This is a genomic window from Bradyrhizobium tropiciagri (assembly GCF_018130505.1).
Lineage (GTDB): Bacteria > Pseudomonadota > Alphaproteobacteria > Rhizobiales > Xanthobacteraceae > Bradyrhizobium > Bradyrhizobium tropiciagri_B.
Genome location: NZ_JAFCKH010000012.1, coordinates 1 through 56,168, shown reverse-complemented (window position 1 = coordinate 56,168; position 56,168 = coordinate 1). Strand labels below are relative to the sequence as shown.

General features: G+C 65.9%; 53 protein-coding genes (1 of these 53 running past the window's edge). 25 read left to right on the top strand and 28 right to left on the bottom strand.

Annotation, left to right across the window (positions count from 1 at the left end; genetic code table 11):
* A protein-coding gene (locus JQ633_RS27775) for a DUF1465 family protein (protein ID WP_211988298.1) crosses the window boundary here: on the bottom strand, positions 1-251 show its start. It extends 262 nt beyond the left edge of the window; 251 of the gene's 513 nt are visible here — the first part of the coding sequence; it begins with the start codon at positions 249-251; its stop codon lies beyond the left edge, outside the window.
* Between the two features lie 553 nt (positions 252-804).
* Positions 805-996 (bottom strand): DUF1192 domain-containing protein, encoded by a 192-nt coding sequence (locus JQ633_RS27770; RefSeq protein ID WP_211988297.1) that lies wholly within the window; start codon positions 994-996, stop codon positions 805-807.
* Positions 997-1,265: 269 nt separating this feature from the next.
* Between JQ633_RS27770 and metG the strand changes: the two genes are divergently transcribed.
* The 3 genes from metG (at position 1,266) to JQ633_RS27755 (ending at position 7,010) form a co-directional block, all read left to right on the top strand.
* Positions 1,266-2,945: a methionine--tRNA ligase gene (metG, locus tag JQ633_RS27765; RefSeq protein WP_211988296.1), complete on the top strand. Its 1,680-nt coding sequence runs from the start codon at positions 1,266-1,268 to the stop codon at positions 2,943-2,945.
* A gap of 68 nt (positions 2,946-3,013) precedes the next feature.
* Entirely contained in the window at positions 3,014-4,012 is a 999-nt protein-coding gene (locus JQ633_RS27760) for an NAD(P)H-quinone oxidoreductase (RefSeq protein WP_211988295.1), read from the top strand.
* A 121-nt stretch (positions 4,013-4,133) separates the two neighbouring features.
* A complete protein-coding gene (locus JQ633_RS27755) occupies positions 4,134-7,010 on the top strand; it encodes an EAL domain-containing protein (protein WP_211988294.1) in 2,877 nt (958 codons plus the stop codon).
* Positions 7,011-7,104: 94 nt separating this feature from the next.
* On the opposite strand, the gene JQ633_RS27750 is transcribed toward JQ633_RS27755, so the two are convergent.
* Positions 7,105-7,383 carry a hypothetical protein gene (locus tag JQ633_RS27750; protein WP_211988293.1) on the bottom strand — a complete coding sequence of 93 codons (279 nt, stop codon included), beginning with the start codon at positions 7,381-7,383 and terminating at the stop codon, positions 7,105-7,107.
* Between the two features lie 123 nt (positions 7,384-7,506).
* Between JQ633_RS27750 and JQ633_RS27745 the strand changes: the two genes are divergently transcribed.
* Together JQ633_RS27745 and JQ633_RS27740 are read left to right on the top strand one after the other, a co-directional pair.
* Positions 7,507-9,000, top strand: coding sequence for a GGDEF domain-containing protein (locus tag JQ633_RS27745; RefSeq protein ID WP_211988292.1), 1,494 nt, complete (start codon positions 7,507-7,509; stop codon positions 8,998-9,000).
* A 136-nt stretch (positions 9,001-9,136) separates the two neighbouring features.
* Positions 9,137-9,328 (top strand): hypothetical protein, encoded by a 192-nt coding sequence (locus JQ633_RS27740; RefSeq protein ID WP_211988291.1) that lies wholly within the window; start codon positions 9,137-9,139, stop codon positions 9,326-9,328.
* Positions 9,329-9,576: 248 nt separating this feature from the next.
* Here the strand turns inward: JQ633_RS27740 and galU are convergent, their stop codons facing one another.
* On the bottom strand, positions 9,577-10,452 hold the full coding sequence (galU, locus tag JQ633_RS27735; protein ID WP_211988290.1) for a UTP--glucose-1-phosphate uridylyltransferase GalU: 876 nt from the start codon (positions 10,450-10,452) through the stop codon (positions 9,577-9,579).
* A gap of 261 nt (positions 10,453-10,713) precedes the next feature.
* On the opposite strand from galU, the gene JQ633_RS27730 reads away from it, so the two are divergent.
* Together JQ633_RS27730 and JQ633_RS27725 are read left to right on the top strand one after the other, a co-directional pair.
* Entirely contained in the window at positions 10,714-12,090 is a 1,377-nt protein-coding gene (locus tag JQ633_RS27730) for a lytic murein transglycosylase (RefSeq protein WP_211988289.1), read from the top strand.
* A gap of 281 nt (positions 12,091-12,371) precedes the next feature.
* The gene (locus tag JQ633_RS27725) at positions 12,372-14,075 is read left to right on the top strand and encodes an SGNH/GDSL hydrolase family protein (protein ID WP_211988288.1); all 1,704 of its coding nucleotides are present in this window, start codon (positions 12,372-12,374) and stop codon (positions 14,073-14,075) included.
* Positions 14,076-14,187: 112 nt separating this feature from the next.
* On the opposite strand, the gene JQ633_RS27720 is transcribed toward JQ633_RS27725, so the two are convergent.
* Positions 14,188-14,562 (bottom strand): CsbD family protein, encoded by a 375-nt coding sequence (locus JQ633_RS27720; RefSeq protein WP_211988529.1) that lies wholly within the window; start codon positions 14,560-14,562, stop codon positions 14,188-14,190.
* A gap of 136 nt (positions 14,563-14,698) precedes the next feature.
* Positions 14,699-15,433 carry an SDR family NAD(P)-dependent oxidoreductase gene (locus tag JQ633_RS27715; RefSeq protein ID WP_211988287.1) on the bottom strand — a complete coding sequence of 245 codons (735 nt, stop codon included), beginning with the start codon at positions 15,431-15,433 and terminating at the stop codon, positions 14,699-14,701.
* Positions 15,434-15,610: 177 nt separating this feature from the next.
* Between JQ633_RS27715 and JQ633_RS27710 the strand changes: the two genes are divergently transcribed.
* The 3 genes from JQ633_RS27710 (at position 15,611) to cax (ending at position 18,652) form a co-directional block, all read left to right on the top strand.
* Positions 15,611-16,390 (top strand): SDR family NAD(P)-dependent oxidoreductase, encoded by a 780-nt coding sequence (locus tag JQ633_RS27710; RefSeq protein ID WP_211988286.1) that lies wholly within the window; start codon positions 15,611-15,613, stop codon positions 16,388-16,390.
* 99 nt (positions 16,391-16,489) lie between these two features.
* Entirely contained in the window at positions 16,490-17,377 is an 888-nt protein-coding gene (locus JQ633_RS27705; RefSeq protein ID WP_211988285.1) for a TauD/TfdA dioxygenase family protein, read from the top strand.
* A 174-nt stretch (positions 17,378-17,551) separates the two neighbouring features.
* Positions 17,552-18,652, top strand: coding sequence for a calcium/proton exchanger (gene cax / locus JQ633_RS27700; RefSeq protein WP_211988284.1), 1,101 nt, complete (start codon positions 17,552-17,554; stop codon positions 18,650-18,652).
* Between the two features lie 179 nt (positions 18,653-18,831).
* Here the strand turns inward: cax and JQ633_RS27695 are convergent, their stop codons facing one another.
* A complete protein-coding gene (locus JQ633_RS27695) occupies positions 18,832-19,488 on the bottom strand; it encodes a YqgE/AlgH family protein (RefSeq protein WP_211988283.1) in 657 nt (218 codons plus the stop codon).
* A 136-nt stretch (positions 19,489-19,624) separates the two neighbouring features.
* Between JQ633_RS27695 and JQ633_RS27690 the strand changes: the two genes are divergently transcribed.
* The 3 genes from JQ633_RS27690 to JQ633_RS27680 all read left to right on the top strand — a co-directional run bounded on the left by JQ633_RS27690 (position 19,625) and on the right by JQ633_RS27680 (position 22,385).
* Entirely contained in the window at positions 19,625-20,461 is an 837-nt protein-coding gene (locus tag JQ633_RS27690) for a protein-disulfide reductase DsbD domain-containing protein (protein ID WP_211988282.1), read from the top strand.
* A gap of 233 nt (positions 20,462-20,694) precedes the next feature.
* A complete protein-coding gene (locus JQ633_RS27685; protein ID WP_249159712.1) occupies positions 20,695-22,077 on the top strand; it encodes a flippase in 1,383 nt (460 codons plus the stop codon).
* A gap of 32 nt (positions 22,078-22,109) precedes the next feature.
* The gene (locus JQ633_RS27680) at positions 22,110-22,385 is read left to right on the top strand and encodes a hypothetical protein (protein WP_211988280.1); all 276 of its coding nucleotides are present in this window, start codon (positions 22,110-22,112) and stop codon (positions 22,383-22,385) included.
* An 86-nt stretch (positions 22,386-22,471) separates the two neighbouring features.
* Here the strand turns inward: JQ633_RS27680 and JQ633_RS27675 are convergent, their stop codons facing one another.
* From JQ633_RS27675 to JQ633_RS27665, 3 genes are all read right to left on the bottom strand, one after another.
* Positions 22,472-23,260: a 3-hydroxybutyrate dehydrogenase gene (locus JQ633_RS27675; RefSeq protein WP_211988279.1), complete on the bottom strand. Its 789-nt coding sequence runs from the start codon at positions 23,258-23,260 to the stop codon at positions 22,472-22,474.
* Positions 23,261-23,272: 12 nt separating this feature from the next.
* Entirely contained in the window at positions 23,273-24,442 is a 1,170-nt protein-coding gene (locus JQ633_RS27670; protein ID WP_211988278.1) for a DUF3734 domain-containing protein, read from the bottom strand.
* Positions 24,443-24,546: 104 nt separating this feature from the next.
* Positions 24,547-25,044 carry a CAP domain-containing protein gene (locus JQ633_RS27665; protein ID WP_211988277.1) on the bottom strand — a complete coding sequence of 166 codons (498 nt, stop codon included), beginning with the start codon at positions 25,042-25,044 and terminating at the stop codon, positions 24,547-24,549.
* Between the two features lie 220 nt (positions 25,045-25,264).
* Between JQ633_RS27665 and JQ633_RS27660 the strand changes: the two genes are divergently transcribed.
* Positions 25,265-25,735, top strand: coding sequence for a YybH family protein (locus JQ633_RS27660; RefSeq protein WP_211988276.1), 471 nt, complete (start codon positions 25,265-25,267; stop codon positions 25,733-25,735).
* Between the two features lie 111 nt (positions 25,736-25,846).
* Here the strand turns inward: JQ633_RS27660 and JQ633_RS27655 are convergent, their stop codons facing one another.
* From JQ633_RS27655 to cysG, 9 genes are all read right to left on the bottom strand, one after another.
* Positions 25,847-26,896 (bottom strand): sulfate/molybdate ABC transporter ATP-binding protein, encoded by a 1,050-nt coding sequence (locus tag JQ633_RS27655; protein ID WP_211988275.1) that lies wholly within the window; start codon positions 26,894-26,896, stop codon positions 25,847-25,849.
* Positions 26,886-27,848: a sulfate ABC transporter permease subunit CysW gene (gene cysW / locus JQ633_RS27650; protein ID WP_433995699.1), complete on the bottom strand. Its 963-nt coding sequence runs from the start codon at positions 27,846-27,848 to the stop codon at positions 26,886-26,888. The genes JQ633_RS27655 and cysW overlap by 11 nt, the downstream gene beginning before the upstream one ends.
* A gap of 9 nt (positions 27,849-27,857) precedes the next feature.
* Complete coding sequence (gene cysT, locus JQ633_RS27645) at positions 27,858-28,664, bottom strand: sulfate ABC transporter permease subunit CysT (protein ID WP_211988274.1); 807 nt, start codon at positions 28,662-28,664, stop codon at positions 27,858-27,860.
* Positions 28,665-28,728: 64 nt separating this feature from the next.
* Positions 28,729-29,718, bottom strand: a complete 990-nt coding sequence (locus tag JQ633_RS27640; RefSeq protein WP_211988273.1) for a sulfate ABC transporter substrate-binding protein — start codon at positions 29,716-29,718, stop codon at positions 28,729-28,731.
* Positions 29,719-29,908: 190 nt separating this feature from the next.
* Positions 29,909-30,637 (bottom strand): phosphoadenylyl-sulfate reductase, encoded by a 729-nt coding sequence (locus tag JQ633_RS27635; RefSeq protein ID WP_211988272.1) that lies wholly within the window; start codon positions 30,635-30,637, stop codon positions 29,909-29,911.
* Positions 30,634-31,149, bottom strand: a complete 516-nt coding sequence (locus tag JQ633_RS27630) for a DUF934 domain-containing protein (protein WP_211988271.1) — start codon at positions 31,147-31,149, stop codon at positions 30,634-30,636. The genes JQ633_RS27635 and JQ633_RS27630 overlap by 4 nt, the downstream gene beginning before the upstream one ends.
* Positions 31,136-32,791, bottom strand: coding sequence for a nitrite/sulfite reductase (locus tag JQ633_RS27625; RefSeq protein WP_211988270.1), 1,656 nt, complete (start codon positions 32,789-32,791; stop codon positions 31,136-31,138). Before JQ633_RS27625 ends, JQ633_RS27630 begins: the two co-directional genes overlap by 14 nt.
* Positions 32,792-32,817: 26 nt before the next feature.
* A complete protein-coding gene (locus JQ633_RS27620; protein WP_211988269.1) occupies positions 32,818-33,135 on the bottom strand; it encodes a DUF2849 domain-containing protein in 318 nt (105 codons plus the stop codon).
* Entirely contained in the window at positions 33,132-34,583 is a 1,452-nt protein-coding gene (gene cysG / locus JQ633_RS27615; RefSeq protein ID WP_211988268.1) for a siroheme synthase CysG, read from the bottom strand. Before cysG ends, JQ633_RS27620 begins: the two co-directional genes overlap by 4 nt.
* 245 nt (positions 34,584-34,828) lie before the next feature.
* Between cysG and cysD the strand changes: the two genes are divergently transcribed.
* The 3 genes from cysD (at position 34,829) to JQ633_RS27600 (ending at position 40,003) form a co-directional block, all read left to right on the top strand.
* Positions 34,829-35,623: a sulfate adenylyltransferase subunit CysD gene (gene cysD, locus JQ633_RS27610; RefSeq protein ID WP_211988267.1), complete on the top strand. Its 795-nt coding sequence runs from the start codon at positions 34,829-34,831 to the stop codon at positions 35,621-35,623.
* Between the two features lie 35 nt (positions 35,624-35,658).
* Positions 35,659-37,578 carry an adenylyl-sulfate kinase gene (gene cysC / locus JQ633_RS27605; protein WP_211988266.1) on the top strand — a complete coding sequence of 640 codons (1,920 nt, stop codon included), beginning with the start codon at positions 35,659-35,661 and terminating at the stop codon, positions 37,576-37,578.
* A gap of 262 nt (positions 37,579-37,840) precedes the next feature.
* A complete protein-coding gene (locus tag JQ633_RS27600; RefSeq protein ID WP_211988265.1) occupies positions 37,841-40,003 on the top strand; it encodes a malate synthase G in 2,163 nt (720 codons plus the stop codon).
* Between the two features lie 291 nt (positions 40,004-40,294).
* Here the strand turns inward: JQ633_RS27600 and JQ633_RS27595 are convergent, their stop codons facing one another.
* The 3 genes from JQ633_RS27595 to JQ633_RS27585 form a co-directional block, all read right to left on the bottom strand.
* Positions 40,295-40,450, bottom strand: a complete 156-nt coding sequence (locus tag JQ633_RS27595) for a Thivi_2564 family membrane protein (RefSeq protein ID WP_061880958.1) — start codon at positions 40,448-40,450, stop codon at positions 40,295-40,297.
* Positions 40,451-40,566: 116 nt separating this feature from the next.
* Positions 40,567-41,217 carry a DUF2865 domain-containing protein gene (locus JQ633_RS27590; protein ID WP_211988264.1) on the bottom strand — a complete coding sequence of 217 codons (651 nt, stop codon included), beginning with the start codon at positions 41,215-41,217 and terminating at the stop codon, positions 40,567-40,569.
* A gap of 9 nt (positions 41,218-41,226) precedes the next feature.
* Complete coding sequence (locus tag JQ633_RS27585; protein WP_211988263.1) at positions 41,227-41,997, bottom strand: L,D-transpeptidase; 771 nt, start codon at positions 41,995-41,997, stop codon at positions 41,227-41,229.
* A gap of 225 nt (positions 41,998-42,222) precedes the next feature.
* Here JQ633_RS27585 and JQ633_RS27580 point away from each other — a divergent pair, with 225 nt between their 5' ends.
* The 3 genes from JQ633_RS27580 (at position 42,223) to JQ633_RS27570 (ending at position 44,388) form a co-directional block, all read left to right on the top strand.
* Positions 42,223-43,335, top strand: a complete 1,113-nt coding sequence (locus tag JQ633_RS27580) for an AI-2E family transporter (RefSeq protein WP_211988262.1) — start codon at positions 42,223-42,225, stop codon at positions 43,333-43,335.
* Positions 43,336-43,449: 114 nt separating this feature from the next.
* Positions 43,450-43,812 (top strand): DUF883 family protein, encoded by a 363-nt coding sequence (locus JQ633_RS27575; protein ID WP_211988261.1) that lies wholly within the window; start codon positions 43,450-43,452, stop codon positions 43,810-43,812.
* A gap of 96 nt (positions 43,813-43,908) precedes the next feature.
* A complete protein-coding gene (locus JQ633_RS27570; RefSeq protein ID WP_349631622.1) occupies positions 43,909-44,388 on the top strand; it encodes a hypothetical protein in 480 nt (159 codons plus the stop codon).
* A gap of 133 nt (positions 44,389-44,521) precedes the next feature.
* Here the strand turns inward: JQ633_RS27570 and JQ633_RS27565 are convergent, their stop codons facing one another.
* Together JQ633_RS27565 and JQ633_RS27560 are read right to left on the bottom strand one after the other, a co-directional pair.
* The gene (locus tag JQ633_RS27565; protein WP_211988259.1) at positions 44,522-45,730 is read right to left on the bottom strand and encodes an ABC transporter substrate-binding protein; all 1,209 of its coding nucleotides are present in this window, start codon (positions 45,728-45,730) and stop codon (positions 44,522-44,524) included.
* Between the two features lie 77 nt (positions 45,731-45,807).
* Entirely contained in the window at positions 45,808-46,353 is a 546-nt protein-coding gene (locus JQ633_RS27560) for a MarR family winged helix-turn-helix transcriptional regulator (protein ID WP_211988258.1), read from the bottom strand.
* A gap of 150 nt (positions 46,354-46,503) precedes the next feature.
* Between JQ633_RS27560 and JQ633_RS27555 the strand changes: the two genes are divergently transcribed.
* Positions 46,504-47,688 (top strand): FAD-dependent oxidoreductase, encoded by a 1,185-nt coding sequence (locus tag JQ633_RS27555; protein WP_211988257.1) that lies wholly within the window; start codon positions 46,504-46,506, stop codon positions 47,686-47,688.
* 215 nt (positions 47,689-47,903) lie between these two features.
* Here the strand turns inward: JQ633_RS27555 and gtdA are convergent, their stop codons facing one another.
* Positions 47,904-48,947 (bottom strand): gentisate 1,2-dioxygenase, encoded by a 1,044-nt coding sequence (gene gtdA / locus JQ633_RS27550; protein WP_211988256.1) that lies wholly within the window; start codon positions 48,945-48,947, stop codon positions 47,904-47,906.
* Positions 48,948-49,054: 107 nt separating this feature from the next.
* On the opposite strand from gtdA, the gene JQ633_RS27545 reads away from it, so the two are divergent.
* Positions 49,055-49,930 (top strand): fumarylacetoacetate hydrolase family protein, encoded by an 876-nt coding sequence (locus JQ633_RS27545; RefSeq protein ID WP_211988255.1) that lies wholly within the window; start codon positions 49,055-49,057, stop codon positions 49,928-49,930.
* Positions 49,931-49,932: 2 nt separating this feature from the next.
* On the top strand, positions 49,933-51,003 hold the full coding sequence (locus JQ633_RS27540) for a mandelate racemase/muconate lactonizing enzyme family protein (protein WP_211988254.1): 1,071 nt from the start codon (positions 49,933-49,935) through the stop codon (positions 51,001-51,003).
* Positions 51,004-51,012: 9 nt separating this feature from the next.
* Here the strand turns inward: JQ633_RS27540 and JQ633_RS27535 are convergent, their stop codons facing one another.
* On the bottom strand, positions 51,013-51,417 hold the full coding sequence (locus tag JQ633_RS27535) for a hypothetical protein (RefSeq protein WP_211988253.1): 405 nt from the start codon (positions 51,415-51,417) through the stop codon (positions 51,013-51,015).
* Positions 51,418-51,826: 409 nt separating this feature from the next.
* Between JQ633_RS27535 and JQ633_RS27530 the strand changes: the two genes are divergently transcribed.
* Positions 51,827-52,729 carry a catalase gene (locus JQ633_RS27530; RefSeq protein ID WP_211988252.1) on the top strand — a complete coding sequence of 301 codons (903 nt, stop codon included), beginning with the start codon at positions 51,827-51,829 and terminating at the stop codon, positions 52,727-52,729.
* A gap of 25 nt (positions 52,730-52,754) precedes the next feature.
* On the opposite strand, the gene JQ633_RS27525 is transcribed toward JQ633_RS27530, so the two are convergent.
* The gene (locus JQ633_RS27525) at positions 52,755-53,684 is read right to left on the bottom strand and encodes a helix-turn-helix domain-containing protein (RefSeq protein WP_211988251.1); all 930 of its coding nucleotides are present in this window, start codon (positions 53,682-53,684) and stop codon (positions 52,755-52,757) included.
* A gap of 422 nt (positions 53,685-54,106) precedes the next feature.
* On the opposite strand from JQ633_RS27525, the gene JQ633_RS27520 reads away from it, so the two are divergent.
* The gene (locus tag JQ633_RS27520) at positions 54,107-55,060 is read left to right on the top strand and encodes a helix-turn-helix domain-containing protein (protein WP_211988250.1); all 954 of its coding nucleotides are present in this window, start codon (positions 54,107-54,109) and stop codon (positions 55,058-55,060) included.
* A 3-nt stretch (positions 55,061-55,063) separates the two neighbouring features.
* On the opposite strand, the gene JQ633_RS27515 is transcribed toward JQ633_RS27520, so the two are convergent.
* Positions 55,064-55,993, bottom strand: a complete 930-nt coding sequence (locus JQ633_RS27515) for a DMT family transporter (protein ID WP_211988249.1) — start codon at positions 55,991-55,993, stop codon at positions 55,064-55,066.
* Between the last annotated feature and the right edge of the window lie 175 nt (positions 55,994-56,168).

Sequence of the window (56,168 nt, the reverse complement as noted above, 5' to 3'; positions counted from 1 at the left end):
GCGCGGTGCAGCAAGAGCCAGGAGGCGAGCTGCATCAGGCGGGTGGTCAGGCGCATGCTTTCGGTGGCATAGGTCAGGCTGACGGAGCGCTCGAGCGCCTTGGCCTCGGTGCGGCCGTCGCCGTCGAGATAGGCCGCGGTCTGCTCGACCAGGTCCATGCCTTCCCGGAACAAGACGCCGAATGCCGCCGAATTGGTCAGCCGTTCACTGAACAGCACGAGACCGGATTCGCTCTGGGAACGATCCGCCATGGTTAACGCCCTCACAACACCGTAACGCCCACCGGCATCTGTCGGGCCGGCTTATGATGAACAAATCATTGCGCGGGCGCGCCGAAGAGTCCAGCCGCAACCGGATTTATGGTTTCCAGCGACCGGGCGCACAAAAAAGAGCCGCCGTTTCCGGCGGCTTTTGAAGTTGATAACAGGGAGGCGTCAAACAGAGTGGACAGGAGCCACTCGGTGTCCAAACGAGGACAATACAAGTCATAATCGAGAAAGCTTAATTGATCGTAAATGAACGGATTTCTTTAAGCTTCGTTTGCCATGTCGGCCAGTGACCGAGTTTGGGACAGGTGGCGCAAAGTCGCGAGACTGCGTAGCCCGGATGGAGCGCAAGCGTAATCCGGGGCCGGTGCAAACGCGGATGGACCGTTCCCGGATTGCGCTTCGCTTCATCCAGGCTACGACGGGGAATCTGTAGGATGGGTGGAGCGGAGCGATACCCATCATCTCACCGCGCGGGAGCTATCGATGGGTATCGCTTCGCTCCACCCATCCTACGATAGTGGTGAGCGTGGCGTGCCTACGATTTGAAGAACGCGTTGGCGGCGTCCTTCGACGCTCGCTTCTTCGACATCGCCTCTTTCAATCGATCGACTTCGGCATTGAGCAGCGCGATGCGCTCGGTCAATTCCTCGACCGACAACAGCGAGAGATCCTGTCCGATCTCATGCGTGATCTTCTTCCTGGGACGGTCCTCATCCTCAATCGGCATATGGCCTCCCGGCAATGATGATCTGGCGGCGCGCGCCCAGAACTGATACAGTGTCCGTGCAAGGAGAATTTTGCAGTGACTTTGGTGTGCGTGCAACAGCTGACGCGAATGCCCCGGCCCGACCGCAAGGAGTCTGACCGGACGGGATAACGCGCGCCTGCGCGAGGCATGAGCCGACCCCAAGCCCTTCCGATCACGCGGGAGGGCTTTTTGATTTTTCCGGTTTGATTTTCCGGGGTCGGCATCAGCCAACGCGAAAGACCGCACCCATGACCAAAATCCTCATCACCAGCGCGCTGCCTTATGTGAACGGCGTCAAGCATCTCGGCAATCTGATCGGTTCCCTGTTGCCCGCCGATGTCCATGCCCGCTTCCGGCGGCAGGTCGGCGACGACGTGCTGTTCATCTGCGCCACCGACGAGCACGGCACGCCGGCCGAGCTCGGCGCCCTCGCGGCCGGCCAGGACGTCAGGACGTTCTGCGATGCGCAGCACGATATTCAGGCCGGCATCTACCGCCGCTTCAACCTCTCCTTCGATCATTTCGGCCGCACCTCCTCGCTGCACAATCACGCGCTGACGCAGCACTTCTGCCGACGGCTCGACGCCGCCGGCCTGATCGAGGCGCGCAACGTGCAGCAGGTGTACTCGCCCGCCGACCGTCGCTTCCTGCCCGACCGCTACGTGCTCGGCACCTGTCCGCATTGCGGCGATGGCGGCGCGCGCGGCGATCAATGCGACCATTGCGGCGCGCTGCTCGATCCGCCCGAATTGATCGATCCACGATCCGCCCTGTCGGGCGACCGCACGCTGGAGATCCGAGACAGCCGCCACCTGTTCCTGCGGCAGTCGCAGCTCACCGCAAAGCTCAATGCCTGGATCGACGGCCGTACCGGATGGCCGCCCTTCGTGGTGTCGACAGCGAAGAGCTGGCTCACCGCCGATCTGCGCGATCGCTGCATCACGCGCGATCTCGCCTGGGGCATTCCGGTGCCGCGGGACGGCTTCGACGGCAAAGTGTTCTATGTCTGGTTCGATGCGCCGATCGGCTACATCGCGGCGACGCAGGAATGGGCCGATGCCGCGCCCGGCCGCGACTGGCGCACATGGTGGTGGCGGGCCGACGACGTCAGCTACATCCAGTTCCTCGGCAAGGACAACATCCCGTTCCACACCGTGAGCTTTCCGGCGACGCTGCTCGGCTCCGGCGAGCCGTGGAAGGCAGCCGACGTAATCAAGGGCTTCCACTGGCTGAATTACGAAGGCGGAAAATTCTCGACCAGCCGCAACCGCGGCATCTTCACCGATGCGGCGCTGGAGGAATTGCCGGCCGATCTGTGGCGCTGGTGGCTGATCGCCAACGCGCCGGAGAGCGCCGACACCGACTTTGGCATCACGAGGTTCGTCGCCGATGTGAACAAGGACCTCGCCGACATCTTCGGCAACCTCGTCAACCGCATCATCAGCTTCGCGCATCGCGCCTTCGACGGCAGCATCCCCGCGGGCGGCACGCCCGGCGACGCCGAGCGTCGGCTTGCCGATGAACTGGAGCTGCGCATCGCAGCGCTCCGCCGCCAGCACGAGGCATTGGAGTTTCGTGCGGCCGCCGCCGCGACGCGCGCGATCTGGGATATCGCGAACGCCTATCTGCAACACGCCGCACCGTGGACCGCGATCAAGACCGATCCCGCGCGCGCGGCCGTGGTGACGCGGACCGGGCTCAACCTGGTTCACGTCTGCGCGACGCTGGCGTGGAGCATCGTGCCTGGCCTTTCGGATCGCGTGCGCGGCGCCTTCGGCTGCAGCGACGCCGTGCCGCGCTGGCCCGCTGGCCCACTCGCCGCCCTGCTCGACGGCGAGGCCGGGCGCGCGATCGAAAAGCTCGGCCCGCTGGTCGAGAAGATCACGCCTGAGCGAGCAGGCCATCTAGCCGCGCGGTTCGGGGCTTGACGGCGTTTCAGTTCGGCGGGAAAGGCGCTATGCCATCCGCCGAACCCTACTCTGACCAAGGACGCACCATGCCAAACCTGCCCGCGCAAATGACCGTCGTCGCCATCAGCAAGCCGGGCGGCCCCGAGGTGCTGGTACCTGAGACCCGCGCGCTGCCGGTGCCGAAGGCGGGCGAGATCCTGGTCAAGGTCGCGGCCGCCGGCGTGAACCGTCCCGACGTCGCGCAGCGCTCCGGTTCCTATCCGCCGCCGCCCGGCGCGAGCGACCTGCCCGGCCTCGAGATCGCGGGCGAAGTCGTCGCGCTCGGCGAAGGCGCCAAGCACAAGATCGGCGACAAGGTGATGTCGCTGGTCGCCGGCGGCGGCTACGCGCAATATTGCATCGCGCAGGACGCGCAGGCGATGACGGTGCCGCCGTCACTATCGATGCAGGAAGCCGGCGCGATTCCGGAAACGCTGATGACGGTGTGGCACAACGTGTTCGAGCGCGGCGCGCTGCAGGCCGGCGAGACGCTGCTGATCCACGGCGGCTCGTCGGGCATCGGCACGATGGCGATCCAGCTTGCAAAGGCGTTCGGCAGCAAGGTGATCGTCACCGTCGGCGGACAGGACAAGGCGGATGCCTGCCTCAAGCTCGGCGCCGATCACGCGATCAACTACAAGACCGAAGACTTCGTCGAGAAGGTGAAGACGATCACCGGCGGTGCCGGCGCCAACGTCATCCTTGACATGGTCGGCGGCGACTACATCGACCGGAACTACGATGCCGCCGCCGTCGAGGGCCGCATCGTGCAGATCGCGTTCCTGTCGGGAACACCGAAGGCATCGGCCAATTTCGCCAAGCTGATGACGAAGCGGCTGCATCACACCGGCTCGACCCTGCGTCCCCGTAGTAATGCGGACAAGGCGGCGATGGTCGCCGCGATCGAGGCCAAAGTGCTGCCCTTGCTGCGCGAGGGCCGCGTCAAACCGCTGATGGACAGCACATTCCCGCTGGAAAAGGCCGCCGACGCGCACCGCCGCATGGAGACCAGCGAACATATTGGCAAAATTGTGTTGGCGGTTTAACGATGAACACGGGAGCGAGGGGCGGAAACCCTTTGATTCCCTTCGCTTTCGTGTCATTTATCGCGCCACCACCGAGCCGCTCGCAAGGCGCGGGCAGTTTGTCGATCGCGGAGTACTGACATTGCGTCTGATCAGGTGCCTTGCGCTGCTCGCGCTGGGCTTCATGATGTTTGCCGCTACGCCAAAGGCGTATGCGATCGACGCCGTCAGCGTCCGCAGTGATGCGCCAGCGATCGACCTCACCGCGGTCCTCGACCATCAGCGCAGTGAAGCCGACCGCATCCAGGTCTCCACCGCGCCCGGTACCGACGGCATCGTGCGCCGCATCGAGGTTCGCGCCCGCGAAGGCGGCCAGAACTGGGTGGTGTTCGCACTCGCGAACAACACCGACGACCAGCTCGACCGCCTGATCGTTGCACCGCATTATCGCATCGTGTCGTCGGGCCTGCTGTGGCCCGACCTCGGCCTGTCGCGCATCGCGACCATCACGCCGTCGGTCGGCGACCGCCCCGAGCGGCAGGAGAGCCCGACCGCCGACGTGTTCCGCATCACGCTCGATCCCGGCGCCGTCGTCACCTATGTCGCGGAACTGCGCACCGACAAGCTGCCGCAGCTCTATCTGTGGGAACCCGAGGCCTACAAGGACAAGGTCAACTCGTTCACGCTCTACCAGGGCATCGTGATCGGCATATCCGGTCTGCTCGCTCTGGTGCTCACGATTTTGTTTGTGGTGAAGGGCAGCATCATGTTCCCGGCCGCCGCGGCGCTGGCCTGGGCGGTGCTGGTTTATATCGGCGTCGATTTCGGCTTCTGGGGCAAGGTGCTCGACATGTCGAACAACGCCGAGCGCGTCTGGCGCGCGGCGGGCGAGGCGATCCTCGCGGCGACATTGCTGGTGTTCCTGTTCGCTTACCTGAATCTAAGCCGCTGGCATGTGCGCTATTCGCACATCACGCTCGGCTGGCTGGTGTTCCTCGGCGCGCTGGTGGCGCTGGCGCTGTTCGATCCGGCGGTCGCCTCCGGCATCGCGCGGATGTCGCTGGTGATGATCGCCTTCGCCGGCTTCGCGCTGATCGTCTACCTCTCGACCCACGGCTTCGACCGTGCGGTACTTTTGATCCCGACCTGGTTCCTGCTGGTGGTCTGGGTGATCGCGGCCGGCATGACGGTGGCGGGCTCGGTCACCAACGACATCGTCGGCCCGGCCCTGCTCGGCGGCCTCGTGCTGATCGTGATGCTGATCGGCTTCACGGTGATGCAGCACGCCTTCGCCGGCGGCGGCGCCACCACCGGCATCGTCTCCGATGTCGAGCGCCGCGCGCTGGCGCTGACCGGCTCGGGCGATCTGATCTGGGACTGGGACGTCTCCGCCGACAAGGTGTTCACCAGCCCCGAGACCGAGGCGCTGCTCGGGCTGAAGCGCGGCACGCTGGAAGGCCCGGCCGCGAAATGGCTCGAGGTGCTGCACCCGCTCGACCAGGACCGCTTCCGCGCCGCGCTCGACAGCGTGCTCGATCAGCGTCGCGGCCGCCTGGTGCAGGATTTCCGCCTGCGCACGCCGGACGGCCACTTCATGTGGTTCGCGCTGAAGGCGCGGCCGGTGGTCGGCTCCGACGGCGAGGTCTCGCGCGTGGTCGGCACGCTGACCGACGTCACCGAGTTCAAGAACTCCGAAGAGCGGATGCTGCACGACTCCGTGCACGACAACCTGACCGGCCTGCCCAACCGCAAGCTGTTCATGGACCGCCTCAGCGCGGTGGCGAACCTCGCCAAGACGGTGCCGAACCTGCGGCCGACCTTGATGGTGATCGACCTCGACCGCTTCAAGCAGGTCAACGATTCCGTCGGCATCGCGGTCGGCGATTCCATCCTGCTGACGCTGGCGCGGCGGCTGACCCGGATCCTCAAGCCGCAGGACACGCTGGCGCGGATGGCCGGCGACCAGTTCGGCCTGATCCTGTTGTCCGAGCAGGACCCGGCGCGGATCACCAATTTCGCCGAGACCATCCGCAAGACCATCCGCGCGCCGATCGCGTTCAACGACCGCGAGATCTTCCTGACCGCCTCGATCGGCCTCGCGCTGTCCGATCCGCAGTCGCCGATCACGGACGAGATCATCAAGGACGCCGAGCTTGCGATGTATCACTCCAAGCGGATCGGCGGCGACCGCATCGACGTCTACAAGCCGGCGATGCGGGCGCGCAAGACCGACCGCCTGACGCTGGAGAGCGACCTGCGGCGCGCCATCGAGCGCCAGGAGATCACCATCCTGTACCAGCCGATCGTGCGGCTCGAGGATCGCGCGATCGCCGGCTTCGAGGCGCTGGCGCGCTGGGACCATCCCAAGCTCGGCCGGATGTCGCCGTCGGAGTTCATCAACGTCGCCGAGGAGACCGGCCTGATCGTCGATCTCGGCATGTTCGTGATGGACCAGACCGCGCGCCAGCTTGCGGTGTGGCAGCGCGCGATGCGCGCCCGCGATCCGATCTTCGCCTCGGTCAACGTCTCCTCGCGGCAACTGCTGCGCCACGATCTGATCCACGATATCCGCACCGTGCTGTCACGCTCGTCGGTGGCGCGCGGCACGCTCAAGCTCGAGCTGACCGAATCGCTGGTGATGGAGAACCCGGAGCACGCCGCGCAGATGCTGGCGCGGATCCGCGAGCTCGGCACCGGGCTGTCGCTCGACGATTTCGGCACCGGCCATTCCTCGCTGTCCTATCTGCAGCGCTTCCCGTTCGACACCATCAAGATCGACCAGTCGTTCGTCCGCACCACCAGCCGCGGCACCCGTCCGGTGATCCTGAAATCGATCATCGCGCTGGCCCACGATCTCGGCATGGAAGTGGTGGCCGAAGGCGCCGAGACGGATTCGGATGCCGTCGAGCTCTACCAGCTCGGCTGCGAATACGCGCAGGGCTTCGCCTTCGGCGAGCCGATGGACGCCGACGCCGCGACGCGGCTGCTCACCGAGGAACGGCTCGAGGCTGCGAGCTAACTCTTGTCGTCCCGGCGAAGGCCGGGACCCATACGCCGAGGCCCGTCCGTGACGCGCTGGGGCGGGTTGCCTTCGCTACAACAATGCCCTGTGGTTATGGGTCCCGGCCTGCGCCGGGACGACGGTTGGGCATCTTCTTGAACTTCACGCTCTTCCCGTCGGCCTGGCGGGTGGCGATGTAGCCGCCGTCGAGGCAGGCTTCGCGCTGCGGCATCTTCTCCTGCGGGCTGCGCAGCGTTTCCCACCACGACGCCCGGTGCGCGGCGCGCGGCAGCGCCGCATCGATGATCGTCTCGATCTCGTCGAAGGTCAGCACGAATTCGGGCAGGTGCTGCTTCTTCAGATAATCGCGCAGCGCGTCGTAGTCGTTCACAAGGCCCTCGGTGACAAGATTTACGTTCCCGGCAACCACCCGTTAACCCATTCGGCGGCCGCTGTCGCCACTTAAGGCGACAACAACGTTTCCCGATGCATGACGGGCGCTCTGGAGCGGGAAATGCCATTTCAACGGGGAAAAGAGGCAAGGCGGCGCTGGCGGATATCGGCGAAACTGCTGATCATCTCGTCGGTCGCAACCGTCATCGGCTTCTCGGCGATCTGCGCCAGCGTGATGCTCGACATGCGCCGCGGCGAAGAAGAGATCGCCCGCCAGACGCTGGAGAACCTCGCCGCGGGCATCGACGCCGACATCAGCCGCAACATCGAGCTCTATGACCTGTCGCTGCGCGCGGTCGCCAGCAATCTGGAGATGCCGGCGATCCGCGACGTCAGCAAGGAGCTCCGCCACCTGATCCTGTTCGATCACGCCGCGACCGCCAAGCATTTCGGCGCGATCCAGGTGTTCGACCCGGCCGGCAACCTCTCGATCGACGCCGCGAGCCTCGATCCGCGGCCGGAGAACCGCGGCGACGAGGAGTATTTCACGGTTCACCGCGACCATCCCGACACCGGGCTGTTCATCAGCCGGCCGATGCTGCATCGCGGCGCCTACGCCATCGTGCTGAGCCGGCGCATCACCGGCGAGGACGGCCGCTTCCTCGGCGTCGTGGTCGGCTCGATCCGCTTCAGCTATTTCCACGACCTGTTCGGCAGGCTGAAGCTCGCGCCCGGCGACACCATCACCGTGCTGCGCAGCGACCGCACCATCATCATGCGCACGCCGTTCGATCTCGACGTGATCGGCCGCAACCTCGCCCAGCAGCTGGACTGGAAGTCGGACAATTTGAAGGAAGGCGGCGCCTTTGCCGGCAAGGGACCGGTGGACGCGACGCCGCGGCTCTATGTCAGGCGCAACAGCGCCAGCCCGCTCTATGTCGTGGTCGGCAAGCCGCTCGAGAGCGTGTTCAACCTGTGGCGCACCGAGGTAATGCGGATCGGCGCCATCATGGCGGCGCTGATCATGTTCGTGCTCTCCACCACGCTGGTGCTCGCCCGCGAGATCGGCCGCCGCGCCGACGCCGAGGACAAGCTCGAGGAGATGGCGACGACCGACGCCCTCACCGGCCTGCGCAACCGGCGCAAGTTCGATGCCGAGATCGAGCTCGAATGGCGGCGCGCGGCGCGGCAAGGCCAGCCGGTCGGGCTGCTGATGATCGATGCCGATCACTTCAAGGCCTACAACGACACCTTCGGCCACCAGGCCGGCGACCAGGTGCTGGTCGGGATCGCGATCTGCATCTCGGACGCGGTACGCCGCGCCGGCGACTGCGCCGCACGGTTCGGCGGCGAGGAATTCGCGGTGCTGCTGCCCGGTGCCAGCCCGATCGAGGCCTTCAACGTCGCCGAGACCATCCGTCTCAAGGTCGAGCAGTGGTGCGAGGGCGAGCTGATCACGACGGTGAGCGTCGGCGTCGCCAGCATCAAGCCGGCCGCCGGCCAGCAATGGTCCAACCTGGTCGAGGCCGCCGACAAGGCGCTCTACGCCGCCAAGGCCAACGGCCGCAACCAGTCGGTGCTGGCGAGCCCGCAAAAGATCGCGCTGGTGGCGTAAAAGCCTCGCGCACGCCCCTCGTCCCAAGGTAGCCGGCACCGGGGTTAACCATCCTGGGGGTATAGCGGTAGGCAGCCGGCAGGGTGTAGGCTGATACCCGTGGGCGTGTATTCATCAACGGCAGCGAGGTGTCGCCATGCCATTGCTGGAATTGCCGCACTGGCTGATCGTGGCCGGAGCATGTCTTGTGGTTGTCGGGTTCGTCGGGATGGTCTTCGGCGGCCCAAGGAAGACCGCCGAGTACGAACCGGAGCTGCTTCCCGGTGACCTCGACGCCTGGAAGGCCGAGCAACAGCGATCGACGGAAGAGCACAGAAGCGCGGCGTGAGCGGCTGGCGTCGTAGATTGCTCGGGTGGCGAGAGGCTTTCGCGCCGCTCTCACCCCGTCGTCCCGGCGAAAGCCGGGACCCATAACCACAGCAGCGTGTCGTTGAAGCAGGCTGTGGCCCCAGCGTTGCACAACAACAAACATCGGTGGTTATGGGTCCCGGCTTTCGCCGGGACGACACTGAGTTTGTTGCGCGACTGCTTCGCAATTTTGTCGCGGGCTTCCTCGCAATGACCGCTGCGAGAGAACTACTCCCCCAGATACTTCTTCATCTCGGCGATCAGCCCGTCGCGCAGTTCGGGGCGCTTGAGGCCGTAGGCGATGTTGGCGCGCAGGAAGCCGGCTTTCGAGCCGCAATCGTGGCGCTCACCCTCGAACTCGACGCCGTAGAATTTCTGCGACTTGGCGAGCCCGATCATCGCGTCGGTGAGCTGGATCTCGCCGCCGGCGCCGCGCTCCTGGGTTTCCAGGATCTTGAAGATCTCCGGCTGCAGGATGTAGCGGCCGGTGATCGAGAGATTCGAGGGCGCGGTGCCCTTCGGCGGCTTCTCCACCATGCCGTCGACCTCGAACATCTTGCCGTTGCGCTTGCCGACGCCGCAGATGCCGTATTGATGGGTGAGATGGTCGGGCACCGCCTCGACCGCGAGCACGTTCGCCTTGTCGCCGAGCTGGCTGGCCGCCTCGATCATCTGCTTCAGGCAGCCCGGCGTGTTCAGCACCAGCTCGTCCGGCAGCACCACCGCGAACGGCTCATTGCCGACGATGTCGCGCGCGCACCACACGGCATGGCCGAGACCCAGCGGCGCCTGCTGCCGCGTAAAGCTCATCGCGCCGGCTTCGGGCTGGCTCTGCGCCAGGATGTCCTGCTCGGCCTTCTTGCCGCGCGCGGCGAGCGTGGTGTCGAGCTCGAACATGCGGTCGAAGTGATCCTCGATCACGCCCTTGTTGCGGCCGGTGACGAACACGAAGTGCTCGATGCCGGCTTCCCGCGCTTCGTCGACCACGTACTGGATCAGGGGCTTGTCGACGATGGTCAGCATTTCCTTCGGCATGGCCTTGGTGGCGGGCAGCACGCGGGTGCCGAGACCGGCGACGGGGAAGACGGCTTTGCGGATTTTCATGGAGATCGGAAGCCTTGCAACGGTTGGGATTGCGCGAACTCTTTAACTCTGACGCGTTTCCTTGAAGCGAACCGGACAGCCACTTCGCTCGAAAACGCTACCCGGTTTGCAGCCGCTAACAAAGGCGGATGTGTGGTGCGGCATCTTTTCACCGCTGCTTTCGGCCAAACCGCGCCCGGCAACAAAATCTCGCCCATGTTAAGCTGTTGGAAACCGTAGCCGGGCCTTCTGAAACGGCAGTTTTTTGGCAGGCAGATGACAATGCGCTCGACGGGAACATCGAGGACCAGCCGTGTCGGCGCGATCCTGATCGCGCTGCCGCTGCTGTTACCGGCAGCCGCCTCGGCCCAATCCGCGGGCAACGGGCTGACCGGCCTGATCGACAGCATCTTTTCAGGATCGAACGCGCCGCCGCAGGCCGCGACCGGACAGAATGGAGCGCCGCCGCCCTGGAGCGGCGAGGACGGCGCCTCCGGTCATCCGCTGATGACCGCGGCCGCGATCCGCGAGGCCGCCGCGAACTTTCAGAACTGCGTCGCCGCGATGTGGCCGGATGCCGCACGGCGCAACATCACGCGGGAGAATTTCGAGCGCTTCACCGCCGGGCTCGAGCCCGACCTGCGCATCATGGATCTCCTCGATTCGCAGCCGGAGTTCACCAAGGCGATCTGGGACTATCTCGACATCCTCGTGAACGACAACCGGCTCGCCAAGGGCCGCGAGATCCTCGCCAAGTACAAGCCGCAGTTCGACGCCACCGAGAAGGCCTATGGCGTCGACCGCTACATCATCGCGTCGATCTGGGGCATCGAGTCGAACTACTCGACCCAGATGGGCGACCGCAGCGTGGTGCAGTCGACCGCGACGCTGGCCTGCATCGGCCGCCGCCAGGCCTATTTCAAGGACGAGTTCCTGTCGGCGCTGGAGATTCTCAACCGCGGCGACCTCAAGCCCGAGCAGATGCGCGGCTCCTGGGCCGGCGCCTTCGGCCCGACCCAGTTCATGCCGACCGCGTTCAAGCGCTATGCCGTCGACAGCGATGGCGACGGGCGCCGCGACGTCGTCGACGATCCCGGTGATTTGATCGCCTCGACCGCCAACAATCTGAAGAAGGACGGTTGGCAGAGCGGCGCCAGCTGGGGCTATGAGGTCGTGCTGCCGAAGGGCTTCAACTACATGCTGGCCGACCGCGCCAAGGCGATGCCGCTGTCGCAATGGGAGCAGCTCGGCCTGAAGCGCGCCAACGGCCAGCCGTATCCGCATCCCGGCGAGAAGGCCTACCTGCTGGCGCCCGCCGGCGCCGAGGGGCCGGGTTTCCTGATGCTGCAGAATTTCCGGGTGATCATGAAGTACAACCCCGCCGAGGCCTATGCGCTCGCGATCGGTCATTTCGCCGACCGCCTGCGCGGCGGACCGCCCTTGGTGCAGCCCTGGCCGCGCCAGGAACGGGTGCTGTCGCGGGCCGAGCGGCTGGAACTGCAGCAGCTGCTGGCCCAGCGCGGCTTCTACAAGGGTACGCCGGACGGCCAGTTCGGCGGCCAGACCCGCGAGGCCCTGCGCGGCTTCCAGGCCTCGATCGGGGCGCCGGCGGACGGATTTGCCACATCAGAGGTGCTGGACCGGCTCCGGGGACAGTAACAGACCGCTCCCGTAGCCCGGATGCAGCGCAGCGAAATCCGGGGGTTCTCACCCCCCGGCTGGTCTGTTCCCGGATTGCGCTTCGCTCCATCAGGGCTACGGCGGAACGGGTGTGGCGCGTATTCCACCCGTCCCCGCTCCAAAGTAACCGTGAAATCCGATATTTGCCGGCTGCCTTGACGGCAGCCGGAAGCACCCGATTTATGGTGGAAAAGCTGCCCGCATGCGGCCCGATTCCGCTAGTATGCGTGGGTACTTCCAGACCATTGCGATCGCACCCCATGCCGAAGCCGAAGTCCTTCTTGCGCGTGTTCACCGAAGCCGGCCCGCTGGTCGCGCTGACGGTGGCGCTTGCGCTGCTGGTCGGCATCGCGCAGCCGGCATCGGCGCAGTTCTTCGGCTTCCCGGGTTTCGGCTCACCATCGCCGCCCCCGCGTCACGCGCCGCCACGTGGTGGCGGTGGTGGTGGCGGCTGGTTCGGCGGCGACTTCTTCGCGCCGTTCCAGCAGCAGGCCCCGCAATCGCAGCAGCAGCCGCAGCGGCCGCGCGAGGACTTCTCGCGCGCTCCGGCGCCGGCCAAGCGTGAGGCCACCGCCGAGCGCAACGTGCTGGTGCTCGGCGACGCCATGGCCGACTGGCTCGCCTACGGCCTCGAGGACGCCTATTCCGACCAGCCCGACATGGGCGTGATCCGTAAGCACAAGACGGTGTCCGGCCTGATCCGCTATCAGCCCAAGGGCGATCCGGCGGACTGGGCCGCGGCCGCGCGCGGAATTCTCGCCAACGAGAAGCCCGACGCCATCGTCGTGATGCTCGGCCTCAACGACCGCACCGAGATCCGCGAAGCGGCCGTCGAGAAGAAGACCGACAAGAAGGACGAGAAGAAGGACGCGCGCGGCAAGCCGGACGCCAAGGCGGACGCAAAGCCCGGCGACAACGCGGCAAAGCCCGACGACAAGCCGGTGGATCCTGAACTGGCGCCCGACGACGCGCCGCAGGCCGCGCCGGAAAAGACCGTGCGCTCGCCGAACGGCCTCACCGAATTCCGCGACGACCGCTGGGTCGAGCTCTACAGCAAGAAGATCGAGGAGATGATCAACGTGCTGAAGAGCAAGGGCGTGCCGGTGCTGTGGGTCGGGCTGCCCGCGATCCGCGGCCAGAAGGGCACGTCGGACATGCTGTTCCTCGACGCGCTTTATCGCGACGCCGCCGGCAAGGCCGGCATCACCTATGTCGACGTCTGGGACGGTTTTGTCGACGAGGCCGGCCGCTTCATGCAGAAGGGCCCCGATTTCGAGGGCCAGATCCGCCAGCTGCGTACCTATGACGGCGTGTTCTTCACCAAGGCCGGCGCGCGCAAGCTCGCGCATTATGTCGAGCGCGAAGTGACGCGCCTGCTCGCGGTGCGCTCCGGCCCGATCGCCTTGCCGAGCGAGCCGGTAGCCCCCGACACCAGCGCCGAGCCGGGCAAGCCTTCGCCGCGGCCGCTGGCGGGTCCCGTGCTGCCGCTGGTCGCCTCCACGGTCGGTACCGATCAGCTGCTCGGCGGCCCGGGTTCGCGGCCCGCCTCCGTCGACGCGCTCGCCGCGCGGACGCTGGTGAAGGGCGAGCCGCTGGCGGCCCCCGCCGGCCGCGCCGACGACTACGCCTGGCCACGCCGTGAGATGGGCCGCGAGCAGGCCAAGGGCGACGTCCCGGTCGCCGCGACCACGCCGGCCGCACCGGCGGCAACCGCGCCTGCCAATCCGCCGCCCTCGACCACCGCGATTGCGCCTGACGGCAGCATCATCACGGCACCGCAGAAGCCGGCGCAGAAGCGGATCTTCCGCCCGGCCCAGACCCAGCCGCAACCTCAGCCCCAGCCGCAGCCTTGGCTGCGCGACCTGTTCGGCTTCGGCGGATCGCCGCAGCCGCAGCGCCCGCTGGCCCCGCCGCGTCCACCGCGGCCGCCCGGCAATGTGGGACGTTCGGCGGCAATGCAGTAGGCAGGGCTGACGCCTTCACTTCCGTCTTTGCGAGCAAAGCGAAGCAATCCATCCCCTCCGCGCGTGAGGAAAGATGGATTGCTTCGCTCGCAATGACGATGCGGGATCAGCCTCAGCCGTAATAGCGCCAGCGCGGCGGCGGGCGGCGCGGCTGGCGGCTCATCAGCAGCGCCAGCGCAAAGCCGATGCCGCCGGCGATCAGGAGCGCGCCGAGCGGATTGTCCTGCACCGCCTGAGCCATCGCCTTCTGCCCGCTGCGGACGGTCTCGCCGCGATGCTCATAGGCGTCCTTGGCGTAGTTGGCAGCCGTGTCGGCCGCATCGCGTACGGTGTCCTTGGCCTGGCCGTAGAGATCCTGCACGGCGCCCGCCGCCTCGCGGACGCGACCCGCGGCCTGGGTGTCCTTGTCACCCATGGCATCGCCGACGGCACCTTCGGCCTTGCCCGCGAATTCCTTCGCCGTCCCGTAAATCCGATCCTTGTCCATCATGAAAGCTCCCTGCTTTTGCCACGGAGCTAACCTGCGAATCCCGCGCCGGTTCCTCAAAGCGCGGATGCGCTTTGGCCATTGTCATGAGCATGATCTGTCCGGAAAACCGCGTCACACTTTTCCGGATCATGCTCTAGAGGATCAGCCCGCCGTCGACGATCAGGGTCTGGCCGACGATATAGGAGGCGAGCGGCGAAGCCAGGAACAGCGCGGCGCCGGCCATGTCGGCGGGCGTGCCGAGCCGCTTCAACGGAATGCGCTCGAGTGCGCCCTCGAGCCGCTTCGGATTCGCCGTCGTCACCTTGGTCATCTTGGTATCGACGAGGCCGGGCGCGATGCCGTTGACGCGGATGCCGTCCTCGGCCCAGGCCTCGCCGAGCGTGCGCGTCAGGCCCATCGCACCGGTCTTCGAGGCGTTGTAGGCCGGATTGCCCATGGTGGAATGGAAGGCCGCCGTCGAGCTCACGATGATCAACGAGCCTTTGCTGGCACTGAGCAGATCGTGGAATTTGGTGGCACAGGCCATCAGGCTCATCAGATTGACCTCGAGCACCTTGCGGAAGCCTTCCATCTCGAATTCCCCGCGGCGGTAAATCACCGCGCCCTGCGCCAGCACCAGCACGTCGAGCCGGTCGAACGACGGCTTGAACGCCTCGATCGCCTGCGGATTGCCGACATCGAGCTGCGCGTAAGCGAGTCCCGAAAGATCGGAGCCGTCCTCGGCGGAATAGTCACCGGCCTGCGCGCGGGTGCCGCACACGGCAACGCGCGCGCCCTTGGCGCGGAACGCCTGCGCGATGCCGTTACCGATCCCGCTTGAGCCGCCGACCACCAACATCTGCTTGCCGCTGAAATCGAGCTCGTTCATCGCGCGTTCCTCTCTGGTGTTTTCTCGATTGAGCATGATCCTTTGCGAAAAGCCAACGGCGGACTTGCGTTGACGCGCTGCGTGCGTCCCGCAAACCGACCATCCGTTTGACGCGCCTGCCGATCGATGCCAGCGTCGGCGGACTCACAACACGAAGAAAATCAGCGGGGATTCGCCATGTCCGACTACAAGCAGCTCAGCCGTTCGGTGAAGGGCCTCACCGTGCTCGTCACCGGCGCCGCCAGCGGCATGGGCCGCGCCACCGCACGCGTGTTCGCCGATGAAGGCGCCAATGTCGCGGTCACCGACCTGAACAGCGAGGCGACGCAGGCGGTAGCGAACGAGATCACCGCCGCGGGCGGCTCGGCCAAGGCCTGGGTGCTCGACGTCGCCGATCGCGACGCGATCACAAAGGTCGTCAACGACGTCGCCGCGCATTTCGGCGGCCTCGACATCATCGTCAACAATGCCGGCATCTCGGTGCGCGTGCCGATCGACGACCCCGCCTATGAGGACGCCTGGGCCAAGGGTATCGCGGTGATGCTGACGGCGCATCCGCGCATCATCCGCGCGGCGTTGCCGCATTTACGCAAGTCGCGCTCGCCGCGCATCGTCAACATCGCCTCGACCGAGGCGCTGGGCGCGACCGCGCTGCACAGCCCCTATTCCGCCGCCAAGGGCGGCGTCACCAGCCTGACCCGCTCGCTCGCCGTGGAGCTCGGACGCGAAGGCATCACGGTGAACTGCATCTGCCCGGGTCCGATCCGCACCGCCATCACCGACCGCATCTCCGAGGAGCACAAGACGATCTACGCCAAGCGTCGCACCGCGCTCGGCCGCTACGGCGATCCGGAAGAGGTCGCGCACATGACGCTCAGCCTGTGCCTGCCCGCCGCATCCTTCCTGACCGGCGCCGTGATCCAGGTCGATGGCGGGTTGATGGCGCGGAATGCCTGACCCGCGCGCGGCCGCGAAGCGTTGACAGGCGGCGCGTCGGGAGTAGCCTTCCCGTCAAACGAAGCGGGAAACCGCCCGCAAAGCACGGGAGAATACGCCATGACGGTCCTGATCCGGCAGCTTCACAAGCACTTCGTCGGCGAGGTCACCGGCGTCGATGTGCGCAAGCCGCTGACGAAGCAGGAAGCAGCCGACATCGAGGCTGGCATGGACAAATATGCCGTGCTGGTATTCCACGGCCAGGACATCACCGACGACCAGCAGATGGCATTCGCGCTGAACTTCGGCGAGCGCGAGGAATCCCGCGGCGGCACCGTGGCGAAGAAGGAAGACTATCGCCTCTCCGCCGGACTGAACGATGTCTCCAACCTCGGCAAGGACGGCAAACCGCTGCCAAAGGATCACCGCACCCATCTGTTCAACCTCGGCAACAGCCTGTGGCACTCCGACAGTTCGTTCCGGCCGATCCCGGCCAAGTTCTCGCTGCTGTCGGCGCGGGTGGTGAACCCGAAGGGCGGCAACACGGAGTTTGCCGACATGCGCGCGGCCTATGACGCGCTCGACGGCGACACCAAGGCCGAGATCGGCGACATGATCTGCGAGCACTCGCTGATGTATTCGCGCGGCTCGCTCGGCTTCCTCGATTACACCGACGAGGAGAAGCAGATGTTCAAGCCGGTGCTGCAGCGCCTGGTGCGCACGCATCCGGTGCACGGCCGCAAGTCGCTGTATCTGTCCTCGCATGCCGGTGCGATCAGGGGCATGAGCATGCCGGAAGGGCGGCTACTGCTGCGCGACCTCAACGAGCACGCAACCCGGCCCGAGTTCGTCTACGTGCACAAATGGACGGTGCACGACCTCGTGATGTGGGACAACCGCCAGACCATGCACCGCGTCCGCCGCTACGACCAGTCGCAGCCCCGCGACATGCGCCGCGCCACGGTGGCCGGCACCCAGCCGACGGTGGCGCAGGAGGCGGCGGAGTAGCCTTCAGGATTGGCGCAAGGCCGGCGCGGCCAACTCTTCCACAAGGGGAGAGGCGGACCGGCGGGCGCGGCCGCAGCGCTTCGTGCTCGGGCTGCGCGTTGAGGTAGATCAATGCCCGCCCTGCGGGTCCGCCAAATCCTGCCATCGGCGCAGCGATGGAAAGGGCGGGCTCACATGCAGCTTCTGGTCAAGGAAATCCGGGACAACCCCTTGCTGTGGATGCTGGTGTTCGTCCCCATCGTGCTGGCGGCCGAGGCCGCCGTCCCGCACTCCCACACCCTGCTGTTCGTGCTGGCGGTGCTCGCTATCGTGCCGCTGGCGGCCCTGCTCAGCCATGCCACCGAGGCGGTTGCCGCCAAGACCGGTGACGCGGTCGGCGGACTGCTCAACGCGACGCTGGGCAACCTGACCGAGCTGATCATCGCCATCACCGCGCTGCGCGCCGGCCAGTACATGCTGGTGAAGGCCTCGATCGCCGGCGCGATCGTCACCAACGCGATGTTCATGCTGGGCGCCTGCCTGTTGCTCGGCGGCCTGCGTTACCACGTGCAGGAGTATAACCGTGCCGGCGCGCGGCTCTCCTCCGGCCTGCTGCTGATGGCGGCCGTGGCGCTGCTCGCGCCGTCGGCGGTCGCTGACCTCGAGCACCTGTCACAGGATCCGGGCGTCCTCCACAAGCTCAGCGTCGGCATCTCCGTGCTGCTGATCGCCGTCTACGCGCTCGGCCTGTTGTTCTCGCTCAAGACCCACAAGGAACTGTTCACCAGCGCCGGGAATGGCGGCCACGACGAAGCACACTGGCCGATCGGGCTGGCGGTCGGCACGCTGCTGGTCGTCACCGTGCTGGTCGCGCTGGTCAGCGAGATCTTCGTGGAATCCGTGCAGAAGGCGGCCGAGACGTTCGGGATGAGCCCGGCCTTCGTCGGCTTCATCATCGTCTCGCTGGTCGGCGCCGCCGCCGAATTCGCGGTGGCGTTTGCCGCGGCGCGCAAGGACCGGCTCGACATGAGCGTCAGCATCGCGCTCGGCAGTGCCTCGCAGATCGCGCTGTTCGTGGCGCCCGCGCTGGTGCTGCTCAGCTATCTCGTGGGACCGACGCCGATGGACCTGCAATTCTGGCCGGGCGCCGTCACCATGGTGATGATTTCGACGGTGACGGCGAGCTTCATCGCCGGCAGCGGCCGCTCGGCATGGTTCGTCGGCGCGCTGCTGATCTTCATCTACGCGGTGTTTGCGCTGACGCTGTATGTCGTGCCGCCGGCGGGCGAGGGATGACGCATTCCGTGCCCTGCAACGCGGTGTCATCACCCGGCTTGACCGGGTGATCCAGTATTCCAGAGGCAGCAGTGATTGAGCCGAAAGGCCGCGGCGTACTGGATCGCCCGGTCAAGCCGCGCGATGACAGCGGTGGATGGGGACAGGGACGACAGCGCGGTTGAGGCAGCGTTGCGACGTTACGCGTGGCCGGCGTCGTTGGAGAGCATGCCCGCCTCGATGCCGATCTTGCGGAGCGCGCGGGCGTATTTCTCGTCGACGTCGGCGCCGAAGATCAGCTCCGAATCGGCATCGCAATGCAGCCAGCCATTGTGCTGGATCTCGGTCTCGAGCTGGCCCGGCCCCCAGCCGGCATAGCCGAGCGCGAGGATCGCATGCTTGGGCCCCGAGCCCTTGGCGATCGCCTTGAGGATGTCGACGGTCGCGGTCAGCGAAATACCGTCGTCGATGTTCAGCGTCGCATCCTGAATGTAGAAGTCGCTCGAATGCAGCACGAAGCCGCGGCCGGTGTCGACCGGTCCGCCCTTCATCACCTTCATCATCTCGGCATTTTCGGGCAGGTGGATCTGGTCGGCCTTCTGGATGATGTCGAGCTGCACCAAGAGGCCGGGGAAGTCGATGCTGCCGGCCGGGCGATTGACGATGATGCCCATCGCGCCTTCGGAGGAATGCGCGCACATGTAGATCACGGAACGCTCGAAGCGCGGATCGCTCATGACGGGCATCGCGATCAGCAACTGGCCATCGAGATAGCCATCTTCGGCGTTGTGGCCGATGCCGGCGCTGCGGCCGGCGACCGGCTTGCGCGTCTTGCCTGTTCTGCCTTCAGGGCTCATCCGCAAAGGCCTTTCCTGCTGCCTTGGCATCCTGATATTGGGTGGCCCTCCTGTCAATCAAGCATCGTGCGCAGTGCGGCGATGCATCACAAGCAATTCAATGGTTTGCAACGAAAGTTGCAGGTAAACACGTCTCATGACCGTCACAGTTCCCATGCGGGCCGCGCTCCGCGTCGCCGCCGCCTTGTCCGTCGCATGTATGGCCGTGCAGGCGCATGCCGACGACGCCTCGCCGTGGCAGCAGGATAAGCATTCCGCGGTCAGGCTGATCGCGGGATCGCGCAGCGGCGCGGTGCTGCTCGGCGGCATCGCGTTTCAATTGCAGGACGGCTGGAAGACCTACTGGCGGACGCCGGGCGATTCCGGCGTGCCGCCGCGGTTCGACTTCTCGAAGTCCGACAATGTCGAAGCCGTCACCGTGATGTGGCCGGCGCCGCGGCAATTCGACGACGGCGCCGGCGGCACCTCGCTCGGCTACAAAAAGCATGTCGTGCTGCCGCTGCGCATCGTCGCCAAGAATCCGGACAAGCCGCTGGTGCTGCGCGCCGAGATCAACTACGCGGTGTGCGAGAAGCTGTGCGTGCCGGTGGAGGCGAGCGCCGAGCTCGCCTTCGCGAGCGTTGCCTCGACCGAGGATGCCACGCTGTCGGAGGCGCTCAACGCGGTGCCCAAGCCGGCCAATATCGGCGATCCCACCCCGTTCACGATCCGCGACGTCAAGCGCGACGGCAACATCGTCGTGGTCGACGTGTCCGCGCCCGAGACCAAGGACCTCAGCCTGTTCGTCGAGGGCCCGACCCCCGACTGGGCGCTGCCGGTGCCGAAGCTCGCCGCACAGTCGCCGCCCGGCGTGAAGCGCTTCAGCTTCGAGCTCGACGGGCTGCCGCCCGGCGCCAAGGCCGACGGCGCCGCGCTGAAGCTGACGCTGGTCGGCGGCGACAAGGCCTACGAGTTCAACGTCAGCTTGAATTAGCGCTGGCACGCTCTTCAACGTCGTCCCGGCGAAGGCCGGGACCCATACTCCGCGGCGGTTGTTTGAAGCAGGCTGGGGGTTACAACTCGCGCGCCAACTGGTCCCTGTGGTTATGGGTCCCGGCTTTCGCCAGGACGACGGAACCTCGGCGCCCAACGTAATCTTAACGTTTCGTTGATAGGTCGGGCCATTGCCGCCTCGCGGCGCTTCAGGAATTTTCCTTCGTGGCCGTGATGGAAAGCCGAACCGCAACCTCTGAGCCGCAAGGCCCGGTCACGCGACTGCGCGGCCTCATGGCGCGCATGGTCGGCGGCAGCCACGAGGCCTCGGTCACCAATCGGCTCGCCGGCACCATCTTCATCATCCGCGTCATCAGCGCCGCGATCGCCTATCTCGCGCAGATCCTGCTGGCGCGCTGGATGAGCGGCTCGGACTACGGCATCTATGTCTATGTCTGGACCTGGGTGCTGCTGCTCGGCAGCACGATGGATTTCGGCATCGCGCCCTCCGCGCAGAAGATCATTCCGGAATATCGCGCCAGCGGCGATATCGCCGCGCTGCGCGGCTTCCTCTCCGGCAGCCGCTGGATGACGCTGGCGACCTCGAGCGCGGTGGCGCTGCTGCTCGCGGGCCTGATCCACCTCGCCTCGCCGTGGATCGATCCCCATGCGGTGGTGCCGCTCTATATCGGCTGTCTGACGCTGCCGCCCTTCGTCCTCGCCAACACGCAGGACGGCATCTCGCGCGCGCACGACTGGATGCAGCTCGGCCTGATGCCGCAATTCATCGTGCGGCAGGGCCTGATCATCGCGCTCACCGCCGGCGCGCTGGCGCTCGGCCTCAATCTCGGCGCCACGGTCGCGATGCTCGCGAGCGCCGCGGCGGTCTACATCGCGGCGATCGGCCAGATGATCGTGCTGAACCGCCGCCTCGCCGCCCATGTCGGGCGCGGCGAGAAGAGCTACGACGTCAAGGGCTGGTTCGCAGTCTCGCTGCCGATCATGCTGGTCGAGAGCTTCTATCTGCTGCTCGGCTATACCGACGTGCTGATGCTGCAGCAATTCCGCTCGTCGGAAGAGGTCGGCATCTACTTCGCCGTGGTGAAGACGCTGGCGCTGGTCTCCTTCATCCACTACGCGATGGCGGCGACGACGGCGCATCGCTTCGCCGAATTCCACGCGCTCGGCGACAAGGAGCGGCTGTCGGCCTACGTCACCCACGCGATCAGCTGGACGTTCTGGCCGTCGCTGTTCGCCACCGTCGCGCTGCTGGCGTTCGGCAAGCCGCTGCTGTGGCTGTTCGGGCCGAAATTCGTCGACGGCTACGAGATCATGTTCGTCTCCGCGATCGGGCTCGTGGTGCGCTCGGCGATCGGCCCGGTCGAGCGCCTGCTCAACATGCTCGGCCACCAGAACATCTGCGCGACGGCCTATGCGGTTTCGTTCCTGATGAATGTCGGTCTCTGCATCGCGCTGGTGCCGCGCTACGGCGGCATGGGCGCCGCGGCCTCGACCTCGCTGTCGCTGACCTTCGAGACGATCCTGTTGTTCTACGTCGTCCGCTCGCGGCTCGGGCTGCACGTGCTGGCGTTCGGGAAGGCGCGCGCGGCGGCGTAGCATTCCTCCGGACGCGGGATATAATCGGCGCCATGACCGCCGCCGACCTCAAGGACCTGCTTGAACGCGCGCAATCCTGGCCGAAAGCGGCGCAGGACGAATTGCTGTCGATGGCAAGGAAGATCGAAGACGAGCTGCGGCTTAACCGGCACGTCGCCTCCACTGATGAATTGCAGATCACCGAGGCCGCAATCGCGTCGATCGACGTTGCCCCCGACCCCGGCCGCGGCAAGGATCACATGGACATCGAAGAGAGCATGAAGCGGCTGGTGGCTGCGAATGCAAAATCCGCGGGCCGATCGGACTGAGCCTGTCAGACATGTAGAAACCAAAAGCCGGCCCTGATCCAATCAGGGCCGGCTCTTGCGTGTGGCCGTCAAGCCGGCGGCGCGGATTACTCCGCGGTCCAGCCGCCGTCGATCGAGTAGTTGGAGCCGGTGATCTGCGCGGCGTCATCGCTGCACAGGAACAGCGCGAGGGCGGCGACCTGGTCGGAGGTGACGAACTCCTTGGTCGGCTGCGCGGCGAGCAGCACGTCCTTGATGACCTGCTCCTTGGTCAGGTTGCGCGCCTTCATGGTCTCCGGAATCTGGTGCTCGACCAGCGGGGTCCAGACGTAACCCGGGCTGATGCAATTGACGGTGATCTTGTGCTGCGCCAGTTCGAGCGCGGCGGTCTTGGTCAGGCCGGCGATGCCGTGCTTGGCCGAGACATAGGCCGACTTGAACGGCGAGGCGACCAGCGAGTGCGCCGAGGCGGTGTTGATGATGCGACCCCAGCCGCGCTTCTTCATCCCGGGGATGGCGGCGCGGATGCCGTAGAACGCCGACGACAGGTTGATCGCGATGATGGCTTCCCACTTCTCGATCGGAAACTCCTCGATCGGCGCGACGAACTGGATGCCGGCATTGTTGACCAGGATATCGACCGAGCCGAAGGTCTTCTCGCCGAGCGCGATCATCTCGGCAATTTCGGCGCCCTTGCTCATGTCAGCCGAGGAGTAGATCGCCTTGACCTTGAAGTCGGTCTCGATGCCGGAGCGCTCCTTCTCGATATCGGCCGGGGCGCCAAAGCCGTTGATGACGATGTTGGCGCCGGCGCCGGCGAAGTGGCGCGCAATCGCCAGTCCGATGCCGCTGGTCGAGCCGGTCACAACGGCGGTCTTGCCTGTCAGCGTACCCATTCTTCTTCGCTCCTATTTGCTTTCCGGGGGCTTGGATAAGTCCCCCGTGAGGTCGTAAGTCACCATGGTTTCCCCGGACTGCGGCCGTTCTAGCCATTCTTTGTGACGCATCGACAAATGCACGTCGCGCACGCCGGCGCCCCAGTGCTCGACCATCGCAACATGGGAGAAGTCGTAGTCCTTGGAATTGGTCTCGTAGTTCTTGCTCCTGTAGATCAGGTGCACCACCGTGACGGTGTTTTCCTTGGAAGCCTTGCGCAGCAGCTCGACCGACGGGTCGTTCTTCAGATAGTCCGGCAGCTTGCTGATCAGGTCGCGCACGGCCATGCGGGCGTTGTGGATCTGCTTGTTCTTGTCGGTGTTCATCCGCGTCCTGGAGGAATAGCGGATGTCCTTTTCGCGCTCGGCCGCCTCCAGCAAGGTCCGCGGCAGTTCGCCCCGCGCGCTGAACAGGTCGACCTGGAAGATCAGGAGGTCGCGCGTCGTCTCCTCGTCGAGCACGAAGTCGAGCGGGGTGTTGGAGGAAATGCCGCCGTCCCAATAGTGCTCGCCGTCGATCACGACGGACGGGAAGCCGGGCGGCAGCGCGCCGGAGGCCATGATGTGCTCCGGGCCGATCTTCTTGCCGCGCTTCTTGAACTCGTAATTGTCGAAGTAGCGGAAATTGCCCGAGGTGACGCCGACCGCACCGACCGACAGGCGGGTCTTCAGGTCGTTGATGCGATCAAAGTCGACGAGGCGCTCCAGCGTCTTCTTCAGCGGCGCGGTGTCGTAATAGCTCAGCGAAGGGGAGCTGCCCGGCGGCCAGAACGGCGCCGGCGGAATCCGCGGGGCGAAGAAGCCGGGCACGCCGAAGGTCGCGATCAGCGCGGCGCTGGTCTCGTTGAACAGCGAGCGCGCCTGCTCGCCCTTTGCGACCGGATTCCAGGACACCGGTGAGGACACCATCTCCCAGAATTCCTTCAGCCGCGGCACGCGTTTGTCCGGCTCGTTGCCGGCGATGATCGCGGCGTTGATGGCGCCGATCGAGATGCCGGCGATCCATTCCGGCTCGAAGCCGGCATGGCAGAGCGCCTGGAAGGCGCCAGCCTGATAGGAGCCGAGCGCGCCGCCGCCCTGGAGAACCAGCACGCGGTGCGCTTGCGCAGGCGCCGTGTCCGGCGCGGGATCCGAAGTGTTCATTCGAAGCCGTTCGGTCAGGAATGCGTTGCAGCGCAGCGTGGCCGCAGTTGGCCGCGCCGTCAATCTGCGAGATCGTGGGTCAGATCACGCGGAATTTATCGAAATCAGGTTGCCGCCAAAATCAGCGTCCAGAACACCTTGTACTTGGTGTTTGGAGCATAGACAGCGGCGATGCCCATTTTTGTGACACCGCTCTTGAGCATGTTGGCCTTGTGCGGCGGGGAATCGCGCCAGCCGGAAAACGCTTCCGCCAGGGTGTGGTAGCCGGCTGAGATGTTCTCGACCGCCACCGTCGCCGGATAGCCCCCGGCCTGCAGCCGCTTGCCGAGCGGGGCCTTGACGTCATGGTCCATCTTGTTCCGGGCGGCCATCGCCTGCGACTGCTGCTCGGCGAGCTTGGTCAGGTCCGGATCCACCACGACGGTGCCGAGACCGTTGTTCTGGCGATACTGCGAGAACATGACCGCCGCCGCCTGGCTATCGAGGACGGCGCCGGGCTGGGCCATGTTGAGATACATGGCCGGCTCTTCCGGGATTTTGACCTCTGCCGCGCAGCCGGCAAGCACCAGCAGCCCGAGCAGGGCAGCGATCGTCCGTTTCACGTGAGAAAACCCCCAAGATTGGCCTGCCGTTGTTGCATACCAACCGTGGCTGAATGGTGAACGGGGGCTGACTTTCAGCCGCCAAATGCCGTCATTCCGGAGCGATGCGCGGTCGCCGAAGCCGATCGATGCAGGCCGCCGGTTTCAGGCCCATCGCGTTGACACCGTTGTGGGTTTCTGGCTCCGTCGGTTCCGCAATGCCGTCGGTTTGAGGACGATCATGAGCCTGGAAGCAGCCCTGCCGATCGCCGATCCGGCGACGACAAAATCGATCTTCGATTGGCTCGAACGGTTTTCCACCTGCGTCAGGGCGGTGGACTATGCGGCGGCCCGTCCGTTCTGGCACACCGACATCATCTCCTTCGGCACCTACCAGGAGCTGATCCACGGCCGCGCGCGCTGGACCGAGATGCAATGGGACAATGTCTGGCCGCGCACGGCGGATTTCGCCTTCGACCTCGACAACACGGTGGTGCTGGCAAGCGCCGACGGCAACATGGCAACGGTGATCACGCCGTGGACGAGCACCGGCTTCCACGTCGATGGCGACCGCTTCGACCGGCCGGGGCGTGCGACGATCATTCTCGCGCGTCAGGCCGACGGGCGCTGGCTCGGCATTCACTCCCACATGTCGCTGCGGCGCGGCGTGCCGCAGGACAGCCACGGCAAACGGCCGGTCAAGGCCCGCTAGTAGCGGCGGGCCGGTTCGTAGCCCGGATGCAGCGAAGCGTAATCCGGGGTTCTAACCCCGCGGCAGGAGCGGCCCCGGATTTCGCTTCGCTCCATCCGGGCTACGGGTGCCCTAATCCTGCGCGGCGAAGATCCGGTAGCGGCGGGGTTGCAGGGAGACGATTTCGCCGGCCTGCAGCTCGCGGTCGCGGGGAGCGTCGATTTCGATCACGGTCTTGCCCTCGCCGCCCGACAGCGCGACCTCGGCGCGCTGGATCGGGCCGAACGAGCGGACATGGCGAATCGCGCCTTCCAGGGTGCCGCTGCCGGCCGGGCCGATCGCCATGTCATGGCGGCGGACGAACAGCTTCGCGGCGCCCGATGCCGCACCCAGCGCCGGGATGTTGAGGGAACGGCCGTCGAGCCGCACCGCGTCGCCGGCGACATCGACCGGCAGCACGATGGATTCGCCGATGAAGCCGTGCACGAAGGCGGTCGCCGGGTTGTCATAGACCTCGCCGGGCGAGCCGATCTGCTCGATCTTGCCCTTGTCCATCACCACGACGCGGTTGGCGACCTCGAGCGCCTCCTCCTGGTCGTGGGTGACGAAGATCGAGGTGACGTGGATCTCGTTGTGCAGCGAGCGCAGCCATTGCCGCAGCTCCTTGCGGACCTTGGCATCGAGCGCGCCGAACGGCTCGTCGAGCAGCAGGATGCGCGGCTCGATCGCGAGCGCGCGTGCCAAGGCGATGCGCTGGCGCTGGCCGCCGGACAATTGGCTCGGAAAGCGATTGGCGAGCCAGTCGAGCTGCACCAGGTCGAGCAATTCCTTGACGCGGGCGCGGATCGTCGCCTCGTCCTTGCGGATCGCGCGCGGCTGCACGCGGAGGCCAAAGGCGACGTTCTCGAACACCGTCATGTGCCGGAACAGCGCGTAGTGCTGGAACACGAAGCCGACCTGGCGCTCGCTTGCGCCGCGCGAGAGCGCATTCTCGCCGTCGATCGCGACCTCGCCTGAATCAGGCCAGTCGAGCCCGGCGATGATCCGCAGCAGCGTGGTCTTGCCGGAGCCGGACGGACCGAGCAGCGCCAGCAGCTCGCCGTCGGCGACCTTGAGATCGACATTGTCGAGCGCGGCAAAGCTGCCGAACGTCTTTACGATGTTCTTGACTTCAATCGCCATCGCTCACCTCTGCCTCATCCAGCCGCCGCTCCAGAATGGTCTTCACCACCAGCGTGATCAGCGCCAGCATCGCCAGCAGCGATGCGATCGCGAACGAGGCGACGAACTGGTATTCGTTGTAGAGAATCTCGACCAGCAGCGGCATCGTGTTGGTCTCGCCGCGGATGTGGCCCGACACCACCGACACCGCGCCGAACTCACCCATCGCGCGCGCGTTGCAGAGCAGCACGCCGTAGAGCAGGCCCCATTTGATGTTGGGCAGCGTGACGCGGAAGAAGGTCTGCAGGCCCGACGCGCCGAGCGAGATCGCCGCCTCCTCCTCCTGGGTGCCCTGCTCCTGCATCAGCGGGATCAGCGCGCGCGCCACGAAGGGGAAGGTGACGAAGATCGTCGCCAGCGCGATGCCGGGCACCGCGAACAGGATGTGCACGTTGTGCGCCTGCAGCCATGTCCCGAAGAAGCCCTGGGCGCCGAACAGCAGCACGAAGACGAGGCCCGAGATCACCGGCGACACCGAGAACGGCAGGTCGATCAGCGTGATCAGGAAGGTCTTGCCGGTGAACTCGAATTTCGAGATCGCCCAGGCCGCGATCACGCCGAACACGAGGTTGAGGGTGACCGAGATCGCGGCGATGAGCAGCGTCAGCTTGATCGCGGCCATCGCCTCGGGCTCGGCCAGCGCAGCGAAATAGGCCATGATGCCCTTCGAGAAGGCGGAGGCGAACACCACGACCAGCGGCAGCACGACGAACACGCTGAGGAAGATGATCGCCAGCGCGATGATGATGAAGCGGATCGGCCCCGGCTCGGTGCGCAGATTGCGCGGCGCCGTGACCGGCTGGGCGCGCGCCACCTCGAGCAGCGGCGCAGGAGCTGCGACGCTGACGTCGGTCGTGGGCGCGTAGGCCCGCAACTGCGACGTGGAAGAGACCAATCCCGATTGCATCGACATCTCAAGGCCTCAATGCGCGGGAATGCGGGTTTGCGCCCAGCGCTGCAGGCGATTGATCAGGAAGATGATCAGGAACGAGGCCAGCAGCATCACCACCGCGATCGCGGTGGCGTCGGCGTAACGGAATTCGGACAGCCGGATCACGATCAGCAGCGGCGCGATCTCGGAGATGTTGGGCAGGTTGCCGGCGATGAAGATCACCGAGCCGTACTCGCCGATAGCGCGGGCGAAGGCCAATGCGAAGCCGGTAAGCAACGCCGGGATCAGGCTCGGCAGGATCACCCGGAACACGGTGTGCCAGCGGTTGGCCCCGAGGCTCGCCGCCGCCTCCTCGATCTCGGGGTCGAGATCGATCAGCACCGGCTGCACCGTGCGCACGACAAAGGGAATTCCGATGAAGACCATCGCGATGAAGATGCCGATCGGCGTGAACGCGACCTTGATGCCGAGTTCGGCGAGCGGCGCGCCGAGCCAGCCCTTCTGCGCAAAGAGCTGCGTCAGCGCCACGCCGGCAACCGCAGTCGGCAGCGCGAAGGGGATGTCGACGATGGCGTCGAACAGCCGGCGGCCAGGAAAGCGGTAGCGCACCAGCGCCCAGACGATGATGGTGCCCATCACCAGATTGACGCAGGCCGCCGCGAACGACAGCCCGAACGAAATCTTCAGCGCATTCAAGGTGCGGCGGCTGGTGATGATGCCCCAGAACTGCTCGAAGCTGAGCTCGAACGTCTTCAGGAACAGGCCGGCCAGCGGAATCAGGATAATGACGGAGAGCCATGTCAGGGTCAGTCCCATGGTGAGACCGAACCCCGGCAAGGTACTGCGCCGTGCAACCGCTGTGCTCACAAATCCCCCTATTGGCCCTGGACGCCGCCTCCGGTCAGTTCTTGTAGATCTGATCGAAGATGCCGCCCTCGGCGAAGTGCTCCTTCTGCGCCTTGGTCCAACCACCAAAAACGTCGTCGATGGTGAAAAGTTCGACCTTGGCAAAAGATTTTTCGTACTCCCTGGCGATCTCAGGGTCGCGCGGCCGGTAGGAGTTGCGCGCGGCGATCTCCTGGCCTTCCCTGGTGTACCAGTATTTCAGATAGGCCTCTGCGACCGCGCGGGTGCCCTTCTTGTCGGCAACGGCATCGACCACGGCGACCGGCGGCTCGGCCAGGATCGACTGCGGCGGGGCCACGATCTCGAACTTGTCCTTGCCGAATTCGCGTTGCGCCAGAAAGGCTTCGTTCTCCCACGCCAGCAGCACGTCGCCGACGCCGCGCTCGACGAAGGTGACGGTGGAGCCGCGCGCACCAGTGTCGAGCACCGGCACGTTCTGATAGAGGTCGGCGACGAACTTCTTCGCCTTGTCGGCAGAACCATACTTCTTCAGGGCATAGCCCCAGGCAGCAAGATAATTCCAGCGCGCGCCGCCCGACGTCTTCGGGTTCGGCGTGATGACGCTGACGCCGGACTTGATCAGGTCGTCCCAGTCCTTGATGCCCTTGGGGTTGCCCTTGCGCACCAGGAACACGATGGTCGAGGTGTAGGGCGAGGCGTTGAGCGGCAGCCGCTTCTGCCAGTCGGTGGCGACCAGGCCCTTGCCGGCGACCGCGTCGATGTCATAGGCGAGCGCCAGCGTGACGACATCGGCCTGCAGCCCGTCGATCACCGCGCGGGCCTGCGAGCCGGAGCCGCCATGCGACTGCTTGATCTCGACGCTCTTGCCGGTTTCCTTCTGATAGGCCGCGGCAAACGCCTTGTTGAAATCGACATAGAGCTCGCGAGTCGGATCGTAGGACACGTTGAGCAGCGACACGTCGGCGGCGAAGGCCGAGCTCGCCCACAACAGCCCCGCGACCAGTGGCAGGATACGACGGATCATTTCGGTCTCCAGTCAACCTGAGAATGTCAGGGAACACGCCTGACATAACTCGCGGCGAAGTGGCTGTAAGTCAACGAAACCGATTTTCTTTGTTTGCGGCGGCGCAGCGCGCTTGTGCTACCGGAACGTTCCGCTGCGAATGCTTTGTCGTGCTGCTCTTTATTCGAGCATGCTCTACGACATCTTCACCCTACGACATCTTCATCGTGTGGATGCCGCACTCGGTCTTGGCCCGGCCGCGCCAGCGGCCGGCGCGCGCATCCTCACCGGTGGAAGACCGGCTGCTGCAAGGCATACACCCGACCGACTGATATCCCGATGCGACAAGTGGATGCGGCGGCAGTTTTGCGAGCGCGTAGATCGCCTCGATGTCCTCACGGGACACGTTGGCGAACGGATTGAACTTCAATCTGAGGCCGTCATCCTCGACCACCGGGATATCGGTGCGTGAACCGCCCTGGAAACGCTTGCGGCCGTTGATCCAGCCCGCGAACGGCTTCAGCGCGCGCGCCAGCGGCTCGACCTTGCGGATACGGCAGCAGGCGTCGGGATCGGTGAACCACAGCTCGCGATCTGGATCCTGTTGCGACAGCGCCTGCTCGTCGGGCTTGATCGAGCGCACATCGGTGAGGCCGAGCGCTTTGATCAAAGTATCACGATAAGCCAGCGTCTCCTCGAACAGCCAGCCGGTGTCGAGGAACACGACGGGAATCGACGGATCGACATCCGCCATCACCTTGAGCAGCGCGGCGGATTCAGTGCCGAACGACGAGACCAGCGCCAGCCGCTCGCGGCCGACCGCCTGCAGCGCGGCCACGATCACCTCTGCGGGCGAAGCGTTCCGCAAGGCGCGGTCGAGCGCATCCGCCGGCGGCAATGCGGCCGGCTGCTGCGCCAGCTCTGCTGCGAGCGTGCTCACTGGCTGGCGCTCTCCGAATGGCGCAGCTGCATGCGGCGGTTGAGCGCGGTGACGCGGCCGTCGCCGGTCGGCTGATAGAACACCGAATAGCGCTTCATGGTCTCGGCGAAGGCAGCAGCGTCGGCATCCTTCTTGACCTCGAAGGCGTCGAAGCCGGCCCGCGTCATGAACACGAACTGGTCGCGCAGGATCTGCCCGGTGGCACGCAGCTCGCCGTCATAGCCGTGACGTTCACGCAGCAGACGCGCCTGGCTGTAGGCGCGGCCGTCGCGGAAGGTCGGAAACACCAGCGCGATCGACGCCAGCCGATCGAGATACGGCACGAGATCGTCGACGTTGCGATTGTTCGGCCAGATCACCCCCAGCTTGCCGGAACGGCGCAGCAGCGCTTCCGGGTCGGCGAGGAAACGCTCCGCCGTCACCAGCACCGCGCCGTCGCCCGGCAATTCGGCGCCCTCGGCGACGTGGACGAACAGATCGGTGGTCAGTCTTCCCTGCTTAACGAGTGGCATAGACGCGCTCCCTGAAAGGCTCGACGCCCAGACGCTTCACCGTATCGACGAACAATTCCTCGGGACGGTCGCGCAGCGCGAGATAGGCTTCGACAATGTCTTCGATCACGTCGGCGACTTCCGCATAGGGAACGGCCGGGCCGATCAAGGTGCCCATCTGCGCGTTCTCGTCGGCGCGGCCGCCGATCGTGATCTGGTAGAATTCCTCGCCGTTCTTCTCGACGCCGAGAATGCCGATATGGCCGACATGGTGATGGCCGCAGGCATTGATGCAGCCGGAGATGTTGATGTGGAGACGGCCGATCAGGTCGGCGGTGTCGTGGTTGGCAAACCGCCGCGTCAGCTCCTGCGCGATCGGGATCGAGCGCGCATTGGCCAGCGAGCAGTAGTCCAGCCCAGGGCAGGCGATGATGTCGGTGACCAGGTTGACGTTCGGCGTCGCGAGGCCGAGGCGGTCGAGCGCCTTGAACAGTGCCGGCAGGTCGCGCTTGGCGACATGCGGCAGCGCCAGGTTCTGCTCATGGCCGACGCGGATCTCACCGAACGAGTATTTGTCGGCGAGATCGGCCAGCGCGTCCATCTGCTCGGCGGTGGCATCGCCCGGAGGGCCGCCGACCGGCTTCAGCGACAGCGTCACGATCGAATAGCCCTGCACCTTGTGCGGCGCCACCGAGTTCTTGCGCCAGCGCTCGAACAGCGGGTCATGCGCGGCCTGCTTCAATTCGTCCGGCATGTGCGGCAGCTTTTCGTAGGGCGGATAAGAGAAGCGCGAGCGCACCTCCTCGATGGCGGCGTGATCGAGCCGCAGCTCGCTGTCGCCCATCTGCTTCCACTCTTCGTCGACTTCCTTGGCGAACTTCTCGATGCCGAGCTCGTGCACCAGGATCTTGATGCGTGCCTTATAGATGTTGTCGCGGCGGCCGTACTGGTTGTAGACGCGCAGGATCGCCTCGATGTAGCTCAGCACGTCGCGGCCGTGCACGAACGGCTTGATGGTCTTGGCGATGAACGGGGTGCGGCCGAGGCCGCCGCCGACCAGCACCTCGAAGCCGGTCTCGCCATCGGCATTCTTGTGCAGGCGCAACCCGATGTCGTGGATCTTGATCGCGGCGCGATCATGCTCGGACGCGGTGATCGCGATCTTGAACTTGCGCGGCAGGAACGAGAATTCCGGATGCAGCGTGGTGTGCTGGCGGATCAGCTCCGACCAGATGCGCGGATCCTCGATCTCGCCGGGCGCGACGCCGGCCCACTGGTCCGAGGTGACGTTGCGCATGTTGTTGCCGGAGGTCTGCATCGCATGGATGCCGACCTCGGCAAGGTCGGCCAGCGCATCCGGCAGCTCGGCCAGCTTGATCCAGTTGAACTGGATGTTCTGCCGCGTGGTGAAGTGACCATAGCCGCGGTCGTAGCGGCGCGCGACATGGGCGAACCGGCGCAGCTGCTTCGACGACAGCGTGCCGTAGGGGATCGCGACGCGGAACATGTAGGCGTGCAGCTGCAGATACACGCCGTTCTGCAGGCGGAGGATCTTGAATTCGTCCTCGGTGAGCTCGCCGGAGAGGCGGCGCTTCACCTGATCGCGGAATTCCGAGACACGCTCGTTGATCAGCGTGCGGTCGAGTTCGTCATATGCATACATGATGGATGAGCCTTACGCCGTGCGTCTTAAGCCGGGACCTGGAGATCGATGGTGACGCCCTTGGCGCGGATCTGTTCGCGGAGATTGCCCGGCTTGACCTTGCCGCCGTCCTTGAGCTCGACCGGCGCGATGTAGGGGCCGACCGCGCCGACATCGTCGGCATTGGCCTCGGCCAGCAGCGCGCGGGCGTCATCGGAGGTGCTGACGACAGCGGAGTCGGCGAGTTCGGTGGACCAGCCCTTTTGCGCGGTCCGGTACACCACCGCACCGTCCCAGGTCCGGTTGGCGGTCACCACCGAGGGGCCCGTGATCTTGATTTTCTTCTGTTCGAGCGGAGAGGTCATTCTGCAGCCTTCAGCAGTTCGGAGAACATCTGGTTGGAGAAGAGATGGGTGACGTTGGACTGGCTCCACGGCGCGGAATGCGCGACGACGTCGCCAATGACGAGAATGGCGGGACCGCCATCGACCTGTTTGACCAGTTCGGGCAGACGCGACAGCGTACCGACCGCCGCCTTGGCATCCGGCCGCGTCACGCGCGCGAACACGCCGACCGGCGTCTCCGGCGAGCGGCCCGCGGCGAGCATGCCTTCGAGGATCGCGGGCGCCGCGGTCATGCCCATGTAGACGACGATGGTCATCTTCTTGTCCGTCAGCACCGACCAGTCGACGACTTCGGCATCGCGCGCCTTGTGCGCAGTCAGGAAGGTGATGCGCAGCGCCTCGTGCCGGTAGGTCAACGGCACCTCGAACTGCGCGGCGGCGCCGAGACCGGCCGAGATGCCGGGAATGATCGAGTAAGCGACGCCGGCGTCGCGAAGCGCCGCGATCTCCTCGCCGCCGCGGCCGAAGATGAAGGGATCGCCGCCCTTCAGCCGCACCGCGCGCTGGCCGGATTGCGCCGCCTCGATGATCAGCTTGTTGATGGCATCCTGGCCGATGCCGGGCTTGCCGACGCGGCGGCCGACCGGAATGCGCGACGCGTCGCGGCGGATGCGATCGAGAATCTCTGATGATACCAGCTCGTCGTAGAACACGACGTCGGCATCCTGCAGCGCGCGCAGCGCCTTGACGGTGAGCAGATCCGGATCGCCCGGACCGGCGCCGACCAGCGTCACATGACCGATAGCTTTGCCTTCCGCGCTCGCGCCGGCGAATGCAGCGTGGTCGGTGATCGCGTTCAGCGCCCGCTCGGCTTCGTTTCTGCGGCCGGCCAGCACCAGCGCGCCGATCGGGCCATCGACGATGCGTTCCCAGAACCGGCGGCGCAGCGGAAACTCGGCGATGCGCGCGTGGATCGATTTGCGGAACTGGCCGATGAAGCCGGCGAGATCGCCGATCCGCGCCGGCAGCACCGCCTCGATGCGCTCGCGGATGCGGCGCGCCACCACCGGCGACGTGCCGCCGGTGCCGACCGCGACCACGACATCGCCGCGATCGACGATCGCCGGCATGATGAAGGTGGAGTGCGCGAGATCGTCCATCACATTGACCGGCAGGCCGACCGCTTTCGCGCGTGCCGACATCGCGACACCGATGTCGCCTGCGCCGGCGCAGAGAATTGCGATGACGTCGGAAAGATCGGCCGCGAGCGGATCGCCCTTGGCGCGTTCGATGCGCGCTTCGTCCTCCGCCGAGAGGCCAGCGAGATCATGATCGCCGTCGGTCGCATACCAACGGATAGCGGCGCCGGCGGCCGCGAGCAGCCGCAACTTGGCGCGTGCAAGGTCGCCCGCTCCAACGAGCAGCACCTTGCCGCTTTGCAGATCCAGAAACACAGGCAGGTATCGCATCAGACACTCGCTTCCCCAACTTGGGGGTTGACTGAAATTATTTTCTATTTATCTCTCGATCAAGGCCGACAAATAGAAAATTATTTCTTCTATATTGCGGCGCAACTTTAGAATTTTCACCCCCAAAGGCCAAGGGCCGATAGATGCATCTTCTCGACAACGAATCCGCCACTGCCGGATCGCGGCCCGCCCCCTTCGCCAAAGCATCTTCCGTGCCGGGAATTTCGGATCCCCAGCCGCCGTCGATGGACCACCTTGACGAGCTCGAAGCCCAGAGCATCTACATCCTGCGCGAGGCGTTCGCCCGGCTGAAGAAGCTGGCGCTGCTGTGGTCGCTCGGAAAAGATTCCAACGTGATGATCTGGCTGGCGCGCAAGGCGTTCTTCGGCCGCGTCCCGTTCCCGGCGCTGCATGTCGACACCGGCAAGAAGTTTCCCGAGATGTATGCGTTCCGCGACCGCTTCGGGAAGGAATGGGATCTCGATCTGCGCGTCGAGCCCTGCCCGCCGATCGACAGCGTCGATCCGACCTTGCCGCCGGCGGCGCGCTCCGCCGCGCGCAAGACTGAGGGGCTGAAGCTCGCACTCAACAAATACGGCTTTGACGGCTTGATCGCCGGCATCCGCCGCGACGAGGAGGCGACCCGCGCCAAGGAACGCGTGTTCTCGCCGCGCGGCACCGAGGGCGGATGGGACGTCCGCGACCAACCGCCGGAATTCTGGGACCAGTTCAACGCTTCGCCGCCGCCCGGCGCTCACCTCCGCATCCATCCGATCCTGCATTGGACCGAGGCCGACATCTGGGCCTACACCAAGCGCGAAGGCATTCCGATCATCCCGCTCTATCTCGCCAAGGACGGCAAGCGCTATCGCTCGCTGGGAGATCAGGACATCACCAATCCGGTGGCATCGACCGCATCCAGCATCGATGAAATCCTGGACGAACTCGAGAACACCAAGGTTCCGGAGCGCGCCGGCCGTGCGCTCGACCACGAGACTGAGGATGCGTTCGAGCGGCTGCGTGTCGCCGGCTATCTCTGATCCACACTGATTGTACTCCTGGTGCGAGCGTTCCGATGAACATGATCCTCCCCACCGCCGCGATCTCGGCAACGCCCAACGGCACCACGCGTCCGCAAGTGCGCATCGTCATCGTCGGCCATGTCGATCACGGCAAGTCGACGCTGGTCGGGCGCCTCTTGCATGAGACCGGCAGCCTGCCGGACGGCAAGCTGGAGATGCTGAAGGCGGTCAGCGCCCGGCGCGGCATGCCGTTCGAATGGTCGTTTCTGCTCGATGCACTGCAGACCGAGCGCGACCAGGGCATCACCATCGACACCACCCAGATCCGCTTCCGCACCCGCTCGCGCGACGTCGTCCTGATCGACGCGCCCGGCCACGCTGAATTCCTGCGCAACATGATCACCGGCGCCTCGCAGGCCGACGGCGCGGTCCTGATCATCGACGCGCTCGAGGGCGTGCGCGACCAGACCCGCCGCCATGGCTATCTCCTGCATCTGCTCGGCGTGAAGCAGGTCGCAGTCGTCGTCAACAAGATGGACCGCGTCGAGTTCAGCGCTATCAGGTTCAAGGAGATCAGCGACGAGATCTCGGCGCATCTGATCGGCCTCGGCGTCAAGCCGACGGCGGTGATCCCGATCTCCGCCCGCGACGGCGACGGCGTCGCCGAGCGCACGCCGCGGATCGACTGGTACAAGGGGCCGACCGTGGTCGACGCGCTCGATGCGCTCGAGCCGGCGCGGCCGCTCGCCGAGCTGCCGCTGCGGCTGCCGGTGCAGGCGATCTACAAGTTCGACGACCGCCGCATCGTGGCGGGCCGCATCGAGTCCGGCAGCCTGAAGGCCGGCGACGAGATCGTCATCATGCCGACCGGCAAGATCGCCAAGATCAAGACGGTCGAGAGCTGGCCGGTGACGCCGGTGGACGGCCCGCAGGGCGCCGGGCGCTCGGTCGGCATCACGCTCGACCGCGAGCTGTTTCTCGAACGCGGCGACATCATCGGACACACCGGGCAGAGCCCGCGCGACACCCGCCGCATCCGCGCGCGAATCTTCTGGCTGCACGACAAGCCGCTCGCCAAGGGCGAGCAGATCCTGATCCGCCTCGGCACCAAGGAAAGTCGCGCCACCGTGGTGGCGATCGAGAAGGCGATCGATCCCGGCGCGCTGTCCAACGAAGAAAATTCCGCGATCGCGCGCAACCATGTCGGCGAGATCGACATTTCGCTGGCGCAGCCGGTCGCGACCGATCCCTACACCGACAATCCGCGCACCGGACGCCTCGTGATCGAGGTCAACGGCCGCATCGCCGGCGGCGGCCTCGTGCTGTCGGTCGACGCCGGCCGCCCCGCGGTGCCGGTCGATATCGTACCCGTCGAGTCCGCGCTGCGGCCCGACGAGCGCTCGGCGCGCTACCGCCACAACGGCGCGGTGATCTGGCTGACCGGCCTGCCCGGCTCGGGCAAGTCGACCTTGGCGCGCGCGCTGGAACGGCGGCTGTTCGGCAATGGCGGCTCGCCGATCCTGCTCGACGGCGACACGCTGCGCGCCGGGCTGAACGGCGATCTCGGCTTCTCGCCGCAGGACCGCGCCGAGAACATCCGCCGCCTCGCCGAGGTCGCGACGCATCTCGCGCGCAACGGCCATATCGCCATCGTCGCCGCGGTGTCGCCGTCGGCCGCCGACCGCGCCGCCGCGCGCCGCATCGCCGACAGCGCGTTCCGCGAGATCTACATCGCGACCCCGGCCGAGATTTGCGAGGAGCGCGACCCCAAGGGCCACTACGCCAAGGCCCGCGCCGGCACGCTGCAGGGCTTCACCGGCATCGGCAACGACTACCAGCCGCCGACCGGCAACGAGCTGACCATCGACACCTCGACCCGCTCGGTTGCCGACGCGACCGAGGAGATCGAGCGGATGCTGGCGAAAACCGGCGTGCTGTTCGACGAACTGACCGACCTCGCGGCAAATATCTAGCCCCACCCACCGCTGTCATCGCCCGGCTCGACCGGGCGATCCAGTATTCCAGAGACAATTGTGCTCTAGCCCCGCGGCCGCGGCGTACTGGATGCCCCGCTCAAGGCGGGGCCATGACGGCTCATTCTGGGCAATAAGGGGGTCTTCTCAGAACCGTGGCTTTAGGGCTAAAAGGGCCGTGAACGCGGCCCTTTGGCGCGTTTTTTGCTGGTTTCGTTCGAAAACAGCGCCTAAACGCCCCATTTCCTCAAGAAAGCCCATCATGACTCGTGTCGATGCCCATGGATTGAAGATCGCCCCTGTCCTGTTCGACTTCATCGCCAAGGAGGCGGCCCCTAAGACCGGGATCGCGCCGGATGCATTCTGGGCCGGACTTGCCGCCATCCTCCAGAAGCTCGGACCGAAGAACCGCGAGTTGCTCGCGCTCCGCGACACGCTGCAGGCCAAGATCGACGACTGGCACCGCGTCCACAAGGGCAAGGCGTTCGACATCAACGCCTACACCGCGTTCCTCAAGGAGATCGGCTATCTGCTGCCCGAGCCAGCGACGCACACGGTCGAGACCGCCAATGTCGACGAGGAGATCGGCAAGATCTGCGGCCCGCAGCTCGTGGTGCCGCTCACCAACGCCCGCTATGCGCTGAACGCCGCCAATGCACGTTGGGGCTCGCTCTACGACGCGTTCTACGGCACCGACGCGATCCCGCACGATCCGAGCGAGAGCGGCAAGGGCTACAACAAGGCGCGCGGCGACAAGGTGATCGCCAAGGCCAAGGCCTTCCTCGACGCATCAGCTCCGCTGGCGACCGGCAGCCACACCGACGTCACTTCATATAGCGTGATCTCCGGCCAGCTCTCGGCCAAGCTGAAGAGCGGCAACGCCACCAGCCTGAAGAACGCCGCGCAGTTCGCCGGCTATCTGGGCGATGCGGCCTCGCCGACGGCGATCCTGCTGGTCAACAATGGCCTGCATGTCGAGGTGAAGATCGACCGCAGCAACGTCATCGGCAAGGACGATGCGGCCGGCGTCGCCGACATGATCCTGGAATCGGCCGTCTCCACCATCCTCGACATGGAAGACTCGGTCGCCGCCGTCGACGCCGAGGACAAGGTGCTGGTCTATCGCAACACGCTCGGCCTGATGAACGGCACGCTGTCGGCCGACTTCGAGAAGGGCGGCAAGACCCTGACCCGTGCGCTCAATGCGGACCGCGTCTACAAGACGCCCGCCGGCGGCGAGCTCAAGCTGCACGGCCGCAGCCTGCTGCTGATGCGCAATGTCGGCCACCACATGTTCACCGACGCGGTGCTCGACGCCAAGGGCGAGGAAATCCCCGAGGGCATTCTGGATGCGGCCGTCGCCGGCCTGCTCGCGATCCATGACCTGAAGGGCAATTCGAAGACCAGGAACAGCCGCACCGGCTCGGTCTATATCGTCAAGCCGAAGATGCACGGCCCCGACGAGGTGACGCTGACCTGCGACCTGTTCGCCGAGGTCGAGAAGATGCTCGGCCTTGCCGAAAACACGCTCAAGGTCGGCATCATGGACGAGGAGCGCCGCACCACGGTCAACCTCAAGGCCTGCATCCAGCGCGCCTCCAAGCGCATCATGTTCATCAACACCGGCTTCCTCGACCGCACCGGCGACGAGATTCATACCTCGATGGAAGCGGGTCCGATGATCCGCAAGAACGACATGAAGGCGCAGCCCTGGATCAAGGCCTATGAGGACTGGAACGTCGACAATGGCCTGATCGATGGCCTGCCCGGCCATGCCCAGATCGGCAAGGGCATGTGGGCCGCGCCCGACAAGATGGCGGACATGCTCGCGCAGAAGATCGGCCATCCGCAGGCCGGCGCCACCACCGCCTGGGTGCCGTCGCCGACCGCGGCAACGCTGCACGCGCTGCACTATCACCAGGTCAACGTGACAGCGCGCCAGCAGGAGCTCGCCAAGGGCGGGCCGCGCGCGAAGCTCTCCGACATCCTCACCATTCCGGTGTCGCAGTCGAACTGGGCGCCCGACGACGTCAAGCAGGAGATCGACAACAACTGCCAGGGCATTCTCGGCTACGTCGTGCGCTGGATCGACCAGGGCGTCGGCTGCTCCAAGGTGCCCGACATCCACGATGTCGGCCTGATGGAAGACCGCGCCACCCTGCGCATCTCGAGCCAGCATCTGGCGAACTGGCTGCATCAGGGCGTCATCAGCAAGGACCAGGTGATGGAGTCGCTGAAGCGGATGGCCGTCGTCGTCGACAAGCAGAACGCGGGCGACAGCCTCTACAAGCCGATGGCGCCGTCGTTCGACGGTGTCGCCTTCAAAGCCGCCTGCGACCTCGTCTTCGAGGGCCGCACCCAGCCGAACGGCTACACCGAGTACATCCTCACCGCGCGCCGCCGCGAGGCCAAGGCCGCGAGCTGATCAGCAAAGCCGTCTCATGAGACAAAAGCCCCGGCGCAACGCCGGGGCTTTTTTGTTGGAGGCACACCTCTGGCGATGGCGAGATAGAGCCGCGTGCTAAACTTTCTCCGTCATCCTGAGGTGCGAGCCCTTGCGAGCCTCGAAGGATGCACGGCCCCGCTGGTTGCCGTCTATCCTTCGAGGCTCGCTACGCGAGCACCTCAGGATGACGGAACGGAGCGAGGCTTCGCTATCCAGATCGGCGTCGCTTCGCTCCTCGCAATGACGAAGCTGGAGCATCGCGATACGCCGCTAGAACACCGCGAGATATTTCAGCAGCGAGACGATGCCGATGATGATGACGACCACGCGCGCGATCTGCTTGGCGCGGCCGTCGAGCGGCAGCATGTTGATGAGATAAAGAACGAGAATGACGACAAGGAAGGTGACGAGTACGCCGACGAGCATGCGGGTCCCCCTGATGGCATCGGTGAAAGAGCGGTTCGCCCTTTCCTAACGTGCGGCCGGCTGGCGGGTTCCCACCCGCGGAACCCAAAGCGTGCATTTCAGCTTGTTCGACCGCTCTACTCCCGCGCCACCACCGGCGGGCGCTGGTACTTGGAGCGGATGCGGTCCGGCACCGGGGTGAAGTTGACCTCTGCGCTGCGGCGGTCGACGCGGCTGACCGACATCAGGCCGTCCTTGCCGGCGACGATGTCGCCCTTGCGCAAGGTCGGGTCGTCCTCGATCTTCACCGCGGCGAGGCCGACCGGATCCTTGCCGTTGCAGGTGCAGCCCGCGACGATCTCGTCGCGATAGCGGAAGGCGTTCGGCAGTTCGGAATAGGGCTTGCCCGCGTCGGTCTCGGCGCTGTCGATGCTGCCGCCATAGACCACCTCGGTCGCGGCCGACGGGCAGAAGCTGTTGCAGCTCTCTTCCTTGCTTTGCCGGCCGGTCGCCGCGAGCGGGAAGTAGCGGCCGTCGCAGGTCCGCACGCAATAGGCCTGGCCGCCGCCGGAGCTGACGTAGCGCGGCTGCTCGGCCCGCCGCGCGACCGGCGGGCCGTCGTCGAACGGCATCCGGATCACCGGCGCGCGTCCCTGCGTGAAACCGCCGAATAGTTGCGAGAAGAAATCCTGGGCCTGCGCGGCAGGCGCCAGCGCGACGCAGCCCAAGGTCGCCATCCCAAGGGCCGCCGTCCCGAGCGCCCACCGTATCGTCGTCCGCTTCACCATGATTGGTCCTTAGTACAGTGACGCTGACGTGTTCATCGCCTGGCGCGGCGCTAAGGATGCCGGCCGGACCGAGATCTGGGTCGTGCTCGGGCCGAGCTCGCGCGCGGCGAGGTGCGGCGCGTTCTTCGGCAGCACCACGACCTTGGTGCCGACGTCGACGCGGCCGAACAGGTCGCTGACATCCTCATTGGTGAGGCGGATGCAGCCCGACGAGACGAACTTGCCGATCGTCGACGGATCGTTGGTGCCGTGGATGCGATACTCGCTGGAACCGAGATACATCGCGCGGGCGCCGAGCGGATTGCCCGGGCCGCCGGCCATGAAGCGCGGCAAATAGGGCTGGCGCTTGATCATCTCGGCCGGCGGATGCCAGTCCGGCCATTCCGCCTTGCGGCTGATGGTCTGCACCCCGGACCAGGTGAAGCCGTCGCGGCCGACGCCGACGCCGTAGCGGATCGCCCGGCCGCCGCCGAGCACGTAATAGAGCGCGGTGTTGCCGGTATCGATGATGATGGTGCCGGGCGCTTCCGTGGTGTTGAGCGCGACCGTGGTGCGGCGCAGCCGCTCCGGCAGCGCGCCGTCCTCATTCGTCGGCTCGTTCATCACCTCGTCGGTCGGGAAGCCATCCGGCTGGGTCGCGGCGTAGCCGAGCGGACGGCTGTACACCTGCGCGCTGGCAGGTCCGGCGGCGACGAAAGGCGCGGCGAACAGGATGCTGAGGGCAAGGGTTCGGGTCACGCGCGACGCTAGCCGGCGGCTGAAGAGAGACTGCTGTGTCATGTGCTGCCCCTGGAGGGATGCGCATCGTGGTGATGCGATGCACAGCCAACGCGCCTCGCCTTCGAACAGTTCCGGCCGGAATCGTCGCAAGGCTGCGATTGTCAACCCGCGCCGGCTCACGACTCCGCGATGGAACCTTTCCCGGGATGCGCCGTTTCCCATCGGCCATTTGACGCGCAGGGCGACTTCGCGGCGCGCATTTTTTTGTTCTCGCGGGAGAGATTTGTGCGCGCCTTTCCGAGTGAACGTCTGCTTGGCAATGCGCCCGAAGGCACCCCGGTCCCCGACAGCGAGGCTGTCCTACCGCCGGTGATCCGCCGCACCGAACTGGTCGCGTTCGCGCTGCTTGCTCTTCTCCTCATCGTCGTCGTCGCGGTGCTGTACGTGGCGCGCGCGTTCTTCCTGCCGATCACCATGGCCTTCATCGTCGGCACCATGCTGTCGCCGGCGGCCAGCTTCATCGAACGCTATGGCGTGCCGCGGGCGTTCGGCGCCGTGCTGATCGTCCTCGCCGTCAGCGCCATGGTAGCCTTCATCGTCGGGCTGATCGCCTCCCCGGTGATGGAGTGGAGCTCGCGGCTGCCCGAGCTGGGCGCGATCCTGAAGGAGAAGCTGCACGTGTTCGACCGGCCGCTCACGCTGTGGCAGGAGCTGCAGAGCATGGTCGGCGGCTCCGACACGCTCGCCAGCTTCCAGATGCCGAAATTCGAATGGGTGCAGCCGACGCTGGAATTCCTGTCGCCGACCTTCGCCGAATTCCTGCTGTTCATCGCGACGCTGATCCTGTTCATCGCGAGCTGGAAGGATCTGCGCCGCGCGCTGGTGCTGACCTTCAGCGAGCGGCAGGCACGGCTGCGCACGCTGCGCATCCTCAACGAGATCGAGGTCCATCTCGGCAACTATCTGTTGACGGTGACCATGATCAATGTCGGCGTCGGCATCCTCACCGGCGCGATCTGCGCGGCGACGGGCATGCCGAACCCGGCGGGCCTCGGCGCGCTCGCCGCGACGCTGAACTTCATTCCGATCATCGGGCCGGTCGCGATGTTCGTGGTGCTGGTCGCCGTCGGCATCATCGCCTCGCCGACCATCAGCGCCGGGTTGATCGCGCCGGCCTGCTTCACGGTCGTGACCTTCCTGGAAGGGCATTTCGTGACGCCGACCATCGTCGGCCGCCGGCTGTCGCTGAACGCGCTCGCGGTCTTCCTCGCGCTGGCGTTCTGGACCTGGCTGTGGGGCCCGATGGGCGCCTTCCTGTCGTCGCCGCTGCTGATCGTCGGGTTGATCATGAAAGAGCATCTGATGCCGGTCAATTCGCCGCAGTTGCCGGAAGGTTAGAGGAGCGTTTCTCAAGAGTATCGGACGGCGGCGGCCGGCCTCGCCGCAGGGAACTTTGCCCGTAGCGCGGCGTTTTTCCGGAGAGAGCATGCGAGTTTTCCGGGAGCGTTTTCGATGTCGGATACTTTTGGGATCAGGAACATGACGGATAAAGCCACCTATGACCGTCTCGAGAAGGATGTCACCTCAGTGAAGAACGATATCGCCGCGCTCACGGAGCAGATCACCGACGCCCTCAATGCGTTTGCCGCCGACGCCAGCAAGCAGGCCCGCCGCCGCTACAAGGACGCGCGCGCCAATGCCGAGTCCGCGATGGATGACATGTCGGAGCGCGGCAGCGCGATGATGGGCGCGGCACAGGACGCGGCATCCTCGATCGAGGAGTCGCTGGAAGAAATCATTACGGAGCGGCCGCTGGCAACCGTCGGCCTCGCGCTCGGACTCGGCTTTTTGATCGGCATCGCCTGGCGCCGCTAGGCGATTTGATATTTTGCGGCAGGTGAGGCCCCGCGATGGCCATGCGCAAACCGGCGTTCTGGACGCGGTGGCGGCGTTGGCGGGCCGCTGCAGCTTTTGTCGAAGCACTTTTCCACGCAAGGCAGGGTAATGCTCCAGCGGCTGATCAATGACGTCAAGGAGTCGGCCGGAAGTGCGTTGCGGCTGACCTCGATTGCCGGCGTGGCCGCGATCGCGCTGTTCATCAGCTTCGCATTCCTGTGCGCGGCTGCCTTCATCTACGTGCTGCAGCACTACGGTCCGATAGAGGCCTGCCTCGCGGGCGCGGTGCTGTTCTTCGTGGTCACGCTGATTGCGGTCGCCGTCTACATGGCACGCAGGCGCGAGATGCGGCGGCGCGCCGCGCGGGCCGCGAAGGCCACTGCGGCCAGCGCCTTTGCCGATCCGGTCATGATCGCCACCGGCCTGCAGATCGTCCGCGCCATCGGCGTCAAGCGGTTGATCCCGATCATCGCCGTCGCCGGCCTCGCGCTCGGCCTGATGGCGAGCCGCGGCGCCGCGGCGAGCAGCGAGGACGAGGAGCAGGGGGAGGAATAGGCGGTTCACTCGCCGTCGTCTCGGCGTAGGCGCTTGTAGCCCGGATGCAGCGAAGCGAAATCCGGGGAGACGCTCCCCGCGCATACAGCGGCCCCGGATTGCGCTTCGCTGCATCCGGGCTACGAAGATCCCGCTATTGCGAGATCAGGGGGCATTTGCCGTCCTCGAGCGGCTTGAACGCCTCCGCCGCCGGCGTTGTCGCGAGGATTTCGTAGTAGTCCCATGGCTTCTTCGACTGCGCCGGCGTCTTGACCCTCGCGAGGTACATGTCGTGGATCACCCGGCCGTCCGCGCGCACCTTCACATTGGCGAACAGCGGATCCTTGATCTCCATCCGCTTCAGCTCGGCCACCGCCGCAAGGCCGTTGTCGCTGTCCCTGGCGGCCACCGCGGCAAGATATGCCAGCACCGTCGAGTAGACGCCGGCATGGTTCATATTCGGCATCCGGCCGGCCTTGTCGAAGAAGCGCTTGCTCCACGCTCGCGTCTGGTCGTTGAGGTCCCAGTAGAATGCGGTGGTCAGCAGCAGGCCCTGGGCCGCGCTGAGGCCGAGCGAATGCACGTCATTGATGAAGATCAGGAGCGCCGCCACCTGCTGCGCCTTGCCGCCGATGCCGAACTCGGCCGCCTGTTTCAGCGCGTTCACCGTATCACCACCGACATTGGCAAGGCCGATGATCTTGGCGCCGGAGGTCTGGGCCGACAGCAGATAGGACGAGAAGTCCGAGGTGTTCAGCGGATGCTTCACCGCCCCCAGCACCTTGCCGCCGTTCGCGGCGATGACCCGCGACGCCTCGCTCTCGAGCGAGGTGCCGAAGGCGAAGTTGGTCGTGACGAAATACCAGCTGTCGCCGCCGGCGCGCGTGACGGCGCGTCCGGTCGAATTGGCAAGCGCATAGGTGTCGAACACCCATTGCACGGTGTTCGGTGAGCACGAGGCTCCGGTGAGTTCGGTGGTGGCCGCGCTCGACGGCAGGTAGGCGACGTTGGAGTTGCGCAGCAATTCGTTCAGCGCCAGCGCAACCGCCGAGTTGGGCACGTCGACAATGGCGTCGATCCCGTCGACATCCTTCCAGCGCCGCGCGATGCTGGCGCCGGTATCGGCCTTGTTTTGATGATCCGCGACCAACAGTTCGACCTTGATGGCCGGGTGACTGGCGCGGAAATCGTCGATGGCGAGCTGCGCCGCGACCACCGAGCCCTGCCCGGTGGCATCGGCGAACAGGCCGGATTGATCGTTGAGCACGCCGATCTTGACGACGCTCCCGGAGATCTCCGCCCGCACCGCGCCGCTCAGGGCCCACAGGCCGACCGCGGCAACAACCAGCTTCACACCTCTCATCACGCTTCCTCCTCGGTTGATGACCGGCGCCGTGGTTTCGGCGCCGGCGGCCTCGAAGGATTGGCCCGGTGAGAGGATCAGCCCTTGCGACCTCCTCTCGCGGGATTCGAGACCTTCTTGCTTGGGATCAGGGCCTTGTCGATCGGCACCCGGCTCGAATGGTTATGGGAGAGCACAAGGCGGTTCAGGAATTCGAGAAACGACTTCTGCTCGGCGACATTGAGCGGCGCGAGAATCCGTTGCTGCACGCGTTCGGTGGCGTCCTGGATCTCCTGCAGCAGGCGCTCGCCCGCCGCGGTCGGAAACAGCAGCTTGGCCCTGCGGTCCTCTTCGGAAACCTGGCGCACCACGAGGCCCTTGGCCTCCAGACGGTCGATCACGCCTGAGATCGTCGTGCGGTCGAAGCCGATCGCATTGGCGAGCCGGAGCTGGTCGATGCCGGGATAGACGGACACCGCCGCGATCGCGGCGTACTGCACCGGCGTGACCTCGAACTCCGCGGTCTCCTCGAGGAAGATCGATACCGCCATCTGCTGCAGTCGCCGGATCAGGTGGCCCGGCTTGCGATGCAGCAGATGATCGATGTCGAGCGCCACGGGCTCGACCGAGGTCTTTCGTTTCATGATGGGTCCGGTACGCGGTTGCGATTTGATCGTGTTGTAGCACGGCGTCTCACCTCCCGCGAAAGAACCCGAAGCGATCATCAACAGATTGCAATGTTGCAAATGATCAGTATTATGTCAATCCGTATACTGATTAATTGGGAGACGCGCATGATCGTCGTGGTTGGAGGTGGGATTGGCGGACTGGCGGCGGCACTGGGGCTGGCCAGGGCAGGCCATCGCGTCATGGTGCTGGAGAAGGCGCCGCAGTTCGGCGAGGTCGGCGCCGGCCTGCAGCTCGGGCCGAACGCCAGCCGGATGCTCGACCAGCTCGGCGTGCTCGACGCCGTGCACCGCTCGGCGGTTTTCCCGAGCCGGCTGTCGATGTGCGACATCGCCGACGGCCGCCATATCGCCGAGCTCGACCTCGGACATTCCTTCCGCGAACGCTACGGATATCCTTATGCCGTGATGCATCGCACCGATCTGCATCAGGCGCTGCTCGACGGCTGCAGAGCCAACACCGCGATCTCGCTCAACACGGCGTGCGACGTCACCGACGTCGCGGATGGGCGCGACGGCCACATCGTCACCTGCGCGGACGGCCGGCAGTTTTCCGCGGCGGCGGTGATCGGCGCGGACGGCATCCGCTCGGTGATCCGCACCAAACTGATCGATGACGGCGAGCCGGTCGATTCGGGCTATGTCGCCTATCGCGGCGCGGTGGCGATGGCCGATCTGACGGAGCATGCCGGGCTCGACAATGTCGTGCTCTGGACCGGGCACGAAATCCATCTGGTGCAATATCCGGTGCGCCGCGGCGAGCTCTATAATCAGGTCGCGGTGTTCAGGACCCCGGTCGGCGCCGATGACAGCGATCCAGCGAAAATCTCGGCCGAGCTGGACGAGCGTTACGCCTGGACCTGCGCGCCGGTGCGGCGGGCGCTGCCCACCGTCGGCCGCGCCAGGCGGTGGCGGCTGTATGACCGTGCTCCGGCCGGCGGCTGGGTCAACGGGCGCATCGCCCTGCTCGGCGACGCAGCCCATCCGATGCTGCAATATCTCGCCCAGGGCGCCTGCCAGGCGCTGGAGGACGCGGTGTGCCTTTCCGATCAGGTCGCCCGGCACGGCGACCGGATCGAGGATGCGTTCCGGACCTACGAAGCGCTGCGGGCGCCGCGCACCGCCCGCGTCCAGACCAACGCCCGCATCTTCGGCGACATCATCCACGCCGACGCCGCGAACCAGCTGACGCGCAACGCGCTACTCTCCACCACCGCGCGCGACGATTTCCGCTACGTCAATTGGCTCTATGGCCACGCGGTGGCGAGCCCGTCGGCATTGCCGATCGGATGAGGGAACGGGGCGCGCCTGATGGCGCGCCCTTCATGTCCGGGAACGATTCACGCTTTTGCCCCGTCATCCCTGCGACAAAGGCGAAGCCTTTGCGCAGGGATGACGGGTCTATCACTCGTCATAACGAGCGAAGCGAAGCAATCCATCGCTCCGCAGACGTCGACGGATGGGTTGCTTCGTCGCTATCGCTCCTCGCAATCACGGAGCGACCGCCTTCAGGCCGCCGCTCCATTGCCGCGCTGCTCCCGCCAGAGACCGACCTTCTCCAGCACGGCGCGGTCGGAATAGCTGAACAGGACCGCATCCTCGGTCGTCTCGAACGAATACCAGGTCCAGTTCGGCGCGACGAAGATGTCGTTCTTCTTGAACGAATTGACCTGATCGCCGATCTTCACGCGGCCGCCCCCCTCGGCGACGACGAACACCGCGCCCTCGGTCGATCGGTAGGGCAGCGAGCGGAAGCCCCGCGGCAACAATTGCAGGAAGCTCGCGATCGTCGGCAGGGCATAGTCGCCGTTCAGCGGATTGGCGTATTTCAGCTTGATGCCGTGCGCCGGATCCCAGTCGGCGCCGCGGCGAAGTTTTTCCAGCGCCTCGCGCGACCGGTCGTAGGGATAGCTGAACACCGGCGAATGCAGGCTCGACTTCGGCGCGTCGACCGGCAGCAGGCCGGAGCCGAAACGCGCGGCCGAGTCGTCCGGCAGGCGCTGCTCGGGATAGCGCGGCGCCTCATAGTCTTCGCCGAAGGTCGCGCCGAGATGATTGACGAAGGGAATATCCAGCCCATCGAGCCAGATCATCGTGCCGTCCGTCTCCTTGCCGTGATCGTGCCAGCACCAGGCCGGCGTGACGATGAAATCGCCGGGCGCCATCGCGGTCTTCTCGCCGTTGACCGCGGTGTAAGCCCCGCTGCCCTCGACGACAAAGCGCAGCGCCGACTGGGTGTGGCGATGCGCCGGCGCGACCTCGCCCTGCTTGATCAGCTGCAGCGCGCAGAACAGCGTGTGGGTTGCGCCGCGCGGCAGGCTCGGATTGTTCAGCACCAGCACGCGGCGCTGCGCTTCCTCGGCCGAGATCAGGTCCGCCGCCTCGATCAGGCTCGGCCGGATATCCGCATCGTAATCCCAGAACGCCGGCGAAAAGCGCGGCCGCGGCTCGTCGGGTACCGCCTCCGATATGATGGTCCACAGCGGCGTCATGTGTTTCTCCGCCACGCGCGCGTAATAGGCCTCGCGGCGGTCGCTTGCGTCTGCTGTCATCGGCTCGCTCCAAAATGTATTGCATACTGACGATCAGTATACTATCTATTTGCCGTCAGTCAACGCGGGCGCCGGCTCGGCGCCTGTCATCACGCGGGAGCAAGCGCATGAGGATCTGCCGTTTCAATCAAGATAGACTGGGCGTGGTAACCGGCGACGAGGTCGTCGACGTCAGCGCGGCGCTTGCAGCGTTGCCGCAGCTGAGCTGGCCGCTTGCGCCGGGCGATCATTTGATCCGCAACTTTGCCGGCCTGCGCAGCGCGATCGAGCAGGCCATGGCGACCGGTCAGCGTCATGCTCTGTCGCGCGTGCAGCTGCTGAGCCCGATCGCCAATGCATCGAAGGTGATCGCCGCGCCGGTCAACTATGCCCTGCACCTCGCGGAGGCGCGGGCCGATGCGGGCGTGAACTTCGGCAGCGACATCAAGACGATCGATCACTACGGCCTGTTCCTGAAGTCGTCGACCTCGGTGGTCGGCGCCGGCGACGGCATCGTGCTGCCCGACCTCGAGCGGCGGATCGATCATGAGGTCGAGGTGGTCGCGGTCATCGGCAGGGAGTGCGCCGATGTCAGCGAACGCGAGGCGCTCGATTACGTGTTCGGCTACTGCATCGGCCTCGACATGTCGGTGCGCGGTACCGAAGACCGCAGCTGGCGCAAATCCTACGACAGCTTCACCGTGCTCGGCCCCTATCTGGTGACCGCGGATGAAATCGACGACCCGGGCAATCTCGACCTGTCGCTCGATGTCAACGGCGTGCAACGCCAGTCATCGAACACCAGGGCGCTGATCTTCAGCATTCCAAAGCTGATCGCCTACGCGTCGGCCGGCTACCGGCTCTATCCGGGCGACGTGATCATGACCGGCACGCCCGAGGGCGTCGGCCCCGTCGTCGACGGGGATCTCGTGACCAGCAGCGTGACCGGGCTCGGCACCATGCAGGTCAAGGTGGTCTCGGCCCGCAAGCGTTCCGCCGCCTGACGATGACGCGGATCGAACAGGCGAGCGCCGAGCTCCTCACCTTCAAGCTCGATCGCGCGGTGGGCGGCTCTGCCGTCGCCGCGGTCGACGTCATCATCGTCAAGTTGCGGGATGCCGATGGCGCGGACGGGCTCGGCTTCTCCTATGTGCTCGGCGGCAACGGCAAGCTCGCGCTGCTGGCGGCCGAGGAGCAACTCGCCCGCTTCGTCCGCGACAGGAGCGTTGCGCCGCCACGCGCGACATGGCGGAGCATTGGGTCGAGCTTCAACCGGATGGGGCATGGCCCCAACCTGATCGGCCTCGCCGCCATCGATGTCGCGATCTGGGATCTTCACGCGCGGCGCAACGGCGTGCCGCTCGGCGTCGCGATGGGAGGGGAACGACGCGCTGTTCCGGTTTACGGCAGCGGCGACTTCAACACGCAGCAGACGCCCGAGCAGGCGGCCGAGGCGGCCACGGCCCATGTGGCGCGTGGACTGCGCGCGGTGAAGCCGCGCGTCGCCGGCGCTACGAAGGACGCCAAGGTGATCGCCGCGGTGAGGGCCGCGGTCGGCGACGAGGTCGCGCTGATGGCCGATGCCAACGAGAAATGCGATCTGGTGACGGCCCGCCGCTTGCTGCAGCTGGCGCGCGGCAACGGGCTGCTGTTCGTGGAGGAGCCGCTGCCCTGGTCGCTTGCCGCCGCCTACGCACAGCTCGGCGCCGCCGGAACCATGACGATCGCCGCCGGCGAGCATGCGCAGGATCAACGCCAGCTGCTCGCGATGATGCAGTCAGGCGTGCTCGGCGTCGTGCAGCCGGATCTGGCCATGATCGGCGGCCTGACGCCGGCGCTGGACATCTGCGTGATGGCCGAAGCGCTCGGCGCCGCAGTCAGCCCGCACTTCCTGCACGGGCTCTTTGCGCACCTCGCCGCTGCCTCGCCGGCGGTGACCTGGCTGGAAGACTTTCCCCTGCTGGAGCCGCTGTTCGACGGCTGGCCCGAGATCTCGTCGGGATGCATCGCGATCACGCCGTCGACCGGACACGGCTTGCGCCTGTCCGGTCTGAGCGAACATCTGCTGAAGCGCTAACCCGGTCGATCAAGTGATGCAGCGGCCGGGCTGCAGCAGCTTGGCGACGTCGGTCAGCACGCTGACCACCGGCTCGCAGGCGACCTTGCGGCCGTCGCCGGGGCGAGCCCGGGCGGGCGCAACCGGGCGGTTGCGGGCCTCATTTTTGGTGGCTTCCCTGGTCGCGGGAACTCGGACCAGCACCGAGGTGTCCGGGAGCCCGTCGAACTTCATCGCAAAAGTCTGGCTCTTCGCGGCCGCGGACGGAACCGTGGCGCGGTCGGCCTTGGCGGCGCGATTGACGGCGCTTTCAACCGCCGGGGTTGTGGCCACCTGCTGGCCGCCGATCAGATCGTGGCCGGATGCGAGCTGCACGGCACCCAGCGTCGCGCCAAGCGCCAGCACACCGAGAATTCCCTTTTGCATCTGTGACATGTTGATGTCCCTCGCCCGGCGGGAATTCCCTTGAAAAATCCCCTTGGCAATCCCGGACACAACGCGAACAAAAGCGCTGAGGTTCTGCGGCCCCGACATCACTTAACCGTGTACAAAAATATTTTCACGCACGCGGAACGAGTCAGGGGCCATCCGAGTCATTCCGGCAGCCGGTTATTCCCCCTGCCCCATTGACCGGCGACGTAGGGCGCGACCGTGGTGATGCCGGTCGCGCCCTGCTTTTTTTGTCCGGATCGCTTCGCGGCACGTTGCGCGCCGCCTCACCCTCCGCGGGAACAGCCTGTTCGGCACACTCGCCGTCCGACGTTGCACGCATTAGCAGCAATCGCGCTTCAATCGGATCAATCGCGCTGGGGCGGTGGCCCGGCGGTTGGGCCAACACCTTGCCATGGCTCCGTTTTCGACCGTCACCGTCACGCCTGCATCGATTGTCGAGGCGCTGGAAGCAGCCGCCGGCTTTGCCGGAGGACAATGCGCGCGCGGCACCTATGTCCCGTCGGACCGGGCGAGCGAGATCACGAGATCGCGGAGCTTCACCACGCCTTCGCGCGTGCTGGCACGCTTCTCGTTCGGTGCCGGCAATCCCGACGCGACTGCTATCGGCTGGCCGGCGCTGCGCGGGTTCAGCTTCCGGGTCGGCGGCAACGGCCATCGCTCGGACATTCTGACGCAGAGCGCGCCGGTGCATTTTGCGAGGACGCCGGGCCAGATGCTGGCCTTCATCGAGGCGCGCATTCCCGGCCAGGGCGGCAAGCCCGACGCAGCGCGGATCGCCGCCTTCTCCGCCGCCAATCCGGAGACGCAACATCAGGCCGACTACGTCGCGGCGCACCCGCTGCCCACGAGTTGTGCCGGCACGACCTATTGGGGCGTCCACTCATTTCCCGCCACCAATGACGAAGGCGAGACGCGGTTCGTCAAATTCAGGATCAACCCGGTCAGCGGCGATGCCGCGCCGGCGAAGGACGGAACCAAGACGGCGTCCGCCGGCCTGCTGCACGAGGATCTCGGACGCCGGATCGCCGCGCGCGATGTCCGCTTCAGCGTGATGGCGCTGCTCGACCGGCCCGGCGATCCAACCATGGACGTCACCATCCGCTGGCCGGATGAGGACCAGCGCGAGGCGGTGCGGCTGGGAACGATCGTGATCACCCGGATCGAGCCGAACGAGACCTGCGACGCCGCCGGCTTCGATCCGGCATATCTCGCCGACGGCATCGGCCATCCGCCGGATCCGATCTTCGCGGCGCGCCGTGCAGCCTACCGCCTTGCCATGGCGAGGCGTCGTTGATCGGAACGCGCCTGACGCCACCTGGTCAGGCCTCGCTGTCGCCCTTGCCCCAGGCTTCGCGGCGCCACACGCCCGGACTGACGCCGACCATCCCCGAGAACACCCGCGTGAAGTGTCCCTGATTGGCAAACCCAGCAGCGATAGCGATTTCGGCCAGCGGCAGGTCGCGCACCTTCAACAGCTGCTTGGCCGCCGCGATGCGCTGCTGAAGCAGCCAGCGGTGCGGCGGCAGGCCGGTGGAGATGCGGAACGCGCGCGAGAAATGGCTCACCGACAGGCCGAGCTCGGCCGCGATCTGTTGCAGCGACAGCGTGCCGCCGAGATCGGAGGCGAGCCGCTCGCAGGCGCGCTTGACCTGCCAGGGCGCGAGGCCACCGCGGGTCACCTCGCTGATCCCCGGCAAGCCGCCATAGGCGCGCGCAACATGTGCGGCGAACGCGATCATCATGTGGTCGACGAAGAGCTGGTTGGGCTCGCCCGGGCGACGCAATGCTTCGAGCAGCGCCGCACCGATGTGACGCATGACGGCATCATCGAAGCCGAAACCGAACTGACAGGCGAGATCGCCGATCCGCGGGGCGCCGGCCTGCTTGGCCAAGTCGTCGAGCACCGACTGCGGAAGATTGAAGTGGATGGAGTGGAACGGCTTGTCGATGATGTAACGCGGGTCGCGCCTCAGATCGTACAGATACGTCGTCCCGGTCCGGATATCCGCCTTGGTGAAGAACTTGCCGTCCTCCCAGAGCTCACACTCCGGGTAGTCGTGAAGTTTCAGGCTGATCAGATAGGCATCGTCGGCCAGCGAGCCGCACAGGCCCGGCACCGGGTCTTCATTGAGGGTTTCGGTTGCCGCGAGCTCCACACCGCGCAGTGAGCGGGTGATCACCGAGGGAGGGACGTCCCGCATATGCAAGGACTGCCCGACGCGCTGTCCGAAGCTGCCGGCCTGTATCATGTGGTCCGATCTTCATCCGTGGAAGGTCGATGGGCCGCTGGTCCCGTCGCCCGTATTATCCCGGATCGGACTACCGCGGTCTAGACCCGCGACGTCGTGGAGCAGCCGGTGCGACCGCGCAGGAGCAAGACGAAGTTTCGAAGCGATTCCAATGCTCGTGGCATGGTCCTGCAGTGATGCTGACCAAAATTTTGTGTGCCGTCCTATCAAAAAGTATCACTCCCTCTGCTCGAAAGCAGATTTAGGCAAAGCGCGGCTGTTTCGGGAAAGACCCCGTAGTTCGCCGGCCCTAGAACGCGCCTCGAAAGCCCGCGGCGGCTCCCCGGCATCAAGCAGCGGCAGACACGCCGCAACCGCTTCGCACCGGACATCGGACCCGGCACCGCGCCGCTTGCACGGCTTTCGAATGCGAGCACAAGCCCATGACCGAAGCCCTTCGCCGCAACGACCAAGAGTATCTGCCGGCTGCGTCCGAATCGTCGCCTCAAGCCGGCGCAACCAACGGTGAGAACCCTACCGCCGAAGCGGAGATGGAGCGCGTGCTCGGCACGACGCCGTTCCGGATGGCGCTCGATTCTTCCGGCGCCGGGATCGCGCACTGGAGACACGAACCGCTGCACGACGTCGTCGAGCCGATGACCCACCATGTCATCATGGCCTACAACGGCATGACACAGCGCATGGAGCGGCGGTCCGGACGGACGGCCGCGATCGGAACGTTTCGTCCCGGCGTCGTGATCATCATTCCCGAAGGATCGAGCTCGCGATGGGACATTCCAAAGCCCGTCGATGTCGTGCAGCTCTATCTCCCTCACAAGACGCTCGCGCGCGTTGCCGACGAGGCCGACGCCGGCGCATCGATCGATCTGTTGGAGCGAACGGCGCATCCCGACCCCATCACATCCCGCTTGCTGCTCAGCGCGGCGGATGTGCTGGAGGGCAATGAAGCGCTAGACACGCTGTTCCGGCAGCAACTGACCGACCTGCTGGCGACGCGGCTGCTGGCGGCGCATATCGGCGTGCCCACCCCGATCCGGCCGGCGCTCGGCGGACTGGCGCCGAAGGTGCTGCAGCGTGCCACCGAGCGTCTGCGATCGGACAGCGATGCGGACGTGTCGCTCGCCGCGCTGGCCTCCGATGCCGGCCTGTCGCGCTTCCACTTCTGCCGCGCCTTCAAGGAAAGCACCGGGCTTTCACCGCATGCCTGGCTGCGCCAGCACCGGCTCGAGCAGGCCATGAAGATGCTGCGCGATAGCGAAACATCAATCGTGTCGGTGTCGGCCGAGCTCGGCTACGCCTCGCAAACCGCCTTCGCCGCGGCGTTCAAGCGATTGACCGGCGAGACGCCGACCGATTGGCGGCGGCGCATGCGGTAGGAGTTACTTCCGCAAACTCGCCCAGACGCCGCCGAGGATCAGCAGGCCGCCGACCAGGTGGATCAGCTTCGGCGGCTCGCCGAGGATGATCCACGACAGCAGCGCGCTGGCAATCGGGGCGACGTAGAGCACCAGCGAGGTGCGCACCGAACCGAACTTGCCGCCGAGCCAGGCGAAGCCGGCATAAGCGATCAGGCCGGGTACGAGGCCGGCGAAGACATAGGCCTCATAGGCTTTGGCGTTGAAGACCAGTGCAGGCGCGGTCCACATCTCGTGGATCGCGGGCGGCAGCGAGCACAGCGCGCCGGCCGCCGAGAACAGGCTGACACGGGCGAGCAGCGAGGCGCGCGGCGCGATCCGCGACTGCACCAGCGTGTAGCCGGACCAGCCGAGCATCGCGAACACCACCAGCAGGTCGCCCCATGCGGCGCTCGACTGGGTGAAGGTTTCCAGATGGCCGCCGGAGACGATCAACAGGGCGCCAGCGAGCGCGAGGCCGGTGCCGAGCCATTGCAGCGGACCGATATGCTCGATGCCGAGCGCCGCCGAGATCAGCAGCACCATGATCGGCGACAGCGCGAAGATCAGCGCGATATGGATCGCGGTGGTGGTGATGCCGGCGACATAGACCGGGCCGCCGCACAGGAACATGCCGAGGAAACCGGCGACCAGGATCGGCCAGGCGTTCTGCGCCAGCGGGATCCGGCCGTCGCGGATCGCCGCGATCGCAAACGGCGCGAGCCCGACCGCGATGATGCTCCAGCGGAAGAACGCCAGCGAGAACGGCGGCACCGAGCCGGCGAGGCCGCGCGCCAGCACCTGGTTGGAGGCCTGCCCGACCGCGACCAGGATGAAGCCGATCAGCGCGACGGCGTCGTTCCAGCCCGCGCCAGGCGGCTTTGCGCTGGAGGTCTCAGGCAACTTGGCGTCCATGAAAACGTCCCGGTATCAGTTGCCCCCGCCAGCCTGGAGGCCGTGCCCGGGTAAAACCTCGAAAACAACCCCATGCAAAGTAGCCGGCGGCTGGCGGCACTGTCCGTAGCGGGTGAAGATGTCGTGTTTTTGTAGCTCGTGATCTGTCGCCTTCGTTTGTGATTTGCAGGTTAGC

Bases quoted from the DNA above. Each gene is read 5' to 3' on its own strand.
- JQ633_RS27770 (WP_211988297.1), bottom strand. From the start codon at position 996: ATGCCGATTGAGGATGAGGACCGTCCCAGGAAGAAGATCACGCATGAG.
- metG (WP_211988296.1), top strand. From the start codon at position 1,266: ATGACCAAAATCCTCATCACCAGCGCGCTGCCTTATGTGAACGGCGTC.
- JQ633_RS27760 (WP_211988295.1), top strand. From the start codon at position 3,014: ATGCCAAACCTGCCCGCGCAAATGACCGTCGTCGCCATCAGCAAGCCG.
- JQ633_RS27745 (WP_211988292.1), top strand. From the start codon at position 7,507: ATGCCATTTCAACGGGGAAAAGAGGCAAGGCGGCGCTGGCGGATATCG.
- JQ633_RS27740 (WP_211988291.1), top strand. From the start codon at position 9,137: ATGCCATTGCTGGAATTGCCGCACTGGCTGATCGTGGCCGGAGCATGT.
- galU (WP_211988290.1), bottom strand. From the start codon at position 10,452: ATGAAAATCCGCAAAGCCGTCTTCCCCGTCGCCGGTCTCGGCACCCGC.
- JQ633_RS27730 (WP_211988289.1), top strand. From the start codon at position 10,714: ATGCGCTCGACGGGAACATCGAGGACCAGCCGTGTCGGCGCGATCCTG.
- JQ633_RS27725 (WP_211988288.1), top strand. From the start codon at position 12,372: ATGCCGAAGCCGAAGTCCTTCTTGCGCGTGTTCACCGAAGCCGGCCCG.
- JQ633_RS27720 (WP_211988529.1), bottom strand. From the start codon at position 14,562: ATGGACAAGGATCGGATTTACGGGACGGCGAAGGAATTCGCGGGCAAG.
- JQ633_RS27715 (WP_211988287.1), bottom strand. From the start codon at position 15,433: ATGAACGAGCTCGATTTCAGCGGCAAGCAGATGTTGGTGGTCGGCGGC.
- JQ633_RS27710 (WP_211988286.1), top strand. From the start codon at position 15,611: ATGTCCGACTACAAGCAGCTCAGCCGTTCGGTGAAGGGCCTCACCGTG.
- JQ633_RS27705 (WP_211988285.1), top strand. From the start codon at position 16,490: ATGACGGTCCTGATCCGGCAGCTTCACAAGCACTTCGTCGGCGAGGTC.
- cax (WP_211988284.1), top strand. From the start codon at position 17,552: ATGCAGCTTCTGGTCAAGGAAATCCGGGACAACCCCTTGCTGTGGATG.
- JQ633_RS27695 (WP_211988283.1), bottom strand. From the start codon at position 19,488: ATGAGCCCTGAAGGCAGAACAGGCAAGACGCGCAAGCCGGTCGCCGGC.
- JQ633_RS27690 (WP_211988282.1), top strand. From the start codon at position 19,625: ATGACCGTCACAGTTCCCATGCGGGCCGCGCTCCGCGTCGCCGCCGCC.
- JQ633_RS27685 (WP_249159712.1), top strand. From the start codon at position 20,695: ATGGAAAGCCGAACCGCAACCTCTGAGCCGCAAGGCCCGGTCACGCGA.
- JQ633_RS27680 (WP_211988280.1), top strand. From the start codon at position 22,110: ATGACCGCCGCCGACCTCAAGGACCTGCTTGAACGCGCGCAATCCTGG.
- JQ633_RS27675 (WP_211988279.1), bottom strand. From the start codon at position 23,260: ATGGGTACGCTGACAGGCAAGACCGCCGTTGTGACCGGCTCGACCAGC.
- JQ633_RS27670 (WP_211988278.1), bottom strand. From the start codon at position 24,442: ATGAACACTTCGGATCCCGCGCCGGACACGGCGCCTGCGCAAGCGCAC.
- JQ633_RS27660 (WP_211988276.1), top strand. From the start codon at position 25,265: ATGAGCCTGGAAGCAGCCCTGCCGATCGCCGATCCGGCGACGACAAAA.
- JQ633_RS27655 (WP_211988275.1), bottom strand. From the start codon at position 26,896: ATGGCGATTGAAGTCAAGAACATCGTAAAGACGTTCGGCAGCTTTGCC.
- cysW (WP_433995699.1), bottom strand. From the start codon at position 27,848: ATGTCGATGCAATCGGGATTGGTCTCTTCCACGTCGCAGTTGCGGGCC.
- JQ633_RS27640 (WP_211988273.1), bottom strand. From the start codon at position 29,718: ATGATCCGTCGTATCCTGCCACTGGTCGCGGGGCTGTTGTGGGCGAGC.
- JQ633_RS27630 (WP_211988271.1), bottom strand. From the start codon at position 31,149: ATGCCACTCGTTAAGCAGGGAAGACTGACCACCGATCTGTTCGTCCAC.
- JQ633_RS27625 (WP_211988270.1), bottom strand. From the start codon at position 32,791: ATGTATGCATATGACGAACTCGACCGCACGCTGATCAACGAGCGTGTC.
- JQ633_RS27620 (WP_211988269.1), bottom strand. From the start codon at position 33,135: ATGACCTCTCCGCTCGAACAGAAGAAAATCAAGATCACGGGCCCCTCG.
- cysG (WP_211988268.1), bottom strand. From the start codon at position 34,583: ATGCGATACCTGCCTGTGTTTCTGGATCTGCAAAGCGGCAAGGTGCTG.
- cysD (WP_211988267.1), top strand. From the start codon at position 34,829: ATGGACCACCTTGACGAGCTCGAAGCCCAGAGCATCTACATCCTGCGC.
- cysC (WP_211988266.1), top strand. From the start codon at position 35,659: ATGAACATGATCCTCCCCACCGCCGCGATCTCGGCAACGCCCAACGGC.
- JQ633_RS27600 (WP_211988265.1), top strand. From the start codon at position 37,841: ATGACTCGTGTCGATGCCCATGGATTGAAGATCGCCCCTGTCCTGTTC.
- JQ633_RS27595 (WP_061880958.1), bottom strand. From the start codon at position 40,450: ATGCTCGTCGGCGTACTCGTCACCTTCCTTGTCGTCATTCTCGTTCTT.
- JQ633_RS27590 (WP_211988264.1), bottom strand. From the start codon at position 41,217: ATGGTGAAGCGGACGACGATACGGTGGGCGCTCGGGACGGCGGCCCTT.
- JQ633_RS27585 (WP_211988263.1), bottom strand. From the start codon at position 41,997: ATGACACAGCAGTCTCTCTTCAGCCGCCGGCTAGCGTCGCGCGTGACC.
- JQ633_RS27575 (WP_211988261.1), top strand. From the start codon at position 43,450: ATGTCGGATACTTTTGGGATCAGGAACATGACGGATAAAGCCACCTAT.
- JQ633_RS27565 (WP_211988259.1), bottom strand. From the start codon at position 45,730: ATGAGAGGTGTGAAGCTGGTTGTTGCCGCGGTCGGCCTGTGGGCCCTG.
- JQ633_RS27560 (WP_211988258.1), bottom strand. From the start codon at position 46,353: ATGAAACGAAAGACCTCGGTCGAGCCCGTGGCGCTCGACATCGATCAT.
- JQ633_RS27555 (WP_211988257.1), top strand. From the start codon at position 46,504: ATGATCGTCGTGGTTGGAGGTGGGATTGGCGGACTGGCGGCGGCACTG.
- gtdA (WP_211988256.1), bottom strand. From the start codon at position 48,947: ATGACAGCAGACGCAAGCGACCGCCGCGAGGCCTATTACGCGCGCGTG.
- JQ633_RS27545 (WP_211988255.1), top strand. From the start codon at position 49,055: ATGAGGATCTGCCGTTTCAATCAAGATAGACTGGGCGTGGTAACCGGC.
- JQ633_RS27540 (WP_211988254.1), top strand. From the start codon at position 49,933: ATGACGCGGATCGAACAGGCGAGCGCCGAGCTCCTCACCTTCAAGCTC.
- JQ633_RS27535 (WP_211988253.1), bottom strand. From the start codon at position 51,417: ATGTCACAGATGCAAAAGGGAATTCTCGGTGTGCTGGCGCTTGGCGCG.
- JQ633_RS27530 (WP_211988252.1), top strand. From the start codon at position 51,827: ATGGCTCCGTTTTCGACCGTCACCGTCACGCCTGCATCGATTGTCGAG.
- JQ633_RS27525 (WP_211988251.1), bottom strand. From the start codon at position 53,684: ATGATACAGGCCGGCAGCTTCGGACAGCGCGTCGGGCAGTCCTTGCAT.
- JQ633_RS27520 (WP_211988250.1), top strand. From the start codon at position 54,107: ATGACCGAAGCCCTTCGCCGCAACGACCAAGAGTATCTGCCGGCTGCG.
- JQ633_RS27515 (WP_211988249.1), bottom strand. From the start codon at position 55,993: ATGGACGCCAAGTTGCCTGAGACCTCCAGCGCAAAGCCGCCTGGCGCG.